This window comes from Planctobacterium marinum (assembly GCF_020687805.1).
GTDB lineage: Bacteria > Pseudomonadota > Gammaproteobacteria > Enterobacterales > Alteromonadaceae > Planctobacterium > Planctobacterium marinum.
This window is the reverse complement of the sequence record NZ_JAJEWQ010000008.1, coordinates 69,262-126,932: the sequence shown is the minus strand read 5'-3', so window position 1 is coordinate 126,932 and position 57,671 is coordinate 69,262. Positions and strand designations below refer to the sequence as shown.

At 48.2% G+C, this 57,671-nt stretch carries 55 protein-coding genes and 1 riboswitch (1 of these 56 running past the window's edge); of the genes, 28 read left to right on the top strand and 27 right to left on the bottom strand.

Translation table 11 applies throughout. The annotated features are described in order from the left end of the window. The 3 genes from LJ740_RS21040 to LJ740_RS21030 all read right to left on the bottom strand — a co-directional run. A protein-coding gene (locus tag LJ740_RS21040; RefSeq protein ID WP_229531105.1) for an aldehyde dehydrogenase family protein crosses the window boundary here: on the bottom strand, positions 1-631 show its beginning. It extends 809 nt beyond the left edge of the window; the window shows 631 of its 1,440 coding nt (coding positions 1-631); its start codon is at positions 629-631; its stop codon lies beyond the left edge, outside the window. A gap of 9 nt (positions 632-640) precedes the next feature. After that, positions 641-2,281 carry an acetolactate synthase large subunit gene (locus LJ740_RS21035; RefSeq protein ID WP_229531104.1) on the bottom strand — a complete coding sequence of 547 codons (1,641 nt, stop codon included), beginning with the start codon at positions 2,279-2,281 and terminating at the stop codon, positions 641-643. Between the two features lie 259 nt (positions 2,282-2,540). Then, positions 2,541-4,565 (bottom strand): beta-propeller domain-containing protein, encoded by a 2,025-nt coding sequence (locus LJ740_RS21030; protein ID WP_229531103.1) that lies wholly within the window; start codon positions 4,563-4,565, stop codon positions 2,541-2,543. 192 nt (positions 4,566-4,757) lie between these two features. On the opposite strand from LJ740_RS21030, the gene LJ740_RS21025 reads away from it, so the two are divergent. From LJ740_RS21025 to LJ740_RS23370, 4 genes are read left to right on the top strand one after another with little or no spacing between them, the layout of a single operon-like run. Then, on the top strand, positions 4,758-5,708 hold the full coding sequence (locus tag LJ740_RS21025) for a MipA/OmpV family protein (RefSeq protein WP_229531102.1): 951 nt from the start codon (positions 4,758-4,760) through the stop codon (positions 5,706-5,708). A 40-nt stretch (positions 5,709-5,748) separates the two neighbouring features. After that, positions 5,749-6,087, top strand: a complete 339-nt coding sequence (locus LJ740_RS21020) for a DUF3019 domain-containing protein (RefSeq protein WP_229531101.1) — start codon at positions 5,749-5,751, stop codon at positions 6,085-6,087. A gap of 1 nt (position 6,088) precedes the next feature. Continuing rightward, entirely contained in the window at positions 6,089-6,793 is a 705-nt protein-coding gene (locus LJ740_RS21015) for a response regulator (RefSeq protein WP_229531100.1), read from the top strand. A gap of 22 nt (positions 6,794-6,815) precedes the next feature. Further along, entirely contained in the window at positions 6,816-8,045 is a 1,230-nt protein-coding gene (locus tag LJ740_RS23370; RefSeq protein WP_229531099.1) for an ATP-binding protein, read from the top strand. Positions 8,046-8,117: 72 nt separating this feature from the next. Here the strand turns inward: LJ740_RS23370 and LJ740_RS21005 are convergent, their stop codons facing one another. Beyond that, positions 8,118-8,489 carry a hypothetical protein gene (locus LJ740_RS21005; protein WP_229531098.1) on the bottom strand — a complete coding sequence of 124 codons (372 nt, stop codon included), beginning with the start codon at positions 8,487-8,489 and terminating at the stop codon, positions 8,118-8,120. Between the two features lie 271 nt (positions 8,490-8,760). Between LJ740_RS21005 and ccoG the strand changes: the two genes are divergently transcribed. From ccoG to LJ740_RS20975, 6 genes are all read left to right on the top strand, one after another. Beyond that, entirely contained in the window at positions 8,761-10,254 is a 1,494-nt protein-coding gene (ccoG, locus tag LJ740_RS21000) for a cytochrome c oxidase accessory protein CcoG (protein WP_229531097.1), read from the top strand. Positions 10,255-10,348: 94 nt separating this feature from the next. Then, positions 10,349-11,320, top strand: coding sequence for a serine/threonine protein kinase (locus LJ740_RS20995; RefSeq protein ID WP_229531096.1), 972 nt, complete (start codon positions 10,349-10,351; stop codon positions 11,318-11,320). Positions 11,321-11,376: 56 nt separating this feature from the next. Beyond that, positions 11,377-11,600: riboswitch (cobalamin riboswitch) on the top strand. A 73-nt stretch (positions 11,601-11,673) separates the two neighbouring features. Beyond that, a complete protein-coding gene (locus LJ740_RS20990; protein ID WP_229531095.1) occupies positions 11,674-13,527 on the top strand; it encodes a TonB-dependent receptor plug domain-containing protein in 1,854 nt (617 codons plus the stop codon). Positions 13,528-13,621: 94 nt separating this feature from the next. Continuing rightward, a complete protein-coding gene (locus LJ740_RS20985; protein ID WP_229531094.1) occupies positions 13,622-14,245 on the top strand; it encodes a thiol:disulfide interchange protein DsbA/DsbL in 624 nt (207 codons plus the stop codon). A gap of 96 nt (positions 14,246-14,341) precedes the next feature. Continuing rightward, on the top strand, positions 14,342-15,415 hold the full coding sequence (locus LJ740_RS23365) for a helix-turn-helix domain-containing protein (protein ID WP_229531093.1): 1,074 nt from the start codon (positions 14,342-14,344) through the stop codon (positions 15,413-15,415). A 94-nt stretch (positions 15,416-15,509) separates the two neighbouring features. Next, entirely contained in the window at positions 15,510-16,811 is a 1,302-nt protein-coding gene (locus LJ740_RS20975; protein ID WP_229531092.1) for a serine hydrolase domain-containing protein, read from the top strand. Here LJ740_RS20975 and LJ740_RS20970 read toward each other — a convergent pair. Both LJ740_RS20970 and LJ740_RS20965 read right to left on the bottom strand, forming a co-directional pair. Further along, a complete protein-coding gene (locus LJ740_RS20970) occupies positions 16,808-17,566 on the bottom strand; it encodes a LytR/AlgR family response regulator transcription factor (RefSeq protein WP_229531091.1) in 759 nt (252 codons plus the stop codon). The two genes, LJ740_RS20975 and LJ740_RS20970, sit on opposite strands and share 4 nt — an antisense overlap. Position 17,567: 1 nt before the next feature. Next, positions 17,568-18,656 carry a sensor histidine kinase gene (locus LJ740_RS20965; RefSeq protein ID WP_229531090.1) on the bottom strand — a complete coding sequence of 363 codons (1,089 nt, stop codon included), beginning with the start codon at positions 18,654-18,656 and terminating at the stop codon, positions 17,568-17,570. Between the two features lie 446 nt (positions 18,657-19,102). Here LJ740_RS20965 and LJ740_RS20960 point away from each other — a divergent pair, with 446 nt between their 5' ends. Further along, positions 19,103-21,967, top strand: coding sequence for a TonB-dependent receptor domain-containing protein (locus LJ740_RS20960; protein ID WP_229531089.1), 2,865 nt, complete (start codon positions 19,103-19,105; stop codon positions 21,965-21,967). Between the two features lie 56 nt (positions 21,968-22,023). Next, complete coding sequence (locus LJ740_RS20955) at positions 22,024-22,326, top strand: hypothetical protein (RefSeq protein ID WP_229531088.1); 303 nt, start codon at positions 22,024-22,026, stop codon at positions 22,324-22,326. Between the two features lie 52 nt (positions 22,327-22,378). Here the strand turns inward: LJ740_RS20955 and LJ740_RS20950 are convergent, their stop codons facing one another. Next, the gene (locus LJ740_RS20950) at positions 22,379-22,534 is read right to left on the bottom strand and encodes a hypothetical protein (protein ID WP_229531087.1); all 156 of its coding nucleotides are present in this window, start codon (positions 22,532-22,534) and stop codon (positions 22,379-22,381) included. Positions 22,535-22,740: 206 nt separating this feature from the next. Between LJ740_RS20950 and LJ740_RS20945 the strand changes: the two genes are divergently transcribed. Beyond that, positions 22,741-23,007, top strand: a complete 267-nt coding sequence (locus tag LJ740_RS20945) for a DUF2798 domain-containing protein (protein WP_229531086.1) — start codon at positions 22,741-22,743, stop codon at positions 23,005-23,007. Between the two features lie 113 nt (positions 23,008-23,120). Here LJ740_RS20945 and LJ740_RS20940 read toward each other — a convergent pair whose 3' ends face one another. From LJ740_RS20940 to LJ740_RS20930, 3 genes are all read right to left on the bottom strand, one after another. After that, positions 23,121-25,529, bottom strand: coding sequence for a TonB-dependent receptor (locus LJ740_RS20940; protein ID WP_377307018.1), 2,409 nt, complete (start codon positions 25,527-25,529; stop codon positions 23,121-23,123). Between the two features lie 358 nt (positions 25,530-25,887). Then, positions 25,888-27,627: a solute:sodium symporter family transporter gene (locus LJ740_RS20935; RefSeq protein WP_229531085.1), complete on the bottom strand. Its 1,740-nt coding sequence runs from the start codon at positions 27,625-27,627 to the stop codon at positions 25,888-25,890. An 83-nt stretch (positions 27,628-27,710) separates the two neighbouring features. Further along, positions 27,711-29,786: a glycoside hydrolase family 31 protein gene (locus tag LJ740_RS20930; RefSeq protein WP_229531084.1), complete on the bottom strand. Its 2,076-nt coding sequence runs from the start codon at positions 29,784-29,786 to the stop codon at positions 27,711-27,713. A gap of 491 nt (positions 29,787-30,277) precedes the next feature. Here LJ740_RS20930 and LJ740_RS20925 point away from each other — a divergent pair, with 491 nt between their 5' ends. Beyond that, a complete protein-coding gene (locus LJ740_RS20925; protein ID WP_229531083.1) occupies positions 30,278-31,027 on the top strand; it encodes a GntR family transcriptional regulator in 750 nt (249 codons plus the stop codon). 198 nt (positions 31,028-31,225) lie between these two features. On the opposite strand, the gene LJ740_RS20920 is transcribed toward LJ740_RS20925, so the two are convergent. From LJ740_RS20920 to LJ740_RS20910, 3 genes are all read right to left on the bottom strand, one after another. Beyond that, on the bottom strand, positions 31,226-31,501 hold the full coding sequence (locus LJ740_RS20920) for a hypothetical protein (protein WP_229531082.1): 276 nt from the start codon (positions 31,499-31,501) through the stop codon (positions 31,226-31,228). 117 nt (positions 31,502-31,618) lie between these two features. Continuing rightward, entirely contained in the window at positions 31,619-31,840 is a 222-nt protein-coding gene (locus LJ740_RS20915; RefSeq protein ID WP_229531081.1) for a hypothetical protein, read from the bottom strand. 262 nt (positions 31,841-32,102) lie between these two features. Then, complete coding sequence (locus LJ740_RS20910; RefSeq protein ID WP_229531080.1) at positions 32,103-32,579, bottom strand: hypothetical protein; 477 nt, start codon at positions 32,577-32,579, stop codon at positions 32,103-32,105. Between the two features lie 435 nt (positions 32,580-33,014). Here LJ740_RS20910 and LJ740_RS20905 point away from each other — a divergent pair, with 435 nt between their 5' ends. The 5 genes from LJ740_RS20905 to LJ740_RS20885 are packed head-to-tail and all read left to right on the top strand — an operon-like array spanning position 33,015 to position 37,592. Next, positions 33,015-33,974 (top strand): aldo/keto reductase, encoded by a 960-nt coding sequence (locus LJ740_RS20905; RefSeq protein WP_229531079.1) that lies wholly within the window; start codon positions 33,015-33,017, stop codon positions 33,972-33,974. Between the two features lie 3 nt (positions 33,975-33,977). Next, complete coding sequence (locus LJ740_RS20900) at positions 33,978-34,967, top strand: TauD/TfdA family dioxygenase (protein WP_229531078.1); 990 nt, start codon at positions 33,978-33,980, stop codon at positions 34,965-34,967. 15 nt (positions 34,968-34,982) lie between these two features. Continuing rightward, positions 34,983-35,987, top strand: coding sequence for a YeiH family protein (locus LJ740_RS20895; protein ID WP_229531077.1), 1,005 nt, complete (start codon positions 34,983-34,985; stop codon positions 35,985-35,987). A 17-nt stretch (positions 35,988-36,004) separates the two neighbouring features. Beyond that, complete coding sequence (locus LJ740_RS20890) at positions 36,005-37,231, top strand: sulfite oxidase (RefSeq protein WP_229531076.1); 1,227 nt, start codon at positions 36,005-36,007, stop codon at positions 37,229-37,231. 1 nt (position 37,232) lies between these two features. Then, on the top strand, positions 37,233-37,592 hold the full coding sequence (locus LJ740_RS20885) for a hypothetical protein (protein ID WP_229531075.1): 360 nt from the start codon (positions 37,233-37,235) through the stop codon (positions 37,590-37,592). Positions 37,593-37,994: 402 nt separating this feature from the next. Here LJ740_RS20885 and fre read toward each other — a convergent pair whose 3' ends face one another. Both fre and ubiD read right to left on the bottom strand, forming a co-directional pair. Further along, positions 37,995-38,696 (bottom strand): NAD(P)H-flavin reductase, encoded by a 702-nt coding sequence (gene fre, locus LJ740_RS20880; RefSeq protein ID WP_229531074.1) that lies wholly within the window; start codon positions 38,694-38,696, stop codon positions 37,995-37,997. A gap of 29 nt (positions 38,697-38,725) precedes the next feature. Beyond that, on the bottom strand, positions 38,726-40,210 hold the full coding sequence (gene ubiD / locus LJ740_RS20875; RefSeq protein WP_229531073.1) for a 4-hydroxy-3-polyprenylbenzoate decarboxylase: 1,485 nt from the start codon (positions 40,208-40,210) through the stop codon (positions 38,726-38,728). A gap of 176 nt (positions 40,211-40,386) precedes the next feature. On the opposite strand from ubiD, the gene LJ740_RS20870 reads away from it, so the two are divergent. Further along, positions 40,387-41,430 (top strand): S66 family peptidase, encoded by a 1,044-nt coding sequence (locus LJ740_RS20870; RefSeq protein ID WP_229531072.1) that lies wholly within the window; start codon positions 40,387-40,389, stop codon positions 41,428-41,430. Positions 41,431-41,443: 13 nt separating this feature from the next. On the opposite strand, the gene LJ740_RS20865 is transcribed toward LJ740_RS20870, so the two are convergent. Continuing rightward, the gene (locus tag LJ740_RS20865; protein ID WP_229531071.1) at positions 41,444-41,836 is read right to left on the bottom strand and encodes a VOC family protein; all 393 of its coding nucleotides are present in this window, start codon (positions 41,834-41,836) and stop codon (positions 41,444-41,446) included. A gap of 361 nt (positions 41,837-42,197) precedes the next feature. Between LJ740_RS20865 and LJ740_RS20860 the strand changes: the two genes are divergently transcribed. Together LJ740_RS20860 and LJ740_RS20855 are read left to right on the top strand one after the other, a co-directional pair. Then, the gene (locus LJ740_RS20860) at positions 42,198-43,133 is read left to right on the top strand and encodes a lipase family alpha/beta hydrolase (RefSeq protein ID WP_229531070.1); all 936 of its coding nucleotides are present in this window, start codon (positions 42,198-42,200) and stop codon (positions 43,131-43,133) included. Between the two features lie 2 nt (positions 43,134-43,135). Then, complete coding sequence (locus LJ740_RS20855; protein WP_229531069.1) at positions 43,136-44,071, top strand: lipase chaperone family protein; 936 nt, start codon at positions 43,136-43,138, stop codon at positions 44,069-44,071. Positions 44,072-44,145: 74 nt separating this feature from the next. On the opposite strand, the gene LJ740_RS20850 is transcribed toward LJ740_RS20855, so the two are convergent. Continuing rightward, positions 44,146-44,919, bottom strand: coding sequence for a Spy/CpxP family protein refolding chaperone (locus tag LJ740_RS20850; protein WP_229531068.1), 774 nt, complete (start codon positions 44,917-44,919; stop codon positions 44,146-44,148). A 183-nt stretch (positions 44,920-45,102) separates the two neighbouring features. On the opposite strand from LJ740_RS20850, the gene LJ740_RS20845 reads away from it, so the two are divergent. From LJ740_RS20845 to trmL, 4 genes are read left to right on the top strand one after another with little or no spacing between them, the layout of a single operon-like run. Next, a complete protein-coding gene (locus LJ740_RS20845) occupies positions 45,103-45,801 on the top strand; it encodes a response regulator transcription factor (protein ID WP_229531067.1) in 699 nt (232 codons plus the stop codon). Next, positions 45,798-47,225, top strand: coding sequence for an ATP-binding protein (locus LJ740_RS20840; protein WP_229531066.1), 1,428 nt, complete (start codon positions 45,798-45,800; stop codon positions 47,223-47,225). Before LJ740_RS20845 ends, LJ740_RS20840 begins: the two co-directional genes overlap by 4 nt. Before the next feature lie 43 nt (positions 47,226-47,268). Next, positions 47,269-48,258, top strand: a complete 990-nt coding sequence (locus tag LJ740_RS20835; protein WP_229531065.1) for an alpha/beta fold hydrolase — start codon at positions 47,269-47,271, stop codon at positions 48,256-48,258. Between the two features lie 2 nt (positions 48,259-48,260). Further along, positions 48,261-48,725: a tRNA (uridine(34)/cytosine(34)/5-carboxymethylaminomethyluridine(34)-2'-O)-methyltransferase TrmL gene (gene trmL / locus LJ740_RS20830; protein ID WP_229531064.1), complete on the top strand. Its 465-nt coding sequence runs from the start codon at positions 48,261-48,263 to the stop codon at positions 48,723-48,725. 33 nt (positions 48,726-48,758) lie between these two features. Here the strand turns inward: trmL and gpsA are convergent, their stop codons facing one another. Genes gpsA through LJ740_RS20810 form a run of 4 tightly spaced genes read right to left on the bottom strand, consistent with a single transcriptional unit; the run spans position 48,759 to position 51,002 of the window. Further along, positions 48,759-49,760, bottom strand: a complete 1,002-nt coding sequence (gene gpsA / locus LJ740_RS20825) for an NAD(P)H-dependent glycerol-3-phosphate dehydrogenase (protein ID WP_229531063.1) — start codon at positions 49,758-49,760, stop codon at positions 48,759-48,761. A 14-nt stretch (positions 49,761-49,774) separates the two neighbouring features. After that, a complete protein-coding gene (secB, locus tag LJ740_RS20820; RefSeq protein ID WP_229531062.1) occupies positions 49,775-50,290 on the bottom strand; it encodes a protein-export chaperone SecB in 516 nt (171 codons plus the stop codon). 27 nt (positions 50,291-50,317) lie between these two features. Next, on the bottom strand, positions 50,318-50,569 hold the full coding sequence (gene grxC / locus LJ740_RS20815) for a glutaredoxin 3 (RefSeq protein WP_229531061.1): 252 nt from the start codon (positions 50,567-50,569) through the stop codon (positions 50,318-50,320). Positions 50,570-50,576: 7 nt separating this feature from the next. Further along, a complete protein-coding gene (locus tag LJ740_RS20810; protein WP_229531060.1) occupies positions 50,577-51,002 on the bottom strand; it encodes a rhodanese-like domain-containing protein in 426 nt (141 codons plus the stop codon). A 95-nt stretch (positions 51,003-51,097) separates the two neighbouring features. Here LJ740_RS20810 and LJ740_RS20805 point away from each other — a divergent pair, with 95 nt between their 5' ends. Further along, positions 51,098-52,252: a murein hydrolase activator EnvC family protein gene (locus LJ740_RS20805; protein ID WP_229531059.1), complete on the top strand. Its 1,155-nt coding sequence runs from the start codon at positions 51,098-51,100 to the stop codon at positions 52,250-52,252. A 477-nt stretch (positions 52,253-52,729) separates the two neighbouring features. Beyond that, a complete protein-coding gene (locus LJ740_RS20800) occupies positions 52,730-53,482 on the top strand; it encodes a divergent polysaccharide deacetylase family protein (RefSeq protein ID WP_229531058.1) in 753 nt (250 codons plus the stop codon). 1 nt (position 53,483) lies between these two features. Here LJ740_RS20800 and LJ740_RS20795 read toward each other — a convergent pair whose 3' ends face one another. From LJ740_RS20795 to LJ740_RS20770, 6 genes are all read right to left on the bottom strand, one after another. Next, positions 53,484-54,578 carry a protein-glutamate methylesterase/protein-glutamine glutaminase gene (locus LJ740_RS20795; protein WP_229531057.1) on the bottom strand — a complete coding sequence of 365 codons (1,095 nt, stop codon included), beginning with the start codon at positions 54,576-54,578 and terminating at the stop codon, positions 53,484-53,486. Positions 54,579-54,587: 9 nt separating this feature from the next. Further along, a complete protein-coding gene (cheD, locus tag LJ740_RS20790; RefSeq protein WP_229531056.1) occupies positions 54,588-55,226 on the bottom strand; it encodes a chemoreceptor glutamine deamidase CheD in 639 nt (212 codons plus the stop codon). Positions 55,227-55,231: 5 nt separating this feature from the next. Continuing rightward, positions 55,232-56,044, bottom strand: a complete 813-nt coding sequence (locus LJ740_RS20785; RefSeq protein ID WP_229531055.1) for a CheR family methyltransferase — start codon at positions 56,042-56,044, stop codon at positions 55,232-55,234. Between the two features lie 9 nt (positions 56,045-56,053). Then, the gene (locus tag LJ740_RS20780; protein ID WP_229531054.1) at positions 56,054-56,539 is read right to left on the bottom strand and encodes an STAS domain-containing protein; all 486 of its coding nucleotides are present in this window, start codon (positions 56,537-56,539) and stop codon (positions 56,054-56,056) included. 5 nt (positions 56,540-56,544) lie between these two features. Next, positions 56,545-57,288: a ParA family protein gene (locus LJ740_RS20775; RefSeq protein ID WP_229531053.1), complete on the bottom strand. Its 744-nt coding sequence runs from the start codon at positions 57,286-57,288 to the stop codon at positions 56,545-56,547. Between the two features lie 9 nt (positions 57,289-57,297). Continuing rightward, on the bottom strand, positions 57,298-57,671 hold a 374-nt coding region (locus tag LJ740_RS20770; RefSeq protein WP_229531052.1), incomplete at its 5' end, for a chemotaxis protein CheW.

The following is a 57,671-nucleotide window of genomic DNA, read 5'->3' as shown; positions in this document are numbered from 1 at the left end:
AGGGTAAAATCGAAAACGCGCCTTCAGGTAAATCCGTTTCTGCCAGAATTTCGCCAATGATAATGGCCCCGATTGGCGTGCGGCTGGCTGGCTTTAACACAAACGGACAACCCACCGCGATTGCCGGTGCCACCTTGTGGGCAGTCAGGTTTAACGGAAAGTTAAAGGGCGAAATAAAGGAACAGGGGCCAATAGGCACAGGTTTATACATGCCCTGATAGCCTTTCGCTCTGGGGGTAATCTCCAGATTCATTACATGTCCTTCCATGCGCACCGCTTCTTCGGCTGCGATGCGGAAGGTGTCTATCAAACGGGTAACTTCGCCTCTGGCGTCTTTGATGGGCTTACCGGCTTCGATACAAAGTGCATAAGCCAATTCTTCAAAGCGCTCCTGGAAGCGTTTAACACAATGGTTCAGTATGTCCTGACGCTCATAAGGCGTCATTTTGCGCAGTGCTTTTTGACTGGCGTCAGCGGCGGCAATGGCCTTGTCGATAACACTGGCATCGGCCATGGCCACGTGTGTGGCGGCCTCACCGGTGTATTTGTTAGTCACCACCAGGTCTTTATTGGCGTAAACGGCCTTGTTGGCAAGATAATAGGGGTAGTGCTCTGCTAATGCCTGACTCATGAAACCTCCTTAAATTTTGCTGCTCAGTTCTTTGATGGTTTTATTTAACGTCTGGTCATTCAGGCTGTAATCAACCGGTACATCAATTAAATGCACGGCCGGCTCTTCCAGACAGTGTTTCAGTTGCGGCAACAACTCTGCCGCTGATTCCACGCGCCAGCCCTTACCACCATAGCTCTCCACGTATTTCACAAAATCCGGGTTGCCGTAATCCAGACCAAAATTTTCAAATTCCATATGGGCCTGCTTCCATTTGATCATGCCGTAGGCGTCATCCCGCAGGATCAGCACCACGATATGCAGGTTCAGTCGCACCGCCGTTTCCAGTTCCTGCGAGTTCATCATAAAGCCGCCGTCACCACACACGGTGATCACCGGTCTGTCCGGATGCACCATTTTTGCCGCCATCGCGGAAGGTAAACCGGCTCCCATGGTGGCCAACGCATTATCTAACAACAGGGTATTGGGAAAGGCCGCCGGATAATTGCGGGCAAACCAGATTTTGTACACCCCGTTATCCAGCGTCACTATGCCATTTTTGGGCATGGCTTCACGCACATCCCGCACAAAACGCTCTGGTAAAATCGGGAAACGGTCGTCATTTTCCGATTCACTGCGGTGCGCCACATAGGCGTTGTGTACCTTGCGGAAAAAGCTGAAATCCCAGGAGTCCTGTTTGTTGATCTGTTCTTTGATCTGCCAGATGCTGTTGGCTATATCGCCGGTGACTTCCAGTTGCGGGAAGTACACAGGGTCTACCGACGCACCGGCAAAGTTAACATGGATCACCTTACTGCCGCCCGGCTTCATAAAAAACGGTGGTTTCTCCACGACATCGTGGCCCACATTGATGATCAGATCAGCGGCATTAATAGCTCTGTGCACAAAGTCACCGTCAGATAACGCGGTGTTACCCAAAAACAGAGGACCATGTTCATCCAAAACACCTTTACCCATTTGTGTGGTGATATAGGGAATACCGGTTTTGTCCACGAACTCGGTGAGCATCTTACTGGTGAGTTTACGATTAGCTCCCGCACCAATCAGTAACACCGGAGATTTGGCCGCTTCAATCATCTCAACGGCACGATTGATGGCCTTGTATTCAGCGATAGGCCGACGGGCCACACTGGCACTGATCAAGGGTTGCAGGGTGATTTCTGCAGCAATATCTTCCGGCAATTCAATATGCACGGCTCCGGGACGTTCTTCGTGAGCCAGACGGAAAGCTTCGCGCACTACCGATGGAATCCGGTCGCCACTCACCACCTGAGTGGTATATTTGGTAATGGGGCGCATCATGTCCACTACGTCTATTACCTGAAAGCGCCCTTGTTTGCTGGTTTTTATCGGCTTTTGCCCGGTGATCACCAGCATCGGCATCGCACCCAGTTGCGCGTAAGCGGCGGGAGTCACCAGGTTAGTGGCGCCAGGCCCCAGGGTTGATAAACAGACACCCACTTTTCCGGTTAAGCGACCGTAGGTAGCCGCCATAAAACCAGCCCCTTGTTCGTGTCGGGTCAGGATCAGTTTGATTGATGAGTCACGCAGCGATTCCAGCAAATCCAGGTTTTCTTCTCCTGGAATCCCAAAGATATATTCCACGCCCTCGGCTTCAAGGGCTTTCACAAACAAGTCAGATGCTTTCATGTATTCTCCAAAATACTGTTTCAACGTGAGAAACCAACTTTCGCACTTGAGTATAGTAGTTTGGAGACTAAGCTGTGGGTTTTAAAGTGATTAAAATGAATGAAACTATTCGTTTTTTTCGATGAATTGAGCAACACCGGCCTGGCGCACTAAAGACATCACTTCCGTGTGTCGTCTATACCCTAGGTAATCAAGCATTATTATATAGTTATGTTACAAGAACATAACGGTGCAATCATAACCACATTTTGACAAAAGGTTAATAGGGACCTGTCACTTCAGCCGAATCAGCCCAGAGACTGTGCCATACCTGGTTACCATGCACGTAGAAAACGTTTTCTCCGTGGATCACGCTGCGATCTTCGCCACTCCAGACATAGGCTTCGGGGTCATTTTCCACCGTCATGCGATTAACCACCTGCATGTCGCCGGCGCCACTATTCGCATTTACATCCAGCATGAGCAGGCTATTGTGCGGCATCCAGATGGTAGTGGTTTCTGCTTCGTCTCCACTCCCCGTATCACCCTCCACTTCGGTCTCCAGCCAGGCTTCCAGTGGCATCGCAAACTGATACTGACTGCCGGTTTGCAGCACAGATAGTGCTTTGTAATCATATTCCACCGGGGTGTAGGTATCCTCAAATGACACACTGGACAACTCCGTTGGATTCGCCGGATCACTGACATCAAACAGACTAACTTTAACACCAGTGGTTACCGGGATTGTTCTGGGAGTTTCACCTGTGCCGGGAAGATCCATTTCTTCAACGTCCTGTCCAACACCTAGCAAATAGCCATTATCCAATGGGTGTAAATAAGAGGAAAATCCGGGGACTTCCAGGGCACCCGCCACAAAAGGAGCAGTAGGTGACGATAAATCAATGACATAGAGCGGGTCGATACGCTCAAACGTTACAATATAAGCCCTGTCCTGAATAAACCTGACTGCATAAATATCTTCGTTGGGTTTGCCTATGGCTTCCGGTTGCTCATCATTGGGTAATTGCGCCACTAATTGCAACGCATCTGCATCTTGTTGCAAGACACTGAGTTGATGCACGGGCCCTTCGTCAGTCCACTGACTGGTAACAATGCGAAAGTAACCGTCCGCCTCACTCATACGCAATTGCGGTGTACCATCTCGTCCCCATAAATAGCCGGAAACTTCACCGGATGCGGCGTAACTAAATTGCTCAGCCACATCAATTTTATGCAGCGCCATGCCATCATCAAGGTGTGCCGCGAGATACAGACTTTCGGTAGACATATAGCTGATATCTGCATAGGTACTCATACAGATAGACTGCACATCCTGACTCTGATTAACGTTGATGCGGGTTACCGTAATCAGGTTAGCGTAGCCATCTGCTTCTGTGGCCTGCTCAGGAATGTAGCAGTCCTCAGGGGCGTTCATTTCGCTGGCCACTCCGTTAACTCTGATGTCTGGCATGAGATCCGTCATCGCCACGGATTGCAGGTATTGGTAATTGGCAATGCGCTGGGCATCATCTTCCGGATAGGGGTGCGGCAGCTCCACATAGGGATTGTAAGCGGTAACCAGATAAACATATTGGCCTATTCTGCGACTGGCCACCAGCCAACCATCCACGGATATCTCATTGATTTCGCTGGCTTCTGCCGGGGTGCTAACATCAAAAAAGTTAACTTCGACGCTGTTGCGCCAGCCGCCGTGTGGCGCAAACAAACTGGTAGTGGCAATGTCCATCAACGTCATAAAAGGATAGCCACTGGATACCACTGACAAATTGTCCTGGTACAGATACATACCATTGATATTGGCATTGTCCGATTCCACGGCAATGTCATTTACCTGGCTCATACTAAAATCTGCATTGCGCTGCATTACCCTGACACCAGGTGAAGACATTTGGGTGCCGTTCCAGACAGGCTGAGTGGCGATAAACAGAAAATCCCCATTGTATTCAATGCGATCCGCTTCATCGACTCCCGCTTCCGCGGTATTCGTCTGTGAAAAACTTCTGTCACCGGACCCTTCACCAAACTCCAGAGTCGGTACAGGGGGAGGATTATCTGTGGAGTCTACGCCGTTGCCGGCAGAACGGCTGTAAATCCCATTTTTAAGGTAGCGTTCAAATGAAGCAGCACTCGATTGTACCAATTTTCCCGGGATTGCCTGAGCACTGTTAATCTCGGGCACGGTCGGGACAGGGGGTTCAGGTTCTGGCGTGGCCACCGGATCACTGCCGCCACAAGCACTTAGCAAAGATAACGAAACCCACAACGCCAAACTATGTCTCATCATACCGAACTCCCAATTAGTGGTTCAGAGGTTAAAAATAAGTCAATTTCTGTTTGCTTATACTATGCCTGTCGCTGAACTAAATCCGTTCAAAAATCTTAAGAATTGTGTTTAATTGTAATCGCCTGATGTGGCCTTGTCAGACCTTTGATAAACTGACACCCGAAGTGATTGATTTTACGTTGAATGAGATATATGCCAAACGGCTTGCTAACTAAAAATACGCCAATAAAGATGTTAACTGCATTACTGCTGTTAGCCTTTTCAGTGTGCGTTACAGCAAGTGATCCCCAACAAAACGAGACCGAAACGTCCTGCAACGCGTCCTATTGTATGGCACAAGGGGAATGGCATCTGGCGGTTGGTCTTGGTCTGGGTGTACGCACCAACCCCTTGTACCTCAGTGATAACACACCCTTAGTGATCATTCCCGATATTGCCTGGTACGGAGAGAACTGGTATCTGGACAATACCGAAGTGGGTTACCAGTGGATTCAAAAGCCCCATTTCGCCATGGAAACCTACCTCACGCTAAACAGTGCCTATGGCGATTTTAAGCGCAGTCATATCAGCAACTTTATTCTGGACGGCGTGAACATCAGCAACAGTGTCGACAGCACCACCACGCCAGGTTTAGCCCCGGACAATGGCATGGAATCCATTAACGACAGAACCTCTCTGGTGACCCAGTTATCCCCTGCTGATGTCGCTGACAGAGATCTTGCCGTTGATGCCGGTGTTCGTCTGCACTGGTATTCCGAATTTAGTGAATGGACCCTAAGCGCAGCTCACGATATCAGCAGCGTATATCAGGGCGCACAGCTCAACGCCCAATACCGTCGCTACTGGCAAACCGGCGACTGGAAAATCATAGGTAAAATTGGGTTAACATGGAAAAGTGCAGATCTGTTGGATTATTATTACGGAATTAACGAACGAGATATTGAAGATGTCTCACTGCACTACTCGGCAGGCTCTGGCTGGTTTCCGCAGATAGGTGTATCAGCCAACAAGAAAATTAATGCGCAATGGCAGTGGTTATTGCATGCCAGTTATAACCACTTACCTTCCGCCATGACCGATAGTCCGCTGGTAGATAAAAAATATACAATAACAACATTTGCAGGGGTTACCTATAAGTTCTAGGAACTGGCTGTTAAAGCCAGTATTAATTTGGTGGGGAGTCATGAGTTTGCCGGTTCAGGCCTCATCAACTGAGTGGCAGATAGCACCCTCGACTTGTTTTACTGACAAGCCGGGCGAACTTTGTCGTCTTCAAATTAAGGTCACCCTGCCAGCCCGACTCGCCAATTCACATCGGGAAATATGCTTTTTTTTAAACAAAAAGCAGCTGCAATGCCTGCGCAGTCAAAGCGCAGAGTTACAGTTACCGATCACCTTAGCTGACAATGCAGATTTACACATCACAGTAGATGGCACCCGACAATTTGACAAAAAATTACTGATCCAAAGCCTGGTGCCCAACAAAAGACGTCGAGTCAGAAGTCCCTGGAGTTTTTTTTGATATGAACAAAGCCATACTGGTTGAAGATGACGAAAAGTTACGCAAACTCACTCAAGAGTTTTTGAACAATAATGGTATACAGACGCTGGCGCTGGAAAACGGCAATGAATTGCACAAACAAATTGCCATTTTTGAGCCCGACCTGGTTATTCTGGACATTATGCTACCGGGCAAGGACGGACTGACGCTGTGCCGCGAAATTCGCGGCAGTTACAGCGGCCCGATATTGTTTATGACCGCAAAGGGCGACAACTTTGACCAGGTTATTGGGTTGGAGATTGGCGCCGATGATTACATAGTTAAACCGGTGGAGCCGAGGCTCCTGCTGGCGCGCATTCACGCCTTGCTGCGACGCATAGGGCAAACCACAGAGTCGGTCACTACGCAGCACAGCAATATGCTGCAATTTGGCAAGCTGCGCATTGACAAAAAATCCCGGCAAACCATCCTGAACGAAGAAGTTATCCAGCTCACCAGCCATGAGTTTGACATGCTGTGGTTATTGGCCTGCAATGCCTCTAACGTGGTTGACAGGGATACCTTGTACAAAGAAATCATTGGCCGGGAATACGACGGTGTAGACCGCTCCGCCGATGTGCGCATTTCCAGATTGCGCAAAAAGCTCAAAGATGATGCCAAAGCCCCGTTTCGCATTAAAACCATCTGGGGCAAAGGCTTTTTCTTTGTGTCAGATGCCTGGGATTAGGTCTTAAAAAGCGGCGCATCTGGTGTTAAAGATCTTTATCAGCTTTTATCTGTTTATTGTGATTGCTCTGGTGGGCCTGTCATCGCTGCTTGATAACCTGATATTTAAAATCGAACCCGACAATCGGCACCTTGAAAATCTGGCCCAGGTGCTGGTTTACGTCAAAAGTGAAGATGATATCCGGCAGCTGAATCTGGCTTCTGCGTTGCAGACCAACAAGATTCCCAAACAACAACTGGCCTTAGCGGACAGCCAGCAACGGCTGTTTGAACAGCAAGGGTATATTTTGTCATACGGTGTAGAAGACACCCCCTTTATCTACACCGAACTGGACCCGCTGCACTACTTACAAATCAAAGTTGCCCATACTGAGCGGTCGCCCAACCAAATCCTCTGGTATCGCATTATATTCTTTACCCTGCTGGCGATGCTGGTCGCTCTGTGGACCTGGCCTCTGTGGCGCGATATAAAAAAACTGGAAAAAGCAGCCCGTTCAGTGCAGCCCGATGGCGCAATTGAAAACACGGACCTGGGTGCATCTTCCTCTCTGAATGTCATATCAGAGGCCTTGGCGAGTTTGAGTCAGCAAGTGCGCAGTTTGCTCAACAATCAGCGGGAGCTCACCAGTGCAGTGGCCCACGAATTCAGAACCCCGCTGGCCAGATTAAAATTTGCTATGGCGTCACAACCGGATACACAACAAAAGCGGGAAATGGAAGAAGACCTCAACGAACTGGGCAGGTTAACTCAGGAAATGCTGGAATTTTCTCAGTCTGAGCATCACACCCCCGAGTTATCGGTGGCCGAGATCCCTATCCATGAAATGCTGCAATCGTTGCTGAGCGCTCTGCCGCCCCACCACATAGAACGACTACAGATTGAAAATCACTGCCAGCCGCTACTGTTAAACGCCGATGGTCATTTTGTGGAGCGCGCGGTACTAAACCTGCTGAATAACGCCGTAAAATACGCCCGACAGCAGGTGCAGGTTAGCGCCATGCAAAGTGCCTCAGACATTCTGCTGATAGTTGAAGACGACGGACCTGGCATTCCCGCGGATCTGCGGGAAAAAATCTTTGATGCCTTTTACAGGCCTGATAAAAGCCGCACAAGGGACAAAGGCGGTGCCGGACTGGGACTGGCTACCGTGAAAAGAATTCAGCAATGGCACCACGGTAAAGTCTGGGTGGAAGACAGCCACCTGGGCGGCGCAAAGTTTGTACTCAGTTACCCGACTAACAGTCAAATCTAGAAACTGGTAAGCGTTATTGCATAAGTTTTGTTGTGTTTGCTGGGCATGAATCGCGGCACAGTCCGAGTGAACCTAGCTGTTTTTGGCCGGAAAAAGCACCCGGCTACTGGCAAATTCTGCACACACCACACGTAACGTCTCCCCATAGACATAGGGGTTTTTGTCATCGCCTTTGCAATAATCGTCACTGAACTTAATCATGCGTGCTTTGTTTGTGGTTAATTCGTTAAGGTACTTTTGTTGCGGCTCACTGAGTTTCGCCACGTGCGGCTGAAGATTGGAGCGCAACTCAGATAACTGCTCGCGCTCGGTGTAATCGGACGCATAGACAAACCAGCTGGCAACTTCTTTCTGCACATCTTGCAGCAGATATTGCGCAAAGGATGTTTGCAACACAGCAAACAAAAATGCGATCTCGATAAATAGGATAAATCCACGTTTCATTGCGTTAAATCAAAGCCTGACTTCATTTTAAATTTTACTCTATATCGGAACTGACGCCACCGTTGATGAGTATGATTTTTGATAATCAATTCTCAATTATTGCCACCGGCAAAAAAAAGCGCCATCGGACATCAAACCGGGAGAATCCAATACACCCCGTACATTAGATATAACGAATTAAACCCAAAATAATTCCATGGAAGCCGCCATGAACAATTGCCAAGCTGATATAATCAGCAAGAACACAAAAAACAACACCCTACAAAATGCTATGAGTGATAAGCCAGTTGATGGACAAACCGGGACTTCAAATCCCTCTGCTTCCGCGGTCAAGGTAACGCCGGATCAGCAAATCCCGGTAAAAAACATATCTCCCATCAAGATCCACAAACCGGATGCAGACAAACAGGATCACTATACGCCCCGCAGCCATGTTTACGTTCGTCAGGTAAAAGGCTCACTGGAAACTTTTCGGCGCTTTTTTGGGGGGTTCTTTATCCTGCTATTTGCCGGCCTGCCCTGGCTGCAGTTTGGCGGACACCAGGCCATTTTGTTTGACTTAGAAGCACAACGCTTTCATATCTTTGGCATGACTCTGTGGCCACAGGATCTGACCTTACTGGCATGGATTTTTATCATTTCGGCCTTTGCATTGTTTGTGGTGACCACTTTTGCAGGGCGGGTCTGGTGCGGCTTTATGTGCCCACAAACCACCTGGACCTATATGTTTATCTGGTTTGAGCACAAAATCGAAGGGCCCAGAAATAAGCGTATCAAGCTGGACCAGCGAAACATGGATTTCGATAAGTTTTGGCGCAAGAGCTTAAAACACTTGTGTTGGTTTCTGGTGGCGTTAGTCACGTCGCTGACCTTTGTGGGCTACTTTGTGCCAATTGACCGCTTATTTGCCGAGTTTTTTACTTTGCAAAGTGGCTTCTGGGTGTCGTTCTGGGTGCTGTTTTTTACGTTTTGTACGTATGGTAACGCCGGCTGGATGCGGGAAATTATGTGTACCCACATCTGTCCTTATGCGCGTTTTCAGTCCGCCATGTTCGACGCCGACACCTTTACCGTGGCCTACGACGCCAAACGCGGTGAAAAGCGCGGCCCCAGAGGACGCAAAATGAGCCAGCAAAAGATCCAGGAAAAAGGCCTGGGTGACTGCATTGACTGCAACCTGTGTGTACAGGTTTGCCCTACCGGTATTGATATTCGCAATGGGCTGCAATACGAATGTATTAATTGTGGGGCTTGTGTAGACGCCTGTAACGGCGTGATGGATAAAATGGGTTATGCCAAAAACCTGATCAGCTTTACCAGCGAACATCGCCTGCAGGGCAAATTTACTAAAATATTGCGCCCCAAATTAGTGGGCTACGTGGTTGTGCTAAGTGTCATGGTGGGTCTGCTGGCCTTAGAGGTAGCCACCCGGGTACCTCTCGAAGTGGACATTATCCGCGACCGCAACGCACTTTACCGCGAGACCTTTGATGGCCTGGTTGAAAACGTCTATACCCTGAAAATTCTCAACAAATCTCAGCAGGCATTTACCTATCAGGTCTCGGTGTCTGGCTTACCTGGCCACAAGTTTATCGGTGACACTGAGATCAGAGTCAGGGGCAGTGAAGTTTTTACCCTGCCGGTCAGCGTAGCGATTGATCCCTACGAATTAGACGAGCGCGTTACAGACATTCGCATACAGGTGCAGGCAGTGGAAGACCAATCCATTAAGGTTAGCCAGCCCAGTAAGTTTTTATATCGCTGAGGCAGTAACATCGAGAGGAAAGCTGCTGAGATCATAGACAGTTCCCTGTTTTCTTCTACAATGGCAGCTCACATTTAGATGACAGGGTAGCTTTTTGGCACAATTCAATTTCTCTGGTCTGACACCGGATCTGATTCTCAATGCAGTGGAAACCACCGGCGTATATCCGGTGTCGGGATTATTGCCGCTCAACAGCTACGAAAACCGGGTTTACCAATTCCTCGCGGAAGACAACCGTCGCTATGTGGTGAAGTTTTATCGCCCGCAGCGCTGGAGCGATTTACAAATTCAGGAAGAACATGATTTTACTCAGGAGCTGGTAGAACACGAGGTGCCCATTTGTGCGCCCCTGCGCTTTGACAACCAAAGCCTGTTGCAGTATCAGGACTTCCGCTTCGCGCTCTTTCCGTCTGTGGGTGGTCGTCAGTTTGAAGTAGACAACCTGGATCAACTGGAATGGATGGGCCGTTTTATCGGCCGAATCCACCAGGTTGCAGCGCGAACCCAATTTCAACACCGCCCGGCGTTAACTCTGCAGAGTCATTTGCTGGAACCGAGACAACAATTAGCCGAAAGTACACTGGTGCCGGAATCTCTGAAAACCGCCTTTTTTACCATCCTGGATGTGTTGTATCAGAAAGTACAGGAATACTACCGCGATATGGCTTCGATCCGTTTGCACGGTGACTGTCACCCGGGCAACATCCTGTGGCGGGATGGTCCCACGTTTGTGGATATGGATGATTGTCGCAGCGGCCCGGCGATTCAGGATTTGTGGATGATGCTCTCAGGCGAACGCAATAACCAGTTGTTACAGTTAGATACGCTGGTGATGGCCTATGAGGAATTTTATGAATTCGATACCGCCCAACTGAAACTGATTGAGCCACTGCGCGCTATGCGATTGGTGCATTACATGGCCTGGCTGGATAAGCGCTGGCAGGACCCTGCGTTCCCGCAAGCCTTTCCCTGGTTCGGTAGCGATAAATATTGGGAACAACAGATACTGAGCCTGAAAGAGCAGGTGGCTGCACTGGAAGAGCCGGCACTAAAGCTCACCCCATAAAACCTCCCTGAGCCATATCGCAACTGCATAAAAACATTACATCTTGACCATTTTAGGTATAATGCCTGCCGTCAGGTGCTTACGGCGAAATATCCTCCTCAATGTAAGTTAAACGGGAAGTAGGTGTGATCCCTACGCTGCCCCCGCAACGGTTAGTAAACAGATAAGAAATCCCATTTCTTATCGGTCTTCATCACACGCCACTGTGTTAAACGGGAAGGCGATGAATGCTGCTTTTGGCTGTTTATAAGCCCGGATACCGGCCTGCTCAGGTTCCTGTTATGTCAACCAGCACACCAGGCTAACAGGGTTAAGTTAACGCATTCGGGCGGAATGCCAAACGAGAACACACAATGAAAAAACCACATCTTAGTTTGTGCTGTGCAGCATTGCTCAGCAGCCACACAGCATTTGCAGAATCATCCTCAGAGACCAGCTTAGAACAAATCAGCGTTGTATCGGCAAGACTGGCACAAAATATCAATGAACTCAGCGCCAGTGTTGTCGTATTAGACGAGCAGGACATCAGCGCGCGTTACCAGCTATCAGTGGCAGATACCCTTCGAACGGTGTCTGGCGTTAATGTATCCAATTCAGGGGGCGCAGGTAAAACCACGGCGCTGCGCATCCGCGGCGAAGAAAGCTTCCGAACCCGCCTGTATGTTGATGGCGTAGAACTCACCGATCCCACGGCCCCCCAGTTAACGCCGGTGTTGGATGACCTGTTGCTCAACAATATTTCGCGCATCGAAATTTTAAAAGGGCCTCAGGGATTGGTTTACGGTGCCGATGCGGGCGGTGTGGTCAGTATTACCACCAAACACACGGAACAGAATATTGCCGGTAGTGTTGCTGCAGAAGCAGCGGGCTATGGTACCCGTCAGTATGCCGCCACATTAAACCTGGCCAACGAAACCTCTGGTGTCTATCTGTCAGCTTCAGATTTCAGCACTGACGGTATCAACGCGCAAGTATCGGACACCTCCGGCGAAGAAGATCCCTATGACAACACCACCTTGCATTTGCGTGCCAATCACCAGTTTAACGATGCTTTAGGCGTACAACTGGTGCTGCGCAACACCGAAGGTGAAACTCAATATGATGGCTGTTATGACAACACCACCTTTGCGCTGATCAACAACTGCATTACCGAATCAGAACAAACCAGCGCGCGACTGTCAGTAAACTACCAGGCTCAGAACGGCCACCACGAGCTGGGCTATGCGATTACCGAAGTAGAAAAAGACTATTTCAACAATGGTGAATTTGGCTTTGGCAACGACGGAGAAATTACCAGGCTGGATTATCATGGCTGGTTTGAATTTGGTGCAGACACCTTGTCATTCGGTGTGGATATCAAAGAAGAGCAGGATAATATTTCGGGTGAGTCTCGCGACAACCGCGGCTATTTCGCAGAGTGGATGAGCCAGCGAATAGACAACCTGAATATCAATCTGGGTGTGCGCTACGACGACAATGACACCTTTGGTAATTTTACCTCCTGGCGAGGCGGTCTGAATTACCTTATCCCCTTGCAAAACGCCCAGTCTCTGCGCCTGAAAGCCACCTGGGTTACCGGATTCAGAGCGCCGGGTTTGTATGAACAAGCTTATAATGATGGTCCTTTTGCCTTTGGAGATGCGGCTGGATTACAACTCACCGAAGAAACCAGCAAAGGTTATGATCTGGGTGTCATCCATCAGATCAGCAAACATACCTGGTGGAGTCTGACCTGGTTTAATCAGGAAATTGAAGACGAAATTCAGTTTGATGCGGTGAGTTTCCAGGGATATTTGCAAACCCAGGGCACAAGCGAGTCCGAGGGTCTGGAATTAGAAGCGGAAACCCGTTTGTTTGAAAACGGAAAACTGTGGTTCAACTACACGCACATGGACACCGAAGATAGTGCCGGTAATCAGCGTTTACGCAGACCGGAACAGGTGGCGAATGCGGGCTATCAGCACACTTTTAACAATGGTGACACCCGTTGGTCATTATATGCCCATATGGAAAAAGACGCCGTTGATATCGGTAACACCCCGTTGAACAGCTACCTGGTATGGCATGCAAACTTAAACTGGGATCTGAATGCCAACTGGGCATTAGGCGCCTATATCAACAACCTGTTTGACCGCGATTATGCCGAAGTAACCGGTTACAATTCTTACGGTCGTTATGCCGGAGTTAAGCTAACATTAAGTTTCTAAAGTAAATAATCTACACTCTGAGTCCCTGACGGGTTCACTCCGGTGAATCCGTTGTGGTACTCTTTTACAGAATAAATAATCAGGTGTATTACTAATGAAAAAGTTTTTAGGATTGATGTTTGTAACCTGTCTGATGGCATTTAACCTTCAGGCACAGGAGTTATGGAAAGAGGGCACTCACTATAAAGTGATTGCAGAAGAAGCCTCTGAAGATAAAAACATCACCGAGTTCTTTTCCTTCTGGTGCCCTCACTGCTACAACTTTGAGCCTCTGGTAGAACAGATGAAGGCGAAAAAAAGCAAAGATGTAAAATTTGAAAAAGTACACGTCAATTTTATGGGCTCTGCCGGACCCGATGTACAGGATGCAGCCACTAAAGCCATGATGGTAGGACGCACTCTGGATAAAGAGCAGGAAGCCATAATGGCCATTTTCGAACATATTCACAAAAGCCGCAAACTGATAGCCGGCACGGAAGATTTGCAAAAGATTTTTGCACAAATCGGTGTATCCGAAGAGGAGTTTAACAAGGCTTACAAGAGTTTTGCAGTAAACGGACAATTCAAGAAAAACAACAATACCGTGCAGGAGTTTCGCAGACATGTGAGCGGTGTGCCCAACTTTATTGTCAATGGCAAATACCAGGCGACCTTCGCCAGAGGTATGAGCGCTGATGATATCGTTGACCTGGTTGTCTGGTTAAGCACTCTCGATTAATCCCCGATGGGGAGCAAAGCAGCGGCTCTGCTCTCCACCTTTCAGCCCGCTGCTGAATATGAATTCACTAATCACTTTTACGGCGCCAGGACTATTGTGATCACATTTTCCGGCTGGCAACTGGCTGACATTATTCTCAGGGCCCTGGCGGTCGGACAACTTACAAGTTTAATCTTTGCCCAGCGACACGCCATCCGCAGTGCCGCCTGGATGGCCAAAACCAGCGTGATGTTGTGTGTGATTGCCTACCTTGCACTTACGGCCCCGGTGAGCAATCACCATTATGGCTGGTTGCGCCCGCCATTGTTGCTGATCACCGATCTAACCGCCTTCGCCTTACTCAATTACTACTGGTTTAGCGTTTACGGTAAATCCTTATGGCAGGCCTTACCGCTGGCGCTGCAGATCATTGCCCTGACATGGCTCATGGCTCTGGTGGTTCTGTTTTTTGGTTATGACGGTAATCACCTGCTGCACGATATCAATCACCTTGTGGGCTTTTTGCTACTCTGCGCCATTTTGCTGGATAGTATACGCGGTTACCAGGATGATCTGGTGGAGCGCCGCCGACTGTTCCGGCGCCTAATGATCGCCACTATCAGTGCTTATATGCTGGGATTAACGCTGCTGGAACTTACCGACAGCCATCTTCGGGACAATGTGATTTTTAGTCTCGGTAACGCCATCCTGGCCTGTTGCTTTATCAGTGTTTTAGTGTGGCGACAGTTCCGCCGGGAAAGCGATAACCCCCATGTCACCACAGATAATGACCACCAGTCAGTTATCAATTTGGCAGCTGATAGTCCCCCCTCAGAAGAAACATCGCCAACAGTTTTGTCCCCGGAGATTCAGCGTCTGGTAGATACTATGCAGGGCGGTTTTTATACTCAACACGATGTTTCTGTTGGCAAACTGGCTTCAGCTTTACAACTACCGGAACACCAATTGCGCGCCTTAATTAACCGGGAAATGGGGTTTGACAACTTTTCTCAGTTTGTGAACAGTTACCGCATTCCTGCAGTGTGCGCCAAACTTCGTGACCCTGCCCGTAAAAAAGACCCGATCCTCACCATTGCACTGGAAACCGGCTATAACTCTGTTGCGTCCTTCAATCGGTCCTTTAAACAACAACAGGGAATGACACCCTCGGAATTTCGTGCGCAATTTTAAAAAATGATCAGCATTTTTTATTTCTGATAAGACTGCCCATTTTCAGCCTTATACCCTGAATCACATTAACCATGTATTCAATTCAGGATTCACAATGCTCAAAAAAATATTCTTAGTTATCGCCCTGCTGTTAGTAGCAGGGTTATATTTAGGCGAACCCGTTTATCAGTTTTATGCCCACAGAGGAAAAGTCCCAATGCCGTTTTGGGGCTATGTGGATATTCCCCAGGACATTCCCTCCCGCAACGAAGTACATCAGGCGGAATATCAACAGGCCGCCGAAAGTGCCTTAACTTTACTCAAGGCGCATCGCCAAAAAATCAATACACCAGGCATATCTGCTGCCGTCGCGATTGATGGTGAAGTTGTCTGGGCCGGTACCGCAGGTTGGGCAGATATTGCCGACAACCGCCCTCTTACTCCCGACAGTCAGTTTCGCATTGGCAGCACCTCGAAAGCGTTAACCGCCACCCTGTTTGCGCGTATGGTTCAGGATGAAAAACTGACACTGGATACGCCACTAAATCAGTTAACCCTGGGCAGTCGCAACCCTCACTGGCAAAACATCACGCCCAGGCAACTGGCCTCCCACACGGCAGGTTTGCCCCACTACAAAGAAAACACCGAAACCATTGGCCTGTATCGCAGCATTGCACTCAATAGTTCCTACCGCGATGTACTGGATGCAGTCGCATTGTTTGATGACAGTGACATGTTGTTTTCTCCCGGAGAAGATTTCAGTTACTCCAGTTATGGCACCGTCCTGCTCAGTGCCGTTTTGCAGGAAACCGGTGGTAAACCCTATCAAACCTTAATGCAGGAAGCGGTTTTAAAACCGCTGGCGATGGTCCATACCACACCGACAACGGTGAGTGTGCACGCCGAACAGGAAGCCGCCAATCTGGCAACCTTTTATTGGCGCGAGGATGAAAGTCTGCCCAGAGTTCGCCCATGGCGCGACGTCGATCTGAGCCATCGGCTGGCGGGTGGCGGTTTTATTTCCACGCCCTCAGACCTGGTCAAATTGGGCAGTGGATTTATCAACAACGATTTTATATCTGAACCGGTTCGCGCCGCTTTCTGGACACCTCAGACACTTAACAACGGCGACGTTAACGAACAGCACTACGCGATTGGCTGGCGGGTTCATGACAGCGATCTGGGCGAAGGCATTGGCAAAGTAAAAATTGCCAATCACGGCGGTGTATCCAGAGGCTCCCAAAGCTGGCTCATGGTGATCCCACAATACAGGATGGCCATTGCCGTGAACATTAACAGCAAAACAGAAACCTTCTGGGACTTCGGCAGGATCTCCTTTCCGCTGGCCCGCACATTTATCTTGTCGCGTACATCAAAGGATCAGAGTCTGAGCGCTCCACTTAAAGGGGAAAATTAGGCTTCGACAAAGGACAAGACTTTGTGCTTATTGGCGCGGGACACCGTCAGCTCCAGGCCGTCCCGCAATTTAACTTTATAGTCACCGCGCTCATTGGGTAACAATTCACTGATATAGGAAATTCGCACAATTGAAGAGCGATGTACCCGGATAAACTCCCTGGGACTTAGCTGGTTTTCGATGCCATTCATGGCTTCGCGGTGCAGAAATTGCTGACCGTTGTTCAGATGAATTTCTACGTAATTCCCGGCACCAAGAATGTAATTGACATCACAAACGTTTACCAATCGAATGCGTTTTAAGTCTTTGATAACAATACGACTTTTAAAACGTTGCTGACGTTCCTCTTGCATCGCATCAAATAGCTCCCCCAGTTCACTGTAGTTAATTCTCTGGGTATATTTCTGACACTGTAATTTGGCCCGCTCCAGGGCCTTTTCAAAACGGTTGTCATCAAAGGGTTTTAATAAGTAATCGATAGCGTTGAGTTCGAACGCGCTGATAGCATACTGATCGTAAGCCGTAACAAACACCACAACACACTGCTCACCGATTTCTTTGGCCACTTCAAGACCAGATTTACCCGGCATTTCTATGTCTAAAAACACCATATCTGGCTGTAGTTCTCTGAACAGGGTCAGTGCCTGTGCGCCGTTTCCGGCCACCGCAATGTCGGTGATTTCAGGCCTGTCCTGCAACAACACCTGTAAGTTTTGTTGAGATAGTTGTTCATCATCGACTATCAGTACTTTCATGCTATTCTCCCGTAGGCAGGCGCACCAGGGTTTCAAAGTAACCGTCTCGGCATTGCCTTAACTGCAATAAAAACTCATCGCCATATATCCGGCTCAGACGCTTGCGGCTGTTTTCTATGCCGATACCAAACCCCTTATGCGGACTGTCAGGAATAAACTTGTTGCGCAATCGCACCAGTAACTCATCACCCTGCTGCGTGATAGACAGTTGGATCAGATTTTCGTCAGACTCTAATTGTGAGCCGTGTTGCACTGCGTTTTCCACCAGTGGCTGTAACAACATAAAAGGCACATCGTACTGCAGGCACTCATCGGCTACTTCCAGCTCAACCTGCAATTTATTGACAAATCGCATCTGCTGAATGGTGAGATAACTTTTAATAAACTCCACTTCCTGAGACAAGGGTGTCATTTCGTTATTCTGATGTTCGAGCACTTTTCTCAGCATCTGGCTCAATTCGCTCAAAGCCAGCAATGCTTTGGCTTTGTCCTGCAGTCGGATCAGGCTGGCAATACTGTTCAGTGTATTAAACAAAAAGTGAGGATTAAGTTGCGCTTTCAGGGCGTCCAACTCAGTTTGTAATAGCAGGTGAGCCAGTTCGCGATTGCGCTTTTGTTCATCGGCGGCGCGAGCCTCATACTTGCGCGTATAGGCGATACACACAACAGAGACGTAAACTATAATGTCAAAATAAAAGGGGCCGGTGAGTAATATCGGTAACAGCTGTGCAATGCTTTCCCAATGCAAATTTCCAAAACGCATCAGGGTTGCCGTCAGCACCGACATCACCCAGTACATGGGCATCGTAGCGAAAAACAACAGGATGTTATCAACAACAGACAACCAACGCTTATTTTGCCGCTCCGGCATCATGGCTACACACGCCGCTACCACAGGCGCAAACCAGATAAAGTTGCCCCACCAGGGAATAAACTCCAGCCAGGTATGCAGGTAACTGGCTTCCTGCCCGGCATTCAGTTGTCTGGAGTAAGATAGCCAGGATGCGATACTGTTTACGCCCAACCATACCAGGGTATTGGTGAGAAAAAAGGCCCGTCCGGGAATATGTGATAAAAATCGTCGGTACATCAAATCGGTGAAGTGTTAATCAAACAAGCATTATTACGTTACCCGCTACCTGACGCAAATATCCACACTTTACCCCACTCGAAAATCCATACCATAGCGGCACCTTTCGCCCATTTTTTAAACCGTAAGTTTGCTGTCAGCCTGTCATTTCCTGCCTTTCAAAAGGCTTTTCCGCCAGCTTATACCGCGCTACCTCCCTTTCACACCACATCCCGTATTACTGCCATCTCACCCCTGTATTGGGCTGCTGCAGATTATTCAAACCCACTGAAATTCGCTTTCCTCCCAATCACCCCCTGATCCTGCCAGCCAGTGGATCACAGCTAGCGGGGGAAATGCCGGGGGCTTAATTTTGCTCACTGGATTCGTCCAAAAATAATCATAAAGACACGTGCCAATGCCCGCTGCAATGTATTGCAACTGGCATCGGTACCCAGGAGAAACACATGTTTAAGTACAATAAACTAACGACAGCACTGGCCGTTGCCCTTATGGGTGGTGCCTTTTGCTCCCCTACACTTGCTCAGGAATCACCTGACAGCGCGGACCAGGTGGAAAAAATCGCGGTGACCGGATCCCGGATTCAACGCAGTAATCTGGTCAGCACCAGCCCGGTAACGGAAATATCTTCCGAGGATATTGCTATTTCCGGTGTCACGCGAATAGAAGACTTATTAAATGATATGCCGCAGATTTTTGCGGCCCAAACCTCGGCCATTGCCAATGGCGCCACCGGAACAGCCACCGTAGATTTGCGTAACCTGGGGTCCACCCGTACCTTAACCTTGCTAAACGGTCGTCGACTGCCAGCGGGCTCGCCGCAAGCCGGTGGTATCGGAGCAGATATCAATCAGATACCCGCCGCACTGGTGGAACGCGTAGAGATTCTTACCGGTGGTGCATCAGCCACTTATGGTTCTGACGCAATAGCTGGTGTGGTGAACTTTATTCTGAAAGAGGATTTTGAAGGCGTCAGTCTCGACTACCAATACAGTTTCAATCAGCACAACAATGATAATGACCGCCTGCAACAACTCAATGCCGATGCGAATTTCAATGCACCGAATGGCAGTGTCACGGATGGCAAAACCCACGACTTCAGTATTATTCTGGGTGCCAATACCGCTGATGGTAAAGGCAATGTCACCCTGTACGCCACCGTGCGTGACGTGGGTGCGGTCGTTCAGGGGGATCGGGATTACGCCCATTGTGCCATCAGTGGTGTACCCAATGGTTGTGTTGGTTCAGGTACTATCGCGGAAGGTCGCGTAACTGACTTTTCCAGCTATGACTTTATCGTTTCCGGTGATCAGTTCCTCAACCGCAATGGTGAAACATACAACTATGCGGAAGTAAGTTATTACCAGCGCCCGGATGAACGCAAAACATTTGGTGCATTTGGACACTATGAACTCAACGAAAAGCTGGATATCTATGCCGAAGTGAACTTTATGGACGACCGCAGTGTTGCTGGTGTGGCACCCTCAGGCGCATTTTTTGTCACCAGTACCTTAAACTGTAACAACCCACTATTGTCCGAACAGCAATTTGACATGTTGTGTGCGCAACGCGGGTTTGATCAGGATGATGTGGTCAATGCGTTTGTCGGAAAGCGCAACGTCGAAGGCGGACAGCGCCTGGATGATTTGCGACACACTTCGTTTCGCGGCGTCATCGGTGCTCGAGGCTATTTAGGTGATAACTGGAATTATGACATCTTTGCCAACTATGGTTCAGTGACGTTCAGTCAGTTGTATAAAAATGATCTGTCAATTACCAATCTGACCCGTGCCCTTAACGTCGTCACCGATCCCAACACCGGCGAACCTGTGTGCCAGTCGGTTCTTGATGGTACGGATCTTAACTGTGTGCCTTACAATATCTTCACCACAGGTGGCGTTACTGATGCGGCACTGGCGTATCTGAACCTGCCACTGGTATCAAAGGGCAATACCGTCACCAAACAGATCAGTGGTTATGTATCGGGCGATCTCACCAGTTATGGCGTAAAAATGCCGGGCAATACCAACGGAGTCAGTGTAGTGCTGGGGCTGGAACACCGGGAAGAATCACTGGAATTCGATCCCGATGCAGCTTTCCAGTCAGGCGACGGTGCTGGCCAGGGCGGTCCCACAGCGGCGGTGTTTGGCGAATATGACGTTGATGAACTGTTCACTGAACTGAGTGTGCCGCTTCTGGAAGATGTCGCTTTTGCTGACCAAATCACCCTGGACCTGGCCTATCGCTATTCAGATTATTCCACCGGACAAAGCACCAACACCTACAAATACGCCGCTGACTGGCAGGTAAACGAACAGGTTCGCTTCAGAGGCAGCTTCCAGCATGCCGTCAGAGCCGGTAATGTGCGCGATTTATTCCGTCCACAATCACTGGGTTTATACAACATGAACGAGGACCCCTGTGCCGGAACAACCCCCTTGTATACCTTTGAACAATGCGCCAATACCGGAGTAACCCAGGCACAATACGGCAATATCGCTGATAATCCGGCGGGCCAGTATAACTCCATAACCGGCGGTAATCCGGATCTGGAGCCGGAAGAATCCGATACGGTCTCTTTTGGTTTGATTTTAGCGCCGGAATTTTTGCCCGGATTCGATTTGGCACTGGATTACTTTAACATTGACGTGCAAGGTGCCATTGCCAATGTACCGGAGCGCTTTATTCTGGATCAATGTGCCTTCACCGGTGCCGATGAATTCTGTAGCCTTATCAATCGAGACCCAGGCCGAGGTACGTTGTGGATTGGCAACGACAATATTGTGGCCACCGATATCAACATCGGCTTCTTTGAAACCTCGGGAATTGATTTTGATGCCTCTTATCGCTTTGAACTGGACGATATGGGCGCCGTGAAGATCAACCTGGTGGGTACCTATTTGACAAAATGGGATCAAAAATCCACTCCGGACGCTCCGGTGGTTGAATGTAAAGGTTACTGGGATCGTTCAACCTGTGGTGCCCCTACCCCCGATCTGAGACACAACCTGAAAGTGACCTGGGAAACCCCATGGGATGCGGCAATTACTGCGACCTGGCGTCACTTTGGCGAAACTGACGAGCTGAACGATGGACCGACTACGTTGTCTGCACAAAACTACCTGGATATTGCCTCCACCTGGCAAGTAACAGACAGTACCGGGCTGCGTTTCGGCATCAACAACCTGCTGGACAAAGAGCCACCTATCGTACCTAACACGCCATCAGGTATCGGTAATGGCAATACCTTTCCTGGCCCGTTCGACGCCATGGGAAGATACATCTTTGCCGGTGTCAATGTGAGCTTCTAATGCGATCAGGCCACCTTCGGGTGGCTTTTTCAGTTTGCAATAAAAAGGAGAAATCGATGGTAAATCGCCGCTATTCAATCGTTGCCAGTCTGGTTTTTGTGCTGGTAAGCGGTTGCAGTTCCAACTCCACAGAACTGGCGCAAATCAACCAATGTCAGGAAAATAAACAACTTCCCGAGTGTCTCAGTGAAGAACAAAAGCAACGCCTGGGCTTCGAATGTAAAAATATCACCGTCACCGGGTCCAGACTGCCGGTAAAACAATGTACAACCGCCGCACAACGGGCTGCTGCCAATGCTGCGGCTAAAGATATGGTCAACAGAATGCAGGCCCAGGGCCAACCACAAAAGGGCAATTAGCCTTACTTAAGCTGTCAGCCTGGCTACCCAAATACACATGACAAGTCTGAGGTCAGGGTTCCGTCGTATAACGACGGGCGTCCTGTATACTGGGAAAGAGTTTCAACAACAACGAGTGTGCCTGCTTCGCCAGGCGCTCATCCTCTGATTTATCCAGCATCCATAACCAGGTGGTTATCATTGATTTCGAAATGTTGAAGCTATTCATCCTAAACGCCTGCTCAAAAGTTAACATTAACAAATCGCCTTTCGGTAATTATATTAGTCGCAGATTGGTGATTTGTGAAGCACATGGTGATATTTTTTCTTACCCCAAAAAAACACCAGAAGCAACAGAGCAGATTTCCAGACCGTATTGAATAACCCGTGTTAGCCCATACATTTGCATATCAATTAAATGTAAGGGACCTCCTTATGCCACAACTTAAAAAACCCCGTTATCGCCTGCCCGCGTCCTGGGCACCGCATTTAATGCCTTTTCTTTTGTCCATGTTGATGAGTGGTTTGGTAGCTTTGGTAGTCACGGTAAAGCTTTATGATGGTAGCCAGTCGTTGTTTTCTACCTGGCTAAATTCCTGGTTGTCCAGTTGGGTGATTGCCTATCCCTGTTTGTTGCTGGTGTTACCGCTGGTCAGGCGCATCGTTGCTTTAATTACCCACCCGGCCAAACCGGAAGCCTAGTTTTTTGAGCACAAAAAAGAGGCCTTTCGGCCTCCTGCAACACACAGAGTACTTATTGGAATTGGTATAAGAAGGCAGCGGGGGAACACAATAAACCCGCCGCCAATGGGATTTTAGAAGTTCGCCCGGAACTGTACGCCGAAGTAACGATCGGCATCACGTGGTACCTGGTAGCGGAAGCCATCACCACTGTAGGTGGTAAAGAAGCTTTCGTCTGTCAGGTTTTTACCGATTAGGGTTACGCGATATTGGTCATCACGGAATGAGAAGCCAATGCTGGCATTCAGCAATGCGTAATCCGGTAACACCAGCGGCGACGTTGAACGGTCAACACCCGCATCCAGGAAGTCTGCCACCTGATCATCGGTGTAAACATAGCTGGCGTTGTAGATAACATTCATATTATCCAGCTCCTGGGTGTAATCCATTCCCACTGAGTATTTCAGGTCAGGTGAGAAAGGTACATCTGCACCGGCACGACCACCACAGTCAGGCTCGTTTAACGGGCAGTTGAATTTGTCAATTTCGGCATCTACGCTGGCAAAACCGGCATTAATGGTCAGGTTGTCCGTGGCTTGCCACAAGATGTCCGCCTCAAAACCTTCGGTAATCACCGAACCGGCGTTAGTTAAGCGGGTAATGGTGACACCACCGGTGTTGTCGAAGTTGTTCGCCTGGAATCCATCAATTTCAGTGCGGAAAATGGCGGCATTGAACAGGATGTCTCGACTGGCGTATTTGTAGCCCAGCTCGTAAGCGTCTGATGTCTCTTCACCGATAGGTCGGGTATCGTTGATGCCCATGTTGTAGAACACGTTAAAACCCGGACCTTTGTAACCCTGTGAATAGGTGAAATAGGTCATACCTGCATCTTCGAAGTCATACTGCGCACCCAACTTAATGGACACGTTAGTTTCACTGGTTTTGCCGCTGTAATCAGTGTTTAATTCCGCCTCGCGCACGCCCACGCCTTTGCGGCCGTACGGATCGTTGCTGACACGATTGTGCTTAAAGCTGACTTCATCATCGGTGTAGCGTAACCCCATCAATAAACGAAAATCGTCTGATACGTGATACTTAGCATCACCGAACACCGCCCAGTTGTTAAACTCGGTTTCCATGTAAGCAGTGGCGCTTACGATGTCATTGGCATTACAGGTGATCCCTTCAGCTTCAATATAATCTGCCACTTGCTGATCAGTCGGATTATCAATGCCTTCTGCAGTACTCAGATGATAACGGATTGCGTTATTCAGGTGGCTGTTGGGATTTGGATTGCCATCGCCATCCAGATAGTTGTTGTTTTGACAACTGGCATCACGGGTAAAGCTACGCTCAGAACTCATATCCCAGAAATAAGCCCCCACCTGCCAGTCAAACTTACCTTGCGTGGTAGATGCAAGACGAATTTCCTGTGAAAACTGATCCCAGCTTTGTGGACCCACATCGTGCAACTGGAACGGTGGTGTATTGTCAAAGGTGACTATCTCATCGGAGTCACCGGCGATAGATGTAAAATCACCTTCACGCCACTCGGTATTATCCCAGGTGCGGTACGCAGTAATTGAGGTAAAAGAAAATCCGTCAAATTCAGTGTCTAACTGCACCGAGAATGAGGTCGTTTCGTCCACAGTGCGAGATTCAAAATCATGATCAATCAAGCGCTGATCCAGATCCAGGCCAGAGCCATTGGGGGCGGCTTCTGAATCCGGGTTTCTGCCACTAGGACGGGCTTCTATGTCTGCGCAACAGTCATCATCAGAGCGAACATTTTCGAAGATAAACAACATTTTGGTGCTGTCAGTCACATCGACATCTAACATGCCGCGTATACCTTCTTTGTCGTAACCGTTTACCGTTTCGTTGTTGTAAACGTTAAACAAATTGCCATCGAAAGCAGACTTGGTGAACACTAAACTACCAGCGGCAGTATCAGTGATCTCACCCTGAATCTTACCTTTGAGTTTATATTCATTATCCTGGAAAATGGTGGCTTCAATCATGCCTTCAGTGGCACCGGTAGGACGTTTGGTGGTGATGTTGACCACACCCGCAGAGGCATTTTTCCCAAATAGGGTGCCCTGAGGACCACGCAATACTTCAATGCGTTCCAGATCATACAGATCAGTAAAAGCCTGACCGGAACGACCCAGTACCACACCGTCAACCACAGTTGAAACACTGGGCTCTGCCGCCACACTGAATGATATAGTGCCGATACCACGCACGGTGATAGCCGAGTTACGCGTAGTAGTCCCTTTTCTGAAACTCACCGAAGGCACCAGGTTTTGCAGTCCTTCAAAGTTTGAGGAAAAGGTAGAGTCAATTTGCTCGCTACGTAATACAGAAACAGCAACCGGCACATCAGAAACGCGTTCAACACGTTTTTGCGCTGTTACCTCGATGGTCTCAAAACCACCTTTTTCTTCTGAATCTTCCTGAGCAAAGGCCACAGATTGTGTGCCCATAACAGCTAACGCTGACGCGACCGCAATCGCGATTTGTTTTCTATATGCCCGCATGTGTCTTCTCCGACATTGTTTTTTATTTTGGGTAAAAACCGGATTGTCCGGTGTAAACCTTTAAATCTGCCGTGTTATTAGTGGACCTGGGGTCAGATAACAAACCTGTGGTCCTTTGTTTTAGTACAGAGTGTTGTGTTTAGTTCGATGAGCAATAACAGGATTGCTCAATCACCTTCGTCTAATATCCGCCTGTTTATTTAATATCTTGTAAACAGCGAATTTCAATTCGTTACATTGCATTAACATACCCGTTAACAAGAGTTAATACAATAGATATCTTATATAAGACCTAAAAAAGTTACAGATACCGCCTTTGGTCAGGTAAAAAGCGGATATCCGGTGTTATTTTTCCAGGTTAGAGACTGTCTTCTCTGCCGATTCTAGCCAGGCTCTCCGCATAGGATTTATGCCAGTGGCGCAAAGCGTAGCTACTGAGCAGCACATTGCTGACAATAATTAAAAACACCACCAGCCAAAACATGTCGCTTAAACCACCCACAATTCCGATGGGTGAAAAGAAAACGTACAAAAGGATGATGCAGGACAATAACGTAATAGCAGAGGGAAACGCCCACTTCCAGGGCACCAGGCTGACGGTGTCTTTACGCTCGTAATGCCAGTCTTGCTGCAAGGGATACAAGCGCCCAACAACCGCCATAATCGCCACTTCAATAATGAACAGAATGGCATAGATGTGAATAAAGTTAATTTCCACTTCAAAGACAAACTTCAGCAAGCCATAGGCTATCACGTGGAATACGATGACGATCTTAGCACCCAGTGCCGGAACGTGGTTGGAGAATAAGCCCACCAGTACAATGGCGATCACCGGAATGTTATAAAAGCCGGTAAAGATACGAATAATTTGCCACAAGCCTTCCGGGGCAAACATCAACAAGGGAGCCACAATAAAGGAAAACAGCGCTATCACCACACTGGCAATTTTAGCCACCTTGATCAGCTCCTGATCCCCCACTTTGTCATCCTTCATGGGCGCGTATACGTCCAGCACAAACAGGGTGGCGGCACTGTTGAGCAGAGAGTTGAAAGAACTGAATACCGCACCCAGCAATACCGCCAGGAAAAAGCCGGAAAGGTACAGGGGTAACACGTCTTTGACTAATCGGGGATATGCCAGATCAATGCTCTGCAGTTGTTCGCCCTGATAGAGGTGAAACGCTATCACCCCGGGCAACATCATCATAAACGGCACCATCAGTTTAAAATAACCGGAGAACAATACGCCCTTTTGGCCTTCGGCCAGACTGGCGGCCCCCAATGTTCGCTGGATAACGTATTGGTTGGTACCCCAATAGAACAAATTGGCGAAGATCATGCCGGTAAATATAGTGCCAAAGGGCACGGGATCAGTTTCAGCACCCACCGCATTGAGCTTGTCGGTGTTCTCCGAAAATACGGTTTCCATGCCACTTAGCACGCTGCCACCTCCCAGAGCCGCAAACCCCAGGATGGGCACCAGAATACCGATAATTAACAGACCAACCCCATTGATAGTATCGGAGACGGCTACCGCTTTTAAACCACCAAAAATGGCATAAACCGCACCTACGGTGCCAACGGTCACTATGGTGATCACCAGTGCCAGTTCATAGCTGACATTGAGCAGTGCCGGCACATCAAACAACCTCAATACCGCCACAGAGCCGGCATAAAGCACAGACGGGATGGTGATCAAACCATAACCCACCATAAAGAGCACCACGGTCATGCGCCGCACCGTATCGTCAAAGCGACCTTTGAGAAACTCGGGTAAGGTAGAAAATGCGCCTGCCAGGTACCTGGGCAGAAAGATCATGGCCATGATAATAGTGGCAAAGCCAGCGGTGACTTCCCAAGCCATGGCACTCATATTGTAACCATAAGCAGAACCATTCAGACCAATTAACTGTTCAGCAGAGAGGTTGGTCAGCAACATGGAACCGGCAATAAAAGTCCCGGTTAAGCCGCGACCCGCGAGAAAGTAACCATCTTTGGAATCTACAACCCCTTTTGTCTTTTGCCATGATATCCAGGCAACCAGTCCCATAAAAAAGACACAGGTTAATAACGTCGTTACGACTTCTTGTAGTTCCATAATGTGCTCACTCAGATTAACTCTTTTATAAGATAGCGTTTATTAGCGGTAACGCGAGCAGTTCGCCCCATTACCGCATTAGATCACCAGCTGACGCGCTCCAGTTGAGCGATTGTTTGATTATTGAGATGCTCAACCGGTTTCATTAACTCCAACTGCGCCCCGGCTTTGACAAAGACCGCCATTTCCGACAGCGGCAATTGCAACTTCAGGACCTGAGCGCCACTGTAGCGCTGTTTGGTATCCAGCTTAATCCAGTCGCCTTTCGACAAATACACAGTCACCTTGCCCTGAGTGCGGTAAACCGGCGCCACCAAAATATCTTCGCCGAACATAAACTGATCTTCGAAGGCCCAGGCTGCCGGATCATCGGGAAACGCTAACACCATAGCGCGCTGCACCGGCAACCCCGATTCACTGGCGACGGCCATGGTCTTTTGCAGATAAGGTAATATTTGATAACGCAACTTCAGGGCTGCATTGGCTGCGTCGCGGGCCTCGTCACCGTAACTCCAGGGTTCCCGTTGACCAATACCGTGTAATCGCATATGAGCAGAGAAAACACCGGCCTGACACCAACGCACGTATAACTCCGGATCGCGGGTATCTTTGAAGAATCCGCCAACATCGGTAGCATAAAAAGGTGCCCCGGAAAGTCCCCAGCTGATACCGCCGCGAATGTTTGCTGCCAGACCACCCCAGTCTGCCTGCGGATCACCGCCCCATTGCGCCGGATAACATTGCGATCCTGTCCAGGCAGAACGGCTGAATAAAAACGGGCCATTTTGACTGTACTTTTCGGCGGCTTCATACACACACCGGTTGTACAACAACGCATAGACATTGTGCAGCGCCAACCCTGTTTCGCCATTGTGGGCCACCATATGCGGATCTTCCACCTGCTCACCAAAGTCTGCTTTGATCATATCAACGCCCAAATCAAACAGCGGCTTGTGGGACTCCCGCCAAAACGCAAAGGCATCCGGATGAGTGAAATCGACAATACCGGACTCTGGCAGTGGAGTTAATACTTCACCAAAAGCACTCATATCCCACTGATAGCGGAATGCTTCGCCGGTTCGGGTATCTTTTAACAGCCAGCCCTTGTCCGCCATTTTCTGAAACAAGGGGTTTTTCACTGAGACCAACGGGTATTCCCAGATACAGATCTTATAATCCATGGCTTTTAACTGATCCAGCACCACCTTGGGATCCGGATAGCGAGTTGGGTCCCACTCAAACGCAAAGCGTGTGTCAGTGTCCTGCCAGGCACGACCATCCAGGGTGATCACATCACAGGGCATTTTCTGTTCCCGCACCGCTTTCGCCGTCGCCAATAATTCCTCAGCATCTTTATAATAAGCTTTGGAGAGAATTACCCCCATACTCCATTCCGGGGGCACCGGTGCTTTCCCGGTTAAGTTGGTGTATTGGTCCAGAATATCCGCACCAACATTGGTTTTATCAGAGGCAAATACAAAAATATCCAGGGTTTCGTCTTCGATCAGCACACTGTAAGCACGTTGCGACCAGGGCGCATAGCCAACACCGTGTGTTACCGGGGCCGGAGTATGGACAAATACGCCCCAGCCTTCCGGACTCCAGCAAAAGGGCGTATTTTTATAGGAAATCTCCGCATTCACGCCCAGCGCATCATGGTTAAAGGAACGCACCAGTTGGCCGCGTTTGTTCAACTTTCCCCATTTTTCACCTAAACCATAAACAGCTTCGTCGCTTTGTAAATCAAATGACATCAACCAACCGTCATCGACTTTGGCCAGGGGAGGTAGTCGCAGCGGTCTGACAAAATGGCCATCGTTCGGGGTTTTCTGCACCAGTTCATCATGCCGTGAAAAACGAAACTGAAAAGGATTGTGCAAAATCTCTAACGTCTGTTGTGCAGTTTCAATCCTGGTTTGGGTATCGTCACCGTATACATTGCAAGATAGTACTTCTGGCAATTGCTTTAACATGCCATACTCATCTTTGCGGTTTTGTCCGGCCTGTATACGAAAGCCACTGGTGTACATAGAGATTGTCAACACGCCTTCTTCTAAAGGGATCGAAACCTGGTTGTTGTCCTGACAAACGGCTGAGCCATGACATTTGATTTGTGGGATATCATTCCACGCAGGCACTGGTATAGAAAAATCACTCATTGGGATCTCCAGGAAAAACGTTGAGATTAAGCTGTGCACTCCGGTAAAACAGCTGCTACATTTATCTTATGTCTTATATAAGTTACAAAACAGTTTACGAAATGCTCGGTCACAAGGCAATAACAAAGTGTTAACAAGCTGAACTAAAACAGCTTAGACCATGCCCCAGTAAACAAAATAAATGATGGCCTTGTAAACAGCCGATTTTTCTATGATCTATAACAAATCGCTGAATTTATTGCTGTTTATAATGTCCAGATGGATAACAACTGGCAAAATAAAACTGAGATTTTAGTGGCAAATTATGGCGCTGAAAAAAATTGAAAATCCGTTTTTAACAGCAAAAATTCAGCTGCCAGCTTTGCACTTGTTAAGCAACTAACGTGATAGACAACTTTGATTCTTGCAGGTTAAACTGCGAGAATGCCACCGTGAGTTACGGAAAATGAAATCGTTTACAACGGCAACATATCTGGGAAAATAAAGATACAATGAAAGGTAGCAAATTCGACAATAAGATGAGTCCCAGCGGACTGGCGTTTCAACCGCTTTACAAACAAGTGGAAGAACATGTGACACAGCTTATTGTAGAACAGCGCTGGAAACCCGGCGAAATGCTGCCCAATGAATTTCAACTGGCCGAAGAGTTTGGTGTCAGCCAGGGTACAGTGCGCAAAGCGCTGAACACGCTCACCCAATCAAAGGTCTTAACCCGTCGTCAGGGTGTCGGGACTTTTGTCTCTGAACACACCGGAAACCAGGCGTTATATCGCTTTTTCCCATTGGTGGAAGACAACCAGGCACCACAATTGCCGGAAGCAGAAATCATTGCGTTTGAACTGCAAACCCCCACTAAAAATATCGCCGAACAGCTCAACCTGGGAGCGGATGACAAGGTGATTTTCCTGTCCCGCAAGCGCCTGATCAATCAGGTAGCCTGCCTGCTGGAAGATATTTATTTACCTGAGAAGTACTTTCCTGGCCTGCATGAAATGCCGGAATTGCCCCATACCCTGTATCACTTCTATCAATTAAACTTTAATCTCACCGTCCACAAAACGACAGATCGCATTAAAGCCACATCTGCAAATCAACGCGATGCGGAGAATCTTGAAGTTAAGGTCGGCGACCCGATTTTGATGTTTACCCGACTAACCCGCGCCCTCGACGGAAAGTTAATCGAATTTCGTATTAATCACTGTCGCTCCGACAATTATCATTACCTGGTAGACCTGGATTAATTGTAGTTCCACACTCTATCGTGCTTCCTCGAAGGGGAACTCCCCTTCTCTCCTCATATGCCCATAGCAAGAGAAAACATGTGTGACAGGAGCCAGATTTGTTTTTTCTTCAAATACTACTTTGATTGTTTTTGAAAGAAACTCAAGATGGATGTGCTTGTAAATCTTAGCCCCATCTATAAACAGCTTGTTATGCTTTTATTTGCCCCATCCGACTAGCTTAGAGATGAACGAGTTTTTTTGTGTTTTAGGTTTTGGTAGTGACAGATTTGCATACTCCGGCACCAATGCCTTTGAACCATGTTTTTCGAAATTTATGCGTATCGTTATATCGTCAGATTTAACAAAGTTAAAGATCGCTTCTACTTGGCCTAAACCAAAGACAGCATGCTCTAAATGCATGCCAGGAGTAACTTGTCCGACACCATTAACTTCCAGGCTTTCTAGTTCATTAGCTTCAATTTTCTTGGACATGCTCAATTCTTTTTAAATGCAATACCTTCCTAAAAGGGGTAATTACCAGGAGGCTAAAAATACAAAACGGAGGGAACATACAAGCAAATGTCCCAGCGCAGCGCGTCAATATGCTTGTTATGTGTTCTCTTGAATAAGCTTTGCGATTATTTGTTTAGAGGGCTTGAACGGTACTGCTAAATACTCAATAAATTCAGGCTTTTCTTCTTGAGTTAAATTAGCCCAAATACCCTCATTATCTTCTTCAATTCTTCTGGTGATAGTTTCAATAATATAAGGGTGTTCATCAGCAACAAGCCATTCTTCCCAATTGGCGCTTTCGTCATTTTCTTGCAGCAACGAAACAACTTTATTCGCCAGATCAACAACAAGTGCTCCTCTTCGAACGTCTAAGTCGCGAGGAACTTGGTTGAAGCGTGCCTCTATAATAATTCGGTGAAGAGCTAATAACTCTCCGAAGTTATCAATTACTAATGGTTTTTCAGCTTACTCATAAGAACCAACAGCTAATTTAAAGGTCGATTACTCGCTGGCTAAACTACCCGAAGAATGTTCTTGTACCACTTTAGTGGGCAGTTTTGCTACAGCTAATTTACCAACCCTACTGAAGTTTTAAAACGTTAATTGAACCTTCTTCACCCATGGTGACCATTATTTCTAATGTATCCTTACCCCATTTATAATGCGTTTCACCATCCTGATCCCATTCGACTCTATAACTTTCCCCAAAGTCAATCTTGATGAAAAACCAGTCTTGGAAACCTTCCTGAATAGGTACAGCTGGGGCTCCCGGCGCTCTATACATTTCAGTTAAAATTCTTAAGGAACTTAAGTCTAGTGCCTTTAATTTGGTTAGGTCTTTATCACCAAAATCAATCCTTCTATTCGAAATCCAAAGCTCAAATAATTCAGCGTCATCGCTTTCTTCATTTAATTTAATTTCGAGACTGAATGAATTATACGGCTCGGGCAATACTCCTTCGGTTTTGTAATAGTGCAGATGTGCAAATGAAGCCTGATAAGAAAAAGCTTGCACACAAAAAAAGAAAAGTATTAGCGAGAAGATACGCTTCAGCATGGATTACCTGTAAAAATTTAATATCGCACAAATTGAGTGTTGTTCTGCCGAGCATTAGCCCACTTGCATCCATAGTGCCATGATAATCAAATATCTAAAAGTCACAAAAGGCAATAGCCGCAAGAGATTTGCCCCAAATTACGCATGGCACAAAATGAACAGTACCAACAGTACGTTTAAACATCAAAAACGCGTCGTTGGAATAAATTCCAATCTACAAGGATTTATCGGTGTATGGTTCGAAGTCCGTTCAAACCAGCCCTTGCGCCAGCCTTTTTAACATTACATTAAAAATTGTGCACAAATTTCAGTCATGCGGGATTGACATTTGTCTGATTAAATCTAATATAAGTCTTATATAAGACACAAGATTTGACAGGCGATTTACACATAGTGCTAAAGCGTTTGTCCCAAATGCTAACAAGAGAGTTAACAATGCCATTAGAAAAAATGCCCGAAGTCGGATTAGGATTGTGGAAAATTGCCCCTGAAGACTGTGCGCAGTCGGTTTACGATGCGATCTCTGTCGGCTATCGCCATCTCGACAGTGCCTGTGATTACGGCAATGAAAAACAAGTGGGTGAAGGCATTAAACGGGCAATCGAAGACGGTTTGTGTCGCCGCGAAGATCTCTGGATAACTTCCAAGCTGTGGAACACCTATCATGCCAAAGAACACGTCAGACCGGCTTTGGAAAAAACCCTGGCTGATTTAGGTCTGGAGTATCTGGATTTGTATCTGATCCACTTCCCGATTGCGCAACAATATGTAGATTTTGAAAGCCGTTATCCTCCAGAGTGGTTTTTAGATCCCAATGCCGAAAATCCTAAAATGGCTTTTGCCAAAGTGCCTTTATCCGAAACATGGCACGCAATGGAAGCGTTAGTAGATGCCGGGCTTACCCGCGAAATTGGGGTGTGCAATTATAATTCAGCACTGTTGATGGATCTGATGAACTACGCCAACAAAAAACCCTTTGCGCTGCAGATAGAATCACACCCTTATTTAACTCAGGAAAAGCTGATTAAACTGGCGAAAAACATGGGGCTGCAGGTTACCGCCTTTTCGCCATTGGGGGCCTTGTCTTATCTGGAGTTGAACATGGCAGCGCAAAATGAATCAGTACTGGTTCAGGAGGCCGTCCAGAAAGCCGCAGCCAGAACCGGAAAAACCGAAGCTCAGGTGGTATTGCGTTGGAACATACAACGAGGCTGTTCCATTATCCCCAAAAGCTCAAAATTACATCGTCTGAAGGAAAATCTGGATATTTTTGATTTTAGTCTTACCGAAGACGAAATGCAGGCGATATCGGCATTAAATGCGAATAAGCGATTCAACGATCCTGGCGAGTTTTGTCAGGCCGCATTTAATACACATTGTCCAATCTACGACTAGGAGATGCAGGTGAAAAAGATCGAATTAACTCATATCGACGGCCAATTACAGCTAGGTGACAGTACCTTTCCGGCCATTGTCGAAAACAAACCCGGATTTACCAATCTTGACGACTGCATTGCCTGGGTAAAAGAGAATCTGGCTGAGCTGGAATCCGAATTAGCAACGGCGGGTTCATTGCTGTTTCGCGGTTTTCCAATTAATTCAGCGGAAACCTTTGATGCCTTTTCAGCCGCATTTGGTTATGCCAACTTTACCTACAAAGAATCGCTGTCAAACGCGGTCAGGGTAAACTTTACCGAGCGGGTTTTTACCGCCAATGAAGCGCCGAAAGATGTAGAAATTTATTTGCATCACGAAATGGCGCAAACACCGATTTATCCCAGTAAACTGTTTTTCTTTTGTCAGTCAGCAGCCGAAACCGGCGGCGCGACTCCACTGTGTCGCTCTGACTCATTGTTTACTGAACTGGAAAAACAGGCGCCAACACTGGCCAAAGACTTTGAAGAAAAAGGCGTTAAATACACCACCCGTATGCCTGGCGCTGATGATGCTAATTCCGGGCAAGGTCGTAGCTGGAAGAGCACCCTCAGTGTCGATTCAGTAGAAGCCGCCGAGGCCAAACTGGCGGAGCTGGGTTATAGCTGGCAATGGCAGGAAGATGGCAGTCTGGTAGCAACGACTCCGGTTATGCAGGCTGTAATGCAGCTGGATAACGGCGTAAAAACCTTTTTCAATCAGCTAATCGCCGCTTACATGGGCTGGAAAGGGGTCCGGGAAAATCCCGCCAGTGCAATTACTTTTGGCGATGGCAGTCGCATTCCCAAAGAAGGTCTGGAGTTGGTCAACGGTCTGGCAGATCGATTCACCTATGACTTACAATGGCAGGATGGAGATGTCGCTCTGGTGGATAACTACATGGCTATGCATGGACGTCGTCCCTATTCCGGCGACAGAAAGCGCCAGGTATTAGTGGCACTGGCAGCCGCTTAAAACAACGGACAGGACATGTATCAACTCGAGCAATTCGTTCAACAATCCCGGCAACTTGCTCCCGGGATTTTTGTGGCCATTATTACCGGGCTGGCCGCATTATTCTTAAGTGAACACTACGGGGCACCGGCAATGCTGTTTGCCCTGCTTCTGGGGATAGCGATGTCCTTTCTCTACCAGGACACCCAATGTAAAGCCGGTATCGAATTTACCACCTGCCACGTGTTGCGTATCGGTGTCGCCTTGCTGGGATTGCGTATCGCCTTTGACGATGTCATTTCTCTGGGGTGGCAAACCGCTCTGCTGTTGATCATTGCGGTGGCATCCACCATTGTGTTTGGCATCTTTTTAGCTAAAGTGTTTCGCCTGAGTAGCCGATTTGGTGCGTTAACCGGCGGTTCTGTGGCCATATGTGGCGCGTCAGCAGCTATGGCTATTTCCGCGGTTTTACCCAAAGACGAAAACCGCGAACGAGACACGCTGTTAACTGTCATTGGCGTTACCTCTTTGTCTACCATCGCCATGGTAGCCTACCCCATTATTGCTACATACCTGGGCCTGGACGAAACGCAAACCAGTATCTTTTTAGGTGGCACCATTCACGACGTCGCTCAGGTGGTGGGGGCTGGATATTCAGTTTCCGAGCAAACCGGAGATTTGGCCACCTTGACGAAGTTGGTGCGTGTGGCTTTTTTAATGCCGGTGGTTCTGTGTTTTTTACTGGTGCTTAAGGCCAATAAATCCAATGCTGTACAAAATGGTAAAACCCCAGGACTTCCGGGATTTTTAGTGGCCTTTATCGTGCTAATGTTAATCAACAGCCTGGTGTCGATCCCTGAAGCCATCACCTCAACAGCCACGGAAATAAGCCGCTTTGCCCTGGTGGTTGCTATTGCGGCAATAGGGATGAAATCCAACCTGGGACAGCTTACCAAAGTTGGCATAAAGCCCATTATTTTGATGGTGGCTGAAACCGCCTGGATTGCAGTGATTATTCTCGGCTGGTTGATATATTTTTAAACAAGAAGGTTGCTATTATGCCGGCTAAAAATCACCTGTCCAGACGCCGTTTTTTACTTCAATCCGGCGCATTCAGTGCGCTATTGGGCACTGAGATCGTGTTTCACAAATATCTGCCCCCAGGACTTTTGCCCGTTGCATTGGCCGAAACCAACACCATTGCCGGTAAAGATCCCGGCCTTGTGGTACTCAACGATCGGCCGCTGAATGCGGAAACGCCGGCCCACCTGCTGGATGATAAGGTTACACCGGCGTCAAGACTGTTTGTCCGCAACAATGGTATTCCGCCCGAGGCACCAGACAGTGACAACTGGACCCTGACCATCTCAGGTGAATCGGTTGAACAGGAAAAAAGCTGGACAATTCAGCAGCTAAAAGACAATTTTAAGCACTATAGTTATCAGTTAACCATCGAATGTGGGGGCAATGGCCGCGCCGAGTTTAACCCTCCGGCAAAGGGAAACCAGTGGACTACGGGGGCTGTTGGTTGTCCTAAATGGACCGGAGTAAGGCTCAAAGATGTTTTACAGGCCAGTGGCATTAAACCTGATGCTGTTTACATTGGCTACTATGGAGCAGATAAGCACTTATCGGGCGATCCGGGAAAATTTCCGATTTCCCGTGGGGTCCCTATCCACAAAGCGCTGGAAGACGAAGCGCTAATCGCCTGGGCAATGAACGACGAACCATTGCCATTATTGAACGGCTTCCCGCTCAGACTGGTTTTTGGCGGTTGGCCAGCCAGCACATCGGGCAAATGGCTGCAAAAGATCGCGGTGAGAAATCAGATACATGACGGCGCCAAAATGACAGGTACGGCATATCGCGTTCCCTGCAATCCGGTGGCACCAGGCAGCACCGTGGATGAGACTCAGATGTGTATCATCGAAGCCATGCCAGTGAAATCCCTGATCACCTTTCCCAAATCTGGTGTCTCGCAAGCACTAACCGAGCCGATGCTGGTAAGGGGCCACGCCTGGGCTGGAGATAAAAAGGTCACCCGGATGCAACTGTCAATTGATTTTGGTCAAACCTGGTTGAATGCGCCGTTGTCATCGCCGGTCAATAAAAATGCCTGGCAACACTGGCAACACAAACTACGCTTCCCCAAACCCGGTTATTACGAAATTTGGGCTAAGGCCACTGACGATACCGGTGTTTCGCAACCCATGGTTCTGCCAGGTTGGAATCCCAAGGGCTACCTGAACAATGCCACTCATCGTATTGCGGTGCAGGTTATCTGATATGATTTTTCTGTTAAAAAACCGGCGAATGCGCCGGGTTTGGGCTGCGTTGTTGCTGCTGTTATTTTGTGCTTCAGGTTGGTCACAGGGCACTACCTTTAAACTGGCGGAAGATCCGGATTTACCTTACGTAATTGCCCACTGCACAGCCTGTCATTCCGGCTCACTGATCACGCAAAACCGCATGACCAGAGATGGCTGGCTGAAGACCATCCGCTGGATGCAAAAGGAACAGGGATTATGGCCGTTAGGTGAACACGAAGAACGGGTGTTAAATTATCTGGAACGTCACTATTTCCCGCAAACCAGTGGCCGCAGAAAGGCAATAGCCCCCCATCTGATGCCAAAACAGAACCCCTGAAATAATGAACCTGAAAAAACGCTGAATAGCTGTGGTTATTTTGTCACCAGGAGGACAAAAAAGCCCACTAACAATCGTAACAGGAGCGCAAGTTAGCTGTTTATTTCAGACGACAGCGGCAAAAAACCACCTCAACCAGCACCCGGCAATAATTAATCTTTAACGAATAACTTCTGTTGGCCAGGCAAGACGCGAAAAATGGCCGCCAAAGTCAGGCAGGGAATCAGATGTCATCGGACCACAAAACCGGGAAAAAGCACACATTGTGCAGACACCTGACAAACAAATATCGACTTTACTGCCGCTAATAAGGCTAAAATAGCCCGCAAAGCCATACAAAAAGCGGTCTCTTACACGCTTTTTGTATTCAATTTCTCTAAAGCCCGCCTAATACCATTGCCATTAATTAATAAAAGCAAAGGCGTCGCCAATTAACTGGTCTGGCTGAATACCCTTAGGCAGAAATTCATCTCTGACTACTTTGGCCATTTCAAAGCGACCAGCTACGTACACATGCTGGCCATCCAGAAAGTTAAAATCCGCCAGTACCGCTTTGTGTACCAGTCCGGTTCTGCCATTCCAACCAGATAGCGGAGTTTCGATCACCGGCACAAATTTAAAGTCACTGTGGGCCTGTTGCAGGGCCAGTAGATAATCCATTTCGTACAGATCGGCGGGGGTCTTTGCGCCCCAATAAAGACTGACTTTTGCGCCTTTATTGGCGTGCAATTTTTGTAACAGCAAACTGCGGGTGTAGGAATAGCCCGTGCCCCCCGCAATCAGAATAGAATTTTCAGCATCGTTCTGTATCACCGCATTGCCACAGGGAAGCTCAACGTCAATTTCGCCTTCCGCCTGTAAACGCTCGATCACCTGCATTGCATAAGGGTTGTGCTCTGACGCACCAATATGCAGCTCCAGAAAATCTTTTTCATAGGGTGGATTAGCAATAGAAAAGGGGCGCTTGTCTTCGTCGGACATTATCACCTGCAAATACTGACCTGCGCTAAATTCAGGTAACTGGGTATCGCTTTTCAGGATCACCTTATACACAAATGCTGAAACCGACTGCATTTCAGCCACTTTTACCCGAATTATACTCATTGCGTTCTCTGTGCCTCTGTTCACGTTGTTTACTCTAATCCTAAATCTTGCCACATGGCATCAATTTTGGCCTTAACTGCCTCATCCATCACTATCGGTGTACCCCATTCCCGATCTGTTTCACCAGGCAGTTTATTGGTGGCGTCCAGTCCCATTTTTGAGCCCAGTCCGGAAACCGGTGACGCAAAATCCAGATAATCAATGGGGGTATTTTCAATCATTACGGTATCTCTGGCGGGGTCCATGCGCGTCGTCATGGCCCAGATAACATCCTGCCAGTCGCGGGCGTTGACATCATCATCACACACGATCACAAACTTGGTATACATAAACTGGCGCAGGAAAGACCAGATCCCCATCATCACCCGCTTAGCGTGACCGGGATATTGTTTTTTCATAGTGACTACGGCGAGGCGATATGAACAACCTTCCGGTGGCAGGTAAAAATCCACGATTTCAGGAAACTGCCGTTTTAAGATCGGCACAAACACCTCATTCAGTGCCACCCCCAGTATTGCCGGCTCATCCGGTGGTCTGCCGGTGTAGGTGGAATGATAAATAGGATTATCGCGGTGGGTGATGTGGGTCACGGTAAATACCGGAAAACTCTCTACCTCGTTGTAATAGCCGGTATGATCGCCATACGGCCCTTCCGGGGCCATTTCCTCCGGGTCGATATAACCTTCAAGGACAATTTCTGCACTGGCAGGCACCTGCAAATCATTGCTGATACAAGCGGTGATATCGGTTTTATCCCCCCGTAACAGTCCTGCAAAGGCGTATTCAGATAAGGTATCCGGTACGGGAGTTACGGCACCCAGTATGGTCGCCGGATCAGCCCCCAGAGCGACTGCCACCGGAAACTTCTCACCGGGATGTTGCTGGCACCACTCTTTAAAATCCAAAGCACCGCCGCGATGCGACAACCAGCGCATAATAACTTTATTTTTGGCAATCACTTGTTGGCGGTAAATACCCAAATTTTGACGATTTTTATTTGGGCCGCGGGTCACCGTAAGCCCCCAGGTGATCAAAGGCGCAACATCACCCGGCCAGCAACGCTGTACCGGTATTTTATTTAAATCCACTTGTTCGCCGGATAACACATGCTGCTGACAGGGTGCCTTTTTCACTTCTCTGGCAGGCATATTGAGCACCTGCTTAAAGACCGGGACTTTTTGCCATAAATCTTTCAGACCTTTCGGTGGCTCAGGCTCTTTCAGAAATGCCAACAACTCCCCTACCTCTCTGAGCGCTGCTACATCGTCCTGACCCATTCCCATGGCAACCCGTTTTGGCGTGCCAAACAGATTGGCTAACACAGGCATATTTACGCCATCGGGATTATGTGGATGTTGCACATTTTCGAATAAAATAGCCGGCCCTCCGGCACGCAAAGTGCGATCGGCGATTTCGGTCATTTCCAGCTCAGTGCTGACCGGCACGGTAACGCGATTTAACTCACCAACCTCTTCTAACTGTTGAATAAATTCTCTCAGATCTTTATATTTCATATAGGGCTTATGCAGACGTAAATGCTGATGATGCAACTAAATTTTGCGCTATTATACGGGTTTGCGACGCAATATTGAAATGACAGTCAACTGAACTTTGAGTCATAACGTAGAACATAACTATGCACATACAAAAAGGCTGCATAAAAGGCTATTAAAAGGCTCCCTGTTTCACCATGCGCTACCCTAAACCATTACTCCCAAATGCCACGATCGCGATAACCGCGATATCTTCCGGTGTCGATGCCGCACTGCATCCCCGTCTGGATTTCATCCTGAATAATTTGCGCCGACAAGGCTACAACATCATCGAAGGTCAGTGCCTGCGCTCCAATATTGGTTATGTCAGTGCTGATGCTGAAACCCGGGCAGCAGAGCTAATGCAGTTTTTATCCGATCCGGACATTGCGGCAGTTATTCCGCCATTTGGTGGCGAACTGGCCACCGAATTGTTGCCGTTACTGGATTTTGAAAAACTCAAAACCCTGCCGCCAAAATGGATACTTGGCTATTCCGATGTCTCCACCATTACCTGTGCACTTACTGCAAGCAGCGACTTTGCGACGGTGCACAGTGCCTGCCTGATGGAAATGCTGCCCCGACAACCGGATCCCTTCACCGGGCGCATTCTGCAACATCTGAGCTGTGATGAGATGAGTAGTTTTGAACAACAAAGTGCCAGCCACTATCAGAACACATTTCCGGACTGGAAGCGCGATCCCTATTGTCGTTTTGATTTAAGCCAGCCCTCTCGTTGGCAGAAACTAAGTAAAGGCAGCGATACTGACGACAGCTTACAGTTACGAGGCCGGTTGTTTGGTGGATGTCTGGATACCCTGGTAAACCTGTTTGAGAATCCGTACCTCGATTTTGCGGGTTTTAAAACACGCTACCAGCTGGATGGCGTGATTTTGTTTTTAGAGAATGTTGAAATGTCGCCCAAGGCTTTAAAGCGCGCGTTACTCAGCCTGGAGATGCGCGGTGTATTTAAGCACCTGAATGGACTGCTTCTGGGACGCAGTACCGGCCCACAAGACGCAAATGGCGAGTTAGACTATCACCAGATTGTCCGTGATTTTTTTATCGACAAAGACTTTCCGGTACTGCTTGATGCCGATATCAGCCACTATCCCCCCAACATGACGCTTATAAATGGGGCATTAGCCAGTATCGACTATTGTGAGGGCCAGGCCCGTGTTACGCAGAGCCTGATACCTTAGCCAGGATTTGCTTTCAGGCCTTGTTTACCTCTGAGATCAGCCCGATAACCGCACCTGCAGGGTCCTGAACAACGCAAAATTCATCATCGCCCATGCCTTTTGGCCCATACAATAATTTTCCTCCCAGCTTTTCGCTGGCGGCGATACTGTCATGCACGTTTCTTACCCGCACATACATTAGCCATTGCGGCGGTAATCCAAGATTGCAACCTCTTGCGTGACACACACCAGCTACGGTTTCACCGGTTTCGGGCAAATCCATGGTGTAATCCTGGTAATCTCCCATTGATACTGCGCCACTTTTCCAGCCCACGACGGATTCGTAAAAACCTTTCAATGACTCCGCATCTTGCACCGTCAGATCGCGCCATTCTATCGCACCAATTTGTTTTTCTGCCTGTTCCATTGTTTTCTCCTGAAGCTCAGATCAATTTTAGAACTAAAATCCACAAGCTCAAATTTATCGCAACCGGGTATTTTTCCGGTAACCCACCAAAATAAGTACAATTTATAACCACAATAGGTCAAATAAATAACCTCTCCACATTGATTCCGGCAACTACCCGCAACCCGCGAAACCACTCAGTTAACAGGCTTTTTGCCGGTGAACCTGTGTCCTTCAAATCTGCATCCTGGCTGCGCTTAATGCAAGGCAATTCACCTGCACAAAAGTTGAGCTATTGATCTTTACATTTTATTAACCAATCATTTACAACTGGTTGGACATCCTACCTGTTTCAAAATCAATAACTACCAGGAACATCACAATGAAAAAGCTAATACTCGCTGTACTCCTACTCAGCAACTTACTCATGGTTACCCCATCCAGCTATGCTGGCACCTATGCAAAAACCAAATACCCCATCGTGCTGGTGCATGGTTTGTTTGGCTTCGACGATCTGCTTTGGGTAGATTACTTTTACAAGGTACCCAACGCCCTGAGTCGCAACGGTGCACGGGTTTATGTGGCAACGGTATCTCCGGCGAACGCTACCGAAGTCCGTGGCGAACAACTACTCGCCTATGTACAGGAAGTGCTGGCCGTGACCGGGGCTGAAAAAGTCAACCTGATTGGTCATAGTCATGGCGGGCCCACCATACGTTATGTGGCCAGTGTGGCACCGGAATTGGTGGCTTCAGCGTCATCGGTGGCCGGGGTAAACTGGGGGAGTCCGGTCGCCGATTTAGTGCGGGCAGGTATCGAACCCGACTCTGCCCTGGAAGGTATCGCCAAAACTATTTTTGATGGCTTTAGCAATTTTCTGGAGTTAATTACCGGTTCTAATCCAGGTGAATTACCTACAGATACCATTGCCGCGCTGGAAGCACTGACCACAGAAAGAACCTTGCAGTTCAATGCCGCTTACCCTGAAGGTATGCCTTCTGCTTACTGTGCTAACGATGGTGATCTGGTGGGCAGCAACGGTGTTTATTATTTCTCATGGAGTGGTGGCTCTACCTACACCAACGTGTTTGACATTGCCGATCCGGCCCTGGCACTCACTGGCCTGGCGTTCAATGAAAGCAATGACGGCCTGGTCTCTTCCTGTAGCTCTCACCTGGGCTACGTATTGAAAGACAACTACAAGATGAATCACCTGGATGAAGTCAACCAAACCTTTGGCATACACCATTTGTTTGAAACTGATCCGGTGTCAGTATTTGTGCAACAGGGCAACCTGCTGAAGCAACTGGGCCTGTAATGATGCGCAAACTGCTTTTTACAGCGGTTGCCGGAGCAGGGCTTGTTGCCCTGCTGCTGTGGACCGATACACCCGAAACGCCAACAGCGAATCGCGCGCTACAAAACCCGGCTTCGCAATCTGCGCCAGCAGCAAAAGAACTTGCCAACGAAGATGCCGTACCAGCGGCTGAAGTCGCAGTGATTCCGTCGGAAGACAACGACTTTATACTCACTTCCGGTATGAAGGATGTCTTGGACAACATTATTCTGAGTGCAGACAGCACTGATACAGACACCATTCTGACTTACGCGCAACAGCATTGTATACAACAACAATTACACGCAGCGGGATGTGACGCTTTTTTAAAACTGCTGCAAACCTATCTGGAATACAAGGTAGCGCTACAGACATTGGAACCCGACGGTCTGCACACCGGTTCTGCCCTTGCCAATATTCGCGAACAGTTGCATCAGTTAGAATCCTTGCGGCGGGCTTATTTTACCAATGAAGAATTTAGCGCTTTATTTGGTGAAGAGCAGCAACTGGATAAACAGGCATTGGCCAGAAGGGAAATTGCCTTGTCGCCGCATCTGAGCCGGGACCAAAAACAAGCACAGATCGAAGCCCAGTTAAGAAACCTGCCTGAGGCTCAAAAAAACGCGTTCGCCCCCACGCTGGCAATGCAGGATCTGAGAGAAATTAAACAACGCTATACGGATCAGCAAAGCCGTCTTATCGAAGCTGAAAACCAATTTGGTGCAGAAGCGGCACAGCGACTGGCTGTTGTATGGCAACAGCAGGCTTCCTTTGAACAACAACTTGATGATGTGGCGCAGCAATGGGCAGATATGACAAAGTCGGAGACTATCGCAGCAGATTCTCTGGATATATTGTTACAACAGCACTTTACCGGTAATCAGTTGCGCCGGGCCAAAGCCATTTTAAAGCATCGTTGAGCTGAACAGCCCCTAAGGTCAGGGGATAACAACAAGGCATTGACGCCAACATGTCGGCGTCAATGCCTCGCTTGCTAGATCATACGTGGCAGGAACATGTGTCTGCCTCTTTTTTGCAACTTAGCCTGTTGCTCCTCCGTCAGTAACTGATACACCTGCTGGTGATCCGCCACTACGGCATAAAAGCTTGCCTGGAATTCCGGGAAAGAGGCACTGAACAAAGCACTGACCTTATCAGAGGAATAGCTGCCTTCCTGCATCCAGCTTTTCAGTTCCTCACGGAACCCCTGCACCTGCTCGCGCAGGGCCGTTTTGCTGGCTTGTGCCTGCTCTAACAGAGGCTCAACCTGTGCCTTTTGTTCGTCACTCAGCGCTAATTTATCTGCCAAACGTTCAAACCGGGTCTGTGGATCACCTTTGCCACGACGCGGTGACTTGTCGGCCATCAGTGCCTCCGCTTTTTCTCTTTGCGCTTCGGTCAACACCTGATACACCGCATATTTCTTATCGGCTTTAGCCACAGCCATCGCGGTGAGTGTGGTTTCGTATTGAGCCAGCAAAGATGCGATGCTTTCCTGAGTCACGTTGCCTGAATCAATCAGGTTCAGCGCCTCCTCCTGTAACTTTTTCATATCTTCACGATACAGAGACATGGTATCTTTTGCGTCGTGCATTACGCTGCGAATAGCTTGCTTCTGCTCGCGCTCCAAGTCCAATTGCTTAAAGAACTGGCGCATTTCTTTGCGCGGTCCGTGGCGATCATGCTCGCCTTTTTCATGGGCGAACGCCAAACCGGTTGCCAGTACAGAAACACCCACGACAGTGGTTACAAATTTTCTTAATGTCATTACATTGCCCTCTTGGTAAACAACGATTTTAGTCTGGCACAACACAGATAAAGGAACGTATAGCCAATGTAAAGGTTTGGTAAAGAGTTAAACTATCCCTGTTACACAGGGTCACAGAAACTGCTAAATTAACCCAAATGTTCGTGAATGATGACACGGCTTGTTACAAGGTAAAGAATCGACATGACGGCAAAATCGTTATTAATTATCGACGATGATAAAGAACTCACCAGCTTATTGTGTGAGTACTTATCACCGCAGGGCTACCAGATACAGTGTGCTCACGATGGTCCCACCGGGGTGCAAATGGCCACCAGTGGCGAACATTATGATCTGATCTTACTGGATGTCATGTTGCCGGAACTGGACGGTTTCGAGGTGCTCAAGAAAATTCGCATTAGCCACCTGACCCCCATCATGATGTTAACCGCCAAAGGCGACGATTTTGATCGCATTTTTGGACTGGAATTAGGGGCTGATGATTATATGCCAAAGCCCTTTAATCACCGGGAACTGTCCGCCCGTATTAAAGCCATCATCCGGCGAATGGAGTTTGTACCCAGTCACAGCACTCATCAACCTATCACTATTGGCGATGTAAAAATTCAACCGGTTTGTCGCTCTGTACATTGCGCGGAGCAGGAAATCGAAGTCACTTCTACCGAGTTTTCTATTTTGCATTTACTGATGATGAACTGTGGAAATTTGGTCAGCAAACAGGACATCAGCAAGAAGGTACTGGGCCGACCATTGGCCAGTTATGATCGCAGTATCGACATGCATGTCAGTAACCTTCGCAAAAAACTGAATAACATTGCGGATAAAGAGCGTATTAAAACCGTGCGCGGCTCTGGCTATATCTTACTGGGGAGCGCCAATTGAACAGCCGCTATCTAAACAAACTCAATCCTCTTAACAGTATTTTCGGCCGCCTGTTCCTGTGGTTTTGGCTGACAACGGTGGTGATGATTGTCTGTACCGCCATCACTGTAAGGCAGATTATTAAAGGGCCTGAGCTACAAACCATTCCTGCTGATGAGCAGCAAAAACTGGAGCAGATCGCCATTGAATTTCGTCGCAAGGTTGAGGCTGGGGTGTTTCATAATTCGCGAAAAATGTCTCGACTGGTCAGAATGCTCAGCACCCGCTTCGACAGTGACGTGGTAATTCTGGATGTTGAGCAGGACCGGGTTTTCCACGACGCTCCCAGAATGCCAGCCCCATTTGAAAGACGCTTCATCAATCTGGCTTCGGCAGAAACCGCCTATGGTTTTATGGCAGCGGACCGGCTATTTTTTGGTCCGGTTAATGTTGAGGTGGCCGGTAAACAATATTCAATTTTTAATGGCCGCATGATCCGCTTCCCCATGCTCCAGCACCGCACAGACTTGTTTGCTCTGATAGCGCTGAGTATCAGTGGTCTGTTGTGTTTTGCACTGGCCTGGTCGTTTACCCGGCCTATCAAGGAATTGAGGGATGCGACTCAGGAAATGGCTAAAGGTAATCTGCAAGCCGGTACCACTCACAATACCAGCAGAAAAGACGAGATTGGCGAGCTAAGCCATGATTTTCAAACCATGTCAGTCAAGCTCAATGAATTGCTGGAAAATCAAAAACGATTGCTGGCGGATATCTCTCATGAACTGCGCTCTCCGCTGGCGCGCCTGCAACTTGCCATCGGCATCGCGCAGCAAAATCTGGAAACACAGCCCTCATCCGAAACCACGGAAAACAACCCCATTCACTTGCAATTGCTGGAGCGCATTGAAAAAGAGGCTCATCAGATCGACACCATGATAGGTAATGTTCTGCAGCTTTCCCGACTGGAGAGCAAAGCGTTTGAAGTCCACAAGCACAAAGAATGCTTTCCCGGCTGTATTGAGGGAATTATCGACGACGCCCGCTATGAGGCAAAAAGTCATGGCAAATCAATTGATACTGATTTTCCTGAACCTTTTAGTCTGTTTGTGGAGTCAACCTTGCTGGGCAGTGCCGTAGAAAATATCCTGCGCAACAGCATCAAATATGCGCAACAGCGAATAACGATATCAGCCTCAGTTGACCAGCAACAGCTGATAATTCGGATTTCAGACGATGGTTGTGGTGTCCCGCAGCAGGAACTCAGCAAGCTGTTTACGCCATTTTATCGGGTGTCTTTTGCGCGAAACCGGGAATCCGGCGGCACCGGGTTAGGCTTAGCCATAGCCACACAGGCGATAAACGCGCATAATGGCAGCATTAAGGCAACAAACAACGACAAGGGTGGATTAAGCGTTGCGATTAGCATTCCTATCCAAGAAAGTTAGTATCCGCTTTTTGGAACTTGTATCCGGTTTTTCTTTATTACTTATGGCAAATATCACTCTGGCAAACAATATCTCGCTTACCCAGGAATCGGAACTTCCTGAAAAATACGCCACCACTATCGACCCTTTCTGGCAAAACCAGGTACAAAAAGGTCAGTTCAATGGCCAGGAAAATGTCAGGATTCACACCGCCTGGCTGATTCACCCACAGAGCAAAGGTACCATTGTATTGTCTTCCGGCAGAACCGAAGGCAGCGTTAAATACAAAGAAGTCTTTTATGATTTCTACCAAAACGGCTATTCCGCTTTCACCCTGGATCACCGTGGTCAGGGTCAGTCCGGTCGCCTCGCCGGTAACCCGGACAAAGGGCATGTCGAGGACTTCAGTTATTACGTGGCTGATTTAAAAACCTTTATTACACAAGAGGTACTGCCCAACAGCCCACAAAAGCCACACTTTTTATGTCATTCCATGGGGTGCGCTATCGGCGCGCTGTACCTGATGAATCACCCCGACACCTTCGATAAGGTGGTTTTCTCGTCTCCCATGTTTGGCATCAATGCCCCCATTCCGCAGTGGCTGGCAAAGGGTATCCTCAATACGCACGGCTTTTTCAACGGTGTCTTTTCGGATGAACCCTGGTATTTTCCCGGCCAGGGCGATAAACAACACGAAGCCTTTGCAGGCAACAGCGTTACCCATAGCAAAGTCAGATTCGAACAAAGTGAACACGCCTTCGAAGTGGTGGACGCAGCACTGGGGGGCATCACCGGTGGCTGGTTAAAGGCCGCTTTATGGGCCATGAACACCGTCGAAGCCAATGCCAGACAGATAACAACCCCGACCTTATTGTTGCAATCCGGCGGCGACACCATTGTGGACAATGAGGCACAGCAGCGGGTATGTGCACAGATGCCAGATTGTCAGCTTAAGGTGGTGGCTGAGGCAAAACACGAACTGCTGTTAGAAGCAGACCAATACCGCGACCAGGCCATGGCTGAAATTCTCAGCTTTTTTGCCAGCAAGGATTAGCCATGTTAGATATCGTATTGTATCAACCCGAAATTCCCCCTAATACCGGTAACATTGTTCGCCTGTGCGCCAACACCGGATTTTCTCTGCACCTCATAGAACCACTTGGTTTTGACTGGGACGATAAAAAAGTACGTCGGGCCGGCCTGGATTACCACGAATTTGCCAACGTGGAGAAATGGCCAGATTTACAAAGCTATATCGATCAACGTCAACCCGCGAACATGTACGCCTGCACAACCAAAGGCACGCGCTTTTTTACCGATGTGCAATATCAGCAAGGTGATTGTCTGTTGTTTGGTCCGGAAACCCGGGGATTACCCGAAGATTTGATATTTTCCTTGGCGGAAGAACAACGCTTACGTATTCCCATGGTGGCAGGCAGCCGCAGCATGAACCTGTCCAATGCAGTATCTGTGTTTGTTTATGAAAGTTGGCGGCAACTGGGATTCGTCAACGCTAAATAGACCAGAGGGCCAGAATCCTTGACCCTCTGATATTTATTCGAATTTGATTTCGCGGCCCAGCAGTGCCGCGGCGGCGTCCCGTACGGACTTACCCTGGTAAAGAATGGCATAGATTTGTTCGGTAATCGGCACTTCGACGCCCAGACGTTCCGCTAAGATATAGACTTCTTTAGTATTGCGGTAACCTTCTACCACCTGACCAATATCAGCCATGGCTTGCTCGACACTTTTGCCTTCCCCCAGGGCTAGGCCAAAACGTCGGTTGCGGGATTGGTTGTCGGTACAGGTGAGCACCAGATCTCCCAGGCCAGCCATACCCATAAAGGTTTGAGGATTGGCGCCCAGACTGGCTCCCAGACGGCTTAATTCCGCCAGCCCACGGGTAATCAATGCCGTTCGCGCATTGGCTCCAAATCCCATACCATCGGATAGCCCGGCGCCAATGGCAATAACATTTTTCACTGCACCACCGAGTTGCACTCCGATAAAATCGGTACTCTTGTACACCCGAAAGGATTTGTCGCAGTGTAGCTTTTGCGCAAAATCCGACATGAAATCGCTATCTTCAGAAGCCAGCGTGATTGCCGTTGGCAGGCCTTTGGCCATTTCCTTCGCAAAGGTTGGCCCCGATAAAACAGCAATCGGTACGTCAGCGCCTAAAATTTCTCTGGCCACCTCTTGCAGCAAACGTCCGGTTTCAGGCTCCAACCCTTTGGTGGCCCACACAATGCGTTGTCCGGGCTTTAAAACAGGTTTGAGCTGCTGCAACATACCGGCAAAAGCATGACTGGGTACAACAACCAAAATGTCACGACTTTTCGCCACCGCAGTTGCCAAATCGGTTTCAATATGCAGCGCGTCGGGAAACGTAAAATCAGGGAGGTAGGTCTGGTTCTGACGATCTTTTGCCATCGCCTGCATTTGCCTGGTATTGCGCCCCCAGAACCACACCGGGACCTGTTTACGACTTAAGCAAAATGCAAGGGCAGTGCCGTAAGACCCTGCCCCTAAAACCGTGATGGATTGCTCATCCATAATGGTGTGAGTACTTATTGTAGTGGTGCTTCAGCCGCTGCCTGTTCGGCCTGAGCTTGCTGAGCACGCTTTTGCATGTACTGTGCAAAGATAGCGTCGAAGTTAACCGGCTGCAGATTGAATACCGGGAACGTACCTTTGTTGATCAGAGTCGCTACCGTTTCACGTGCATAGGGGAACAAAGTGTTGGGGCAAAAAGCACCGATCATGTGAGCTTTTTGCGGCTCCGGTAACTCATCACCAATCAGGAAAATACCCGCCTGCTGAACTTCGACCAAAAACGCTGTTTGATCTTCAACTTTGGCCTGCAAAGTGATTGTCAGCACAACTTCGTAGTTATTGTCTTCCAGTTTAACCGACTTGGTGTCCATATCGACTTTCATTTCAGGCTTCCACTCTTTAGTGAAAATAGCCGGAGAATTCGGTGTTTCGAAAGAAATATCTTTGCAGTAAATGCGCTGGATATGAAATTGTGGATTTTTTGCCTGAGGTGCTTCTTCAGCGGCACCTGTTTGGATTTCGTCTGCCATGTTAGCTAAGCCTTGTCTAATAAATATTTAAAATAATGGATCTAATTTGCCTTGCCGCTCCAAGGCCATCATGTCGTCGCAACCACCTACGTGATTTTCATTGATGAAAATCTGAGGCACGGTATAACCACCGTTTGCTCGCGCAATCATCTCGTCCCGCAATTCTGGTTGAGCATCAATTTTATACTCCACAAAAGCAACATTCTTATGTTCCAACAATGCTTTTGCTCGCGAGCAATAAGGACAATATGCCTTAGTGTAAATTTCTACTTTTGCCATGACGCTATTACTTCTTAATCGGTAAACCTGCGGAGGTCCAGGTATTCATACCGCCTTTCAACACCGATACCTGAGAAAACCCGTTTTTCAACAACTGAGAAGCCGTGCGTCTGGCACTCATTCCCATTGCGCAAACCACGATAATGGGTGTGTTTTTATATTTTTCAAGGGATTTGAAATCGGCTTTGTTGACCTGTTCCTGGGTCAGGGTTTTAGCACCCAGAATATGGCCCTTTTTAAATTCAGCTGGTTGGCGAATATCTAACACCACAGCCTCAGAACGATTCATCAACAAAGTAACGTCGTGGGTCCCCAACTCTTTGACCGGCGATAAATGACTATTGATGAAGCTATAAAGCAACCAAAGGAACAAAACCACCCAAATTGTTGCCAACATTGGATGATTCCCGATAAACTCAACGAACTGCTGCATAATCTGACTAAAACCTTAAAGTTAAGCAGTGACAATTAAAACGACTGCAAAGTATATAGATTTTACGTTCAGACGCCAGAGGTGTTCCGCATTCAATGTTAAAAACAAGCCCAGAACAGTCCTTTTCTGACGCTTTCCCGTCACTGCTGACACTTTTGCTGTTGTTAACACTCAGCCTGAACGCTGGCGCGCAAACCCAGGACGATTTGAAATCCATTCAGGATGAAATCAAATCCCGTCAAACCAATCTCAATGCCAAAGTGCGCACCGCCGAGAGCCTGCAACAACAATTAAAAAATGCGGAACTGGAAATATCGCAGCTCACCAAAGCCAGCATTATCAGCGCTCAGGAGTTAAAGCTCGTTCAGGCAGAACAGCGGCAATTGCAAAACAAACACGATACCCTGACGGCGCAGAAGCAAACCCAACTGAGGTTATTGGCCAACCAGATAAAAAGTGCCTATCTGGCCGGTGACCACGATTACACCAAGCTACTGCTCAATCAGGAGAGTGCCGGAAAATTCGAACGCATGTTGGTGTACTACCAATACCTGAATGATGCCCGCAAAGCGCAAATTGATAGTTTTACCCAACTGATTGCAGAACTGCAAAAAACCGCTGCAGCACTACAGGAAAAACAAACCCAAATAGAGCAACTTCAGGCTCAGCAGCAAGCGCAGCAACAGGCGCTGAAACAACAGCAAAACAGTCGTGAAATCGCCCTGAATGAAATTCAAAAAACCATCAATAGTGACGCCGAACAAATTGAACAACTGCAGATAAACGAACAACAGCTCAGCAATGCCATTGCAGAAGCCCTGGCCCGTGAGGCTGCCAGAAAAGACATAGCCTTAAGTGGCCTGAACAGTGCCAAAGGTAAATTGATCAAACCGGTTAACGGAAAATATCGGCGTTTGTTTGGCAAACGCCGGCAGGGCCAGGTACGCTGGAAAGGCGTGATTTTTGAAGCCCCGCAAGGCCGGCCGGTGAGCGCCATTCACCAGGGTAAAGTCATCTTTGCAGACTGGTTAAAAGGCATGGGTCTGGTAACCGTTATCGATCATGGTGCCGGATACATGAGTCTGTACGGACACACTCAGGCCCTGTTAAAACAGGTTGGTGATGTGGTAGAAGGGGGAGAAACTATCGCATTAGTGGGACAAAGCGGCGGTCAACAAAGCGCCGGACTGTATTTTGAGTTGCGCCACAAAGGCGCGGCAATCAACCCCAGCAACTGGCTGGATCTGTAACGGGTTTTCGCCAAATAAGCAGCTTATTTAATCAATTTTTTGGCAAACTATCTCTGCGTATTGAAACTCATACCTGTAGCAGCCCCATTGTGTTAAAAAATCTGTCATAAAATGGTTTTTCTTGTAGACAGGCGATCCCGAGCTCTTATAATGGTGCTGTTGCCGTGCAATAAAAAAATAACACCAAGATTTTGTATCGGCAGGAAGTCGAACTTCATTAGCAGACATTCTCTTTACGATGATAGTATTGTTAATGACCGGCTTTCATTTAATCGACCCGAATTTTAATAACAATAACAGAGAAAGATTCAACGAGTCGTGCGCTGCTATGTTAAGTTATTAAACGCTATATTCCGGCTTAGGAATATAGCGTTTGTCTTACTCAACAACCAGGCCAATGCTGTACCCGCAGACGGCAGAAGCCGTGTTTTCCCCAAAATCCTCAGTAAACATAATGATCTCAGGCGCAAGCCATTCATGCCGGTTTGGTTTTTGCTTGCTCTGCTGGCACAGCCACAAAGCCTGCACGCCGCTGAAATAGCCCTGATCATTGATGACATGGGTAACAGCGACACTGATGGTGTTGCCTTCAATCTGCCGGAGCAAGTGGCGTTTGCCATTTTACCGCACACGCCCCACTCTAAGAAATTTGCCCTGACCGCCGCCGGTGAACAGCGCGATGTGTTGGTGCATATGCCCATGGAAGCACTGTCAGGCCTTAACATGGGACCAGGCGGTATATCTTCAGAAATGTCAGAAAGCCTGATAAGGCAACGGCTAACCGAAGCTTTTGAATCCGTGCCACAGGCCATTGGCTTCAACAATCATATGGGCAGCAAACTCACGCAGCTCACTGCACCAATGCAGACCACCATGGAATTCCTAAACTTCCGTCATCTGTTTTTTTTAGATAGTCGTACCACCCGTTACAGCAAGGCTGAACACATAGCGAAAGACTTTGGTGTACCGACCGTGCGTCGCCATGTTTTCCTGGATCACGTACAGGAAACTCAGCATATCGATTATCAATTTCGTCGACTGCTACGCAAAGCTAAAAGAGACGGTTTTGCCGTAGGCATCGCACATCCGCACAAGGTGACCCTGGAATATTTGCAGGCGGCATTACAGGCCCTGGATGAAGAAGGTATAAGACTGATCTCGCTGAGAGACAAACTACCGCAGACGCCAAAACAGTGGGCCTGGAATCAGAACAGTCAATACAGTCGCTAGTTCAATGTCCCAGTTCAGACACTTTGGCCGCTAATCCGGATAAATTCAGAATATCCTCGTCTGCAACTGCATTAAATTCTTTTACTGCCGCACCAGGCATACCCCACACAACGCTGGACGCTTCGTCCTGAACAAAGGTCCTCATCCCCGCTGCACGAATACGCGCCAGTGCCTGTGAGCCGTCTTTGCCCATTCCTGTCAGCAGGATCGCGATGGCCTTGCCGTTTCCCTGCTTCGCAACAGAATCAAACAAAACCTGGACGCTGGGTCGGTGCAAATTTACCGGCTCGTTATCATGTACCACCGTGTCAAAACCCACCGCGCTTTGGCGCACTTCGAGATGTTTGCCGCCTGGCGCAATATAAATATGCCCCTGACAGACTGGCTCATTATGCCGGGCTTCTTTGACCGTGAGTGGTAATAAGGCATTCAGTCGGTTGGCATAAGATTCTGTGAATCTGCCCGGTAAGTGCAATGCCACCAGCACCGCCTCCTTACCGCTAAATCGAACCTGAACCAGGAGTTCCTTTAACGCTTCCAGGCTACCGGTGGACCCCCCAATGGCGATAATTTTTTTCGCGGGCCTGAGCTCTGATTCGCTTGCTCCGGTGCGCGGTTCGACTTGCCGGGATATCGCCGGCTTGTGACCGGAGGATTGCCCACTGAGCTTTTTACTGATCGCTTCAAGTGTGGATTTAGAAACACTGGAAGCCGCCAGCACTTTATTGATGATCTCTTGCTGATATTCCCCCATGATCCGCGACAAATCGTTGGGCTTCGCCACAAAATCAATGGCACCTGACTCCAGCGCCTGCATAGTAATTTGCGAACCTTCTGAGGTAAGTGTAGAAATCATAACCACCGGTGTCGGGCGAAGGCGCATCAGATTCTTGAGAAACGCGATACCATTCATTTTTGGCATCTCGACATCCAGAGTTATCACATCGGGATTGAGCTGTTTGATTTTCTGTCTGGCATCGTAGGGATCTTCAGCGCTACCCACAACCTGTATCCGGGCATCTGACGACAGCAAACAGGTTAAAACATCACGAATAAGTTGCGAATCATCAACGATGAGTACTTTTACTTTGTGCATCGGCATTTTTTAATCAAACAAATCGATTTCACCCACTTCAATGTGAGAGGTATCGATACGGCTTTTATATCTGGTTTCACGAATGGCAATGGTGTCATTGTGCATATGTTGCAGCTTTTTCACCATCACTTTGCCGGTTTTTGGGAAAAAATTCACTTTTCTGGGGTGAGGCCCCCCTAAATCTGCAGCAGCCAGTTTATAGCCTTCCATCACCATAAATTTATGCAGAAACTTTATATTTCTTTCACCCACTGATGTCATTTGTTTAATGATCTGCCCCCCGCCGAATGCCTTAAACACGATTTGTGATTTATCGGCACCGTTGCGCAGTAAATCGTTGATCATGCGCTCCATGGCAACATCGCCATAGCGGAAGGATTCACTCATCAAGTCTTCCGCATCATTACTGCTGTTGGAATTGGGCAACATGAAATGGTTCATGGCGCCGAGTCCCGTGGTCTGCTCATAAATGCACACAGAAATACAGGAACCCAGTACAGTGGTGATCATTTCATCATTGCGGGTTACATAATATTCACCGGGCAGGATCTTCGCGGCCACCAGGGAGGCAGACTTATCCACGTAGCGATTGATGGCCTCGAAGCCCTTCATACAGGGCTGCACCTCCGGGTAATGGCGCAATGTCATGATGGTTAACCTCGTTTTCGATAGATCGTTTTTCCGACACTGTCAAAATCATCATTTATCTTATGCAGTGTTTCAGAGTGTCCCAAAAACAAATGCCCGCCGGGTGTCAGGTGCTCCCAATATTTTTGTGCTAAGCGTTGTTTTTTTGGAAAGTCGAAATAGATCAACACATTGCGACAAAAAATAACATCATACTTTCGGTTTAGTTGCCACTCATCCATCAGGTTAAGTTGTTGAAAATCAATCAAATTACGGTATCTTTCCTTAACCCGACATTTATTTAAATTCACTCCTTTGCCCTTGCGAAAGAACTTTTTTTTCACCGCCAGGTCGTAGTTTTCGATCGCTTTTAACGGGTAAATACCATCGGCCCCCGTTTGTAAAACACGGGTATCCAGATCGGTTGCCGTGATATGTAATTTAATGTGTTTTTGCTCACAAACTGGCATCAAATTGAGCACAATAGAATAGGGTTCCTCCCCCGAAGAACACCCTGCGGACCAGATATTAAATTCACTGACCGATAAACTCGCCAGGTGTTGCTTTAAGTAGTCAAAATGGTGCTGTTCACGGCCAAACGAAGTCACATTAGTAGTAATACAATTGATAAATTCTTTAAACTCCTGTGCATCTTTTTCCACCATGCTCAGGTAGTCTTTAAAATCGTTGAGACGATGAAAGCGCAGACGCTTGGTCAGGCGCGCATAGTACATATCGTATTTTTCATCGGTCACCGTGATACCGGACCAGTTATTCGCCAGCTCCCTGAGTCGATTAAAGATTTTCCGGTTATAGCCGAATTCTTTTTGCGCTATCACAACTCACCTTTATGCTGAATGTTGATACTGAGCAAAAAAATCTGTCATACCCGCGGTGTAAAAGTACTGTTGTAATTTGGGATGCACCGCCACAACATTCACCTCAACACCTTTAAAGGCCAGTTGTTTTAGTAAGCTATACAACAACTGTACGCCGGCAGCATCGGCATCCTGGGTGTCGCTGGCATCTACCTGCAGTGCATTGGGCAGCTTACTGAACAGCAAACGCCATTCATCATACAGAGTTTCAATACTGTGTATGGTTAGCCTATCAGGGACTTTCAGGCGGCAAAGTTGGTTTTCAATCTGATAGGTGCTGGCAGTCGTTGGTTCCGGATCGCTTGCTGACTCAGGTGTCTGAGCGGACAAACTTTCTGATTCGGTGGGCGTCACTGTCTGCCCTTCTTCATCATCCTGCAACCATTCCAGAGGGTCATGGCCCAACCCCATTTCGGCTTCACTATCGTCTGCAAGAGTCTCTTTTTTTTCCGTCATTCGCTTCACCTGTTGAGAATTAGGTCTGCCAGTTCGGAAAACTCCCGACTGGCTTTACTGTGTGGTGACCAGGCAAGTACCGGCCTGCCATAGCTGGGACTGGTTGCAATGGCGCTACTTTCTTCAATACATACAGGCACCAGGTCATCCGGAAAATAACGCCTGAGCTTGCTCAGTACGTCATCACTTAATCGCCGCCCCTGCTGTAACCGGCTAACCACAACCCAGTGCTTTTGGTATTTGCCAATCATGCGTTCAAAATTTCGCATGGTGGCCATCATGGTAGACAACCCCGACATACCAAAAAAATCGGGCGTGACAGGGGTCAGCAACTCAGTGGCCATAGCCAACGCATTCACCACCAAAAAGCCCGACGCGGGGGGACAATCCAGCAACACCAGATCGCAATCCGGCACGCTGCGTTTTAAGGCCTTTTTCAATATCAGCCCCCGGCCTTTACCCATTGGGGTTGATTCCAGTCTCTGCAACCCAGGCCCTGCGGCAATAAAGCCCAGTTCGGGTGACAGGGTCTGGATCACGTCAGTGAGTTCACTTTTGCCATTGAGTACCCGGTCTATGCCTGCGCGGTTATTTTGAAACAGGCCAAAATATTGGCCAAGTTGTGCCTGCGGGTCCAGATCAATGGCCAATACCCGTTTCCCCTTCTGACTCAGAGCATAGGCTAAATTGGCACAGATGGTGGTTTTCCCTACACCGCCTTTCTGATTTACACAGGCAATCACTCGCATTGCAATCACTCAGACCAGGGCGGTTTGCTGTTGCACTATGGTTTTCAGATCATCAAATTTTTCGGTTTCAAAGATGGATTCAAGCGACAGCATCACCACAATTTTATCCTGATATTTAAACATCCCGGTCATAAACTCAGTGCTCACATTGTTGCCCAACCTGGGCGATTTTTTGATCTCTGAAAGTGACACCGCAATAACATCTGACACTGTGTCTACTACTATCCCCACCAGCATTTCATTACCTGGTTCCCCCACTGACACCACCACCATTACGGTTTGTTTATCAATGGACTTCGCGGTGTAACCGAATATATCGCGCAGGTCCAGTATGGGCACCATGGCATGGCGAAAATCAATCACGCCCATACAATGGCTCGGCG

Bases quoted from the DNA above. Each gene is read 5' to 3' on its own strand.
- grxC (WP_229531061.1), bottom strand. From the start codon at position 50,569: ATGGCAAAAGTAGAAATTTACACTAAGGCATATTGTCCTTATTGCTCG.
- LJ740_RS20990 (WP_229531095.1), top strand. From the start codon at position 11,674: ATGAAAAAACCACATCTTAGTTTGTGCTGTGCAGCATTGCTCAGCAGC.
- LJ740_RS20970 (WP_229531091.1), bottom strand. From the start codon at position 17,566: ATGAAAGTACTGATAGTCGATGATGAACAACTATCTCAACAAAACTTA.
- ccoG (WP_229531097.1), top strand. From the start codon at position 8,761: ATGAGTGATAAGCCAGTTGATGGACAAACCGGGACTTCAAATCCCTCT.
- gpsA (WP_229531063.1), bottom strand. From the start codon at position 49,760: ATGGATGAGCAATCCATCACGGTTTTAGGGGCAGGGTCTTACGGCACT.
- secB (WP_229531062.1), bottom strand. From the start codon at position 50,290: ATGGCAGACGAAATCCAAACAGGTGCCGCTGAAGAAGCACCTCAGGCA.
- fre (WP_229531074.1), bottom strand. From the start codon at position 38,696: ATGAGTATAATTCGGGTAAAAGTGGCTGAAATGCAGTCGGTTTCAGCA.
- LJ740_RS20855 (WP_229531069.1), top strand. From the start codon at position 43,136: ATGCGCAAACTGCTTTTTACAGCGGTTGCCGGAGCAGGGCTTGTTGCC.
- LJ740_RS20795 (WP_229531057.1), bottom strand. From the start codon at position 54,578: ATGCACAAAGTAAAAGTACTCATCGTTGATGATTCGCAACTTATTCGT.
- cheD (WP_229531056.1), bottom strand. From the start codon at position 55,226: ATGACATTGCGCCATTACCCGGAGGTGCAGCCCTGTATGAAGGGCTTC.
- LJ740_RS20950 (WP_229531087.1), bottom strand. From the start codon at position 22,534: ATGAATAGCTTCAACATTTCGAAATCAATGATAACCACCTGGTTATGG.
- LJ740_RS20935 (WP_229531085.1), bottom strand. From the start codon at position 27,627: ATGGAACTACAAGAAGTCGTAACGACGTTATTAACCTGTGTCTTTTTT.
- LJ740_RS20780 (WP_229531054.1), bottom strand. From the start codon at position 56,539: ATGACGGAAAAAAAAGAGACTCTTGCAGACGATAGTGAAGCCGAAATG.
- LJ740_RS21030 (WP_229531103.1), bottom strand. From the start codon at position 4,565: ATGATGAGACATAGTTTGGCGTTGTGGGTTTCGTTATCTTTGCTAAGT.
- LJ740_RS20940 (WP_377307018.1), bottom strand. From the start codon at position 25,529: ATGCGGGCATATAGAAAACAAATCGCGATTGCGGTCGCGTCAGCGTTA.
- LJ740_RS20930 (WP_229531084.1), bottom strand. From the start codon at position 29,786: ATGAGTGATTTTTCTATACCAGTGCCTGCGTGGAATGATATCCCACAA.
- LJ740_RS21005 (WP_229531098.1), bottom strand. From the start codon at position 8,489: ATGAAACGTGGATTTATCCTATTTATCGAGATCGCATTTTTGTTTGCT.
- LJ740_RS21035 (WP_229531104.1), bottom strand. From the start codon at position 2,281: ATGAAAGCATCTGACTTGTTTGTGAAAGCCCTTGAAGCCGAGGGCGTG.
- LJ740_RS20835 (WP_229531065.1), top strand. From the start codon at position 47,269: ATGGCAAATATCACTCTGGCAAACAATATCTCGCTTACCCAGGAATCG.
- LJ740_RS20890 (WP_229531076.1), top strand. From the start codon at position 36,005: ATGCCGGCTAAAAATCACCTGTCCAGACGCCGTTTTTTACTTCAATCC.
- LJ740_RS20905 (WP_229531079.1), top strand. From the start codon at position 33,015: ATGCCATTAGAAAAAATGCCCGAAGTCGGATTAGGATTGTGGAAAATT.
- LJ740_RS20860 (WP_229531070.1), top strand. From the start codon at position 42,198: ATGAAAAAGCTAATACTCGCTGTACTCCTACTCAGCAACTTACTCATG.
- LJ740_RS20895 (WP_229531077.1), top strand. From the start codon at position 34,983: ATGTATCAACTCGAGCAATTCGTTCAACAATCCCGGCAACTTGCTCCC.
- ubiD (WP_229531073.1), bottom strand. From the start codon at position 40,210: ATGAAATATAAAGATCTGAGAGAATTTATTCAACAGTTAGAAGAGGTT.
- LJ740_RS20945 (WP_229531086.1), top strand. From the start codon at position 22,741: ATGCCACAACTTAAAAAACCCCGTTATCGCCTGCCCGCGTCCTGGGCA.
- LJ740_RS21020 (WP_229531101.1), top strand. From the start codon at position 5,749: ATGAGTTTGCCGGTTCAGGCCTCATCAACTGAGTGGCAGATAGCACCC.
- LJ740_RS20910 (WP_229531080.1), bottom strand. From the start codon at position 32,579: ATGCTGAAGCGTATCTTCTCGCTAATACTTTTCTTTTTTTGTGTGCAA.
- LJ740_RS20800 (WP_229531058.1), top strand. From the start codon at position 52,730: ATGCCGGTTTGGTTTTTGCTTGCTCTGCTGGCACAGCCACAAAGCCTG.
- LJ740_RS20900 (WP_229531078.1), top strand. From the start codon at position 33,978: ATGCAGGTGAAAAAGATCGAATTAACTCATATCGACGGCCAATTACAG.
- LJ740_RS20985 (WP_229531094.1), top strand. From the start codon at position 13,622: ATGAAAAAGTTTTTAGGATTGATGTTTGTAACCTGTCTGATGGCATTT.
- LJ740_RS20775 (WP_229531053.1), bottom strand. From the start codon at position 57,288: ATGCGAGTGATTGCCTGTGTAAATCAGAAAGGCGGTGTAGGGAAAACC.
- LJ740_RS21025 (WP_229531102.1), top strand. From the start codon at position 4,758: ATGCCAAACGGCTTGCTAACTAAAAATACGCCAATAAAGATGTTAACT.
- LJ740_RS20810 (WP_229531060.1), bottom strand. From the start codon at position 51,002: ATGCAGCAGTTCGTTGAGTTTATCGGGAATCATCCAATGTTGGCAACA.
- LJ740_RS20975 (WP_229531092.1), top strand. From the start codon at position 15,510: ATGCTCAAAAAAATATTCTTAGTTATCGCCCTGCTGTTAGTAGCAGGG.
- LJ740_RS20965 (WP_229531090.1), bottom strand. From the start codon at position 18,656: ATGTACCGACGATTTTTATCACATATTCCCGGACGGGCCTTTTTTCTC.
- LJ740_RS20885 (WP_229531075.1), top strand. From the start codon at position 37,233: ATGATTTTTCTGTTAAAAAACCGGCGAATGCGCCGGGTTTGGGCTGCG.
- trmL (WP_229531064.1), top strand. From the start codon at position 48,261: ATGTTAGATATCGTATTGTATCAACCCGAAATTCCCCCTAATACCGGT.
- LJ740_RS20925 (WP_229531083.1), top strand. From the start codon at position 30,278: ATGAAAGGTAGCAAATTCGACAATAAGATGAGTCCCAGCGGACTGGCG.
- LJ740_RS20865 (WP_229531071.1), bottom strand. From the start codon at position 41,836: ATGGAACAGGCAGAAAAACAAATTGGTGCGATAGAATGGCGCGATCTG.
- LJ740_RS20845 (WP_229531067.1), top strand. From the start codon at position 45,103: ATGACGGCAAAATCGTTATTAATTATCGACGATGATAAAGAACTCACC.
- LJ740_RS20955 (WP_229531088.1), top strand. From the start codon at position 22,024: ATGGTAAATCGCCGCTATTCAATCGTTGCCAGTCTGGTTTTTGTGCTG.
- LJ740_RS20920 (WP_229531082.1), bottom strand. From the start codon at position 31,501: ATGTCCAAGAAAATTGAAGCTAATGAACTAGAAAGCCTGGAAGTTAAT.
- LJ740_RS20960 (WP_229531089.1), top strand. From the start codon at position 19,103: ATGTTTAAGTACAATAAACTAACGACAGCACTGGCCGTTGCCCTTATG.
- LJ740_RS20805 (WP_229531059.1), top strand. From the start codon at position 51,098: ATGTTAAAAACAAGCCCAGAACAGTCCTTTTCTGACGCTTTCCCGTCA.
- LJ740_RS20870 (WP_229531072.1), top strand. From the start codon at position 40,387: ATGCGCTACCCTAAACCATTACTCCCAAATGCCACGATCGCGATAACC.
- LJ740_RS21015 (WP_229531100.1), top strand. From the start codon at position 6,089: ATGAACAAAGCCATACTGGTTGAAGATGACGAAAAGTTACGCAAACTC.
- LJ740_RS20850 (WP_229531068.1), bottom strand. From the start codon at position 44,919: ATGACATTAAGAAAATTTGTAACCACTGTCGTGGGTGTTTCTGTACTG.